Source organism: Prevotella rectalis (assembly GCF_900607215.1).
GTDB classification, from domain to species: Bacteria; Bacteroidota; Bacteroidia; order Bacteroidales; family Bacteroidaceae; genus Prevotella; species Prevotella brunnea.
In genome coordinates this window covers 138,411-185,110 of record NZ_LR027822.1, presented here as the reverse complement: position 1 = coordinate 185,110, position 46,700 = coordinate 138,411, and the positions used below count along the sequence as shown (strand labels likewise).

The following is a 46,700-nucleotide window of genomic DNA, read 5'->3' as shown; positions in this document are numbered from 1 at the left end:
CATAAAAGAAGATGGACAACACCTAAGTTCCGTCATATTTTCGGCAAGGTCTTAGGGGGCTCGATGCCCCCTGGGACCTTTGGTGAAGATGGCATAAGACCGTCGTTCGCCATATTTTCGGCGTTCCAAAGATACTTTATATTTTTCTTTTTTGCAAGCATTTATCTCTTTTTCCAAAGATTTCTCCCGGGCTGTTCGCCTCTATAGACATCCATCGGACATTTCATTCCTATGCTCATATGCGGTCGTCTGTAGTTGTAGAAGGCTATTGCCTTGGAGATTTCCATGTTGGCCTGGTCATAATCTCGGTACATCTCCTGCTGGTAAATCCACTCAACCTTAAAGGTTCCATTCGTCCTTTCCGCCACAGGATTGTCCGTAGGATTGTACCGTTCTGTCATACTAACCCTGATATGGTGGCACATAAGAGTTTCAACATATAGGTGGCAGGCGTATTGCGAACCTCTGTCAGAGTGGTGTATCGTTCCGCAGAGGTTGCCTCCTCCGGCTGCCTTAACTGCCATTAGCAATGCCTCCTTCGTATTTATAGCCTCCATGGTTTCGGATAAGCACCAGCCTATGACAGCATGTGAGTAAACATCTGTAATGAGATGGAGGTACAGGACGTTGCCGTAAATCCAAACGTAGGTTATGTCGGCTGCCCAAATGTGGTTAGCATACATTGCCGTAACACCTTGTACAAGATTAGGATACTTCCTATAAGGATGATTGGAGTCCGTTGTACGTCTTCGCTTGTTCTTGGGAAGCATAAGTCCTTCTGAAGCAAGTAGTTTTAAGAAGGAGTCGCGACCATGAGTAACATCTTCACCTAGCTCCGACTTGAGGAGGACGTGCAGTTTCACACCGCCTATCCCGGGACAGCAGGCACGATAGTAGAGTACATTGTCAACTATCAGTTTACGCCTTTGCCGCTCAGAAATCACAAGCTTGCTGCTTGCGTAATACCACTGGCGTTTCTTGCCAAACAGCCCACAGAGGAATTCCACGGATACACCGGGAAACTCCTCACGCAGCGCCGTTACTGTTTGGCACCATCTTTTTTTAAGATGCTGATACCCTCCTCGGATTCGGCTATCTCTATGAGTTTCTCATAGGCACGGCTGCGCATCTTCTCCAAAGACAATGCGTGTTGGAGGTTCACTATCTTCTGGCGCAATATCTCATTGTCTGTCAAATTCGTTTCTTTATGAGCCATACGATACCTCTGGATTACTTCCGAGGGCAAAGATAACGATTTTGAATCAACGGGCCAACGTTTCAGCCATTGGAACATTGAACCACTAGACACATTCCACTTACGCAATATGGACGCTTGAGAAGCACCGCTAGAATAATAATCGATTAACACTTGCAGCTTGAACGAATACGAAAATTCGCGCGGGGTTTTACGTTTTGTCATAATTTCTTACTTTTTTTATAGTCAGAATTGTGACAAGCTAAATCCGTATAAGACATATTTAGGACACTATGGGTTAAAAACATGATTTTTTACGTGCAATATTGCATTTATAATGTGAGGATTGGGATGGCAGCTGTTTCGCAAGAAGCCTGCGATAAGGGAATGAGTTGCAACGATGTTTGGAAATTTTAAACGGATGGATGACGAGACGAATGTTAAATAACGATACAAAAGTTATTTATTGTTAATTATATAAATGAGCTAAGTTATTCTTTTTCTTATTCTTAGGTCTTTTAACAGAAAGTTTGTACCTTTGCACCCCGAAACACCTCTATGCGTGTCTTCATATATATTAAGGTGTGCATTGGCGTTTTAACAGGTTGATAACAAACAAAATAATAATATATAATAAATTCAATTATGCCTACTATTTCACAATTGGTAAAAAATGGCAGAAAAGTGATTGTAGAAAAGAGCAAGTCTCCGGCTTTGGATAATTGTCCTCAGCGTCGTGGAGTCTGTGTTCGTGTTTATACTACAACACCTAAAAAGCCTAATTCGGCAATGCGTAAGGTTGCCCGTGTTCGTTTGACAAACCAAAAGGAAGTCAACTCCTACATACCGGGAGAAGGTCATAACTTACAGGAACACAGTATCGTGTTGGTTCGTGGTGGTCGTGTTAAGGATCTCCCTGGTGTACGCTATCACATCGTTCGCGGTACGCTTGATACCGCAGGTGTTGCAAACCGCACACAGCGCCGTTCAAAGTACGGTGCAAAGCGTCCAAAAGCAGCTAAGAAGTAATAATCGTTTGAGTTTCTTTCCCTTTACAGGGAAGGGAACTTGAATGGTTGTAAAGCCTTTCAATTAACAGTCGGAGAAGGTTGGTAAATGAGAGGAAAACAATAGAAAAGTCAAAATAAGTTTTGCTGGAGAATTGTTAATCACAAGGTTGAGTAAAAGTCCAAGAGTGGATTTTGAAGAACGGAAAAGACGACAGCCTCCGCAGACTAATAAAAGTTTTTAATATAAAATGAGAAAAGCAAAACCAAAGAAACGTGTGATCTTACCGGATCCAAAGTTTAATGACCAAAAGGTCTCAAAATTTGTTAATCATCTTATGTATGATGGTAAGAAGAATACCTCATACGAAATATTCTATGCCGCGTTGGACATTGTAGCGACAAAGATGAAAGACCAAGAGAAGTCTCCGCTTGAAATTTGGAAACAGGCACTCGACAATATCACGCCTCAAGTAGAGGTGAAGAGTCGCCGAATTGGTGGTGCGACATTCCAAGTACCGACAGAGATTCGTCCTGATCGCAAGGAAAGTGTGTCAATGAAGAACATGATTGCTTTTGCGCGCAAACGCGGTGGAAAGAGCATGGCTGAAAAACTTGCTGCCGAGATTATGGATGCATCCAACAGTCAGGGAGGTGCTTACAAGCGTAAGGAAGATATGCATCGCATGGCTGAGGCTAACCGTGCTTTCGCTCACTTCAGATTCTAAACGACGAAACTTAACTATAAAGCAAAAAAAATGGCAAATCAGGATTTACATTTAACGCGTAACATCGGTATCATGGCTCATATTGATGCCGGTAAGACGACAACCTCTGAACGCATCTTGTTCTATACGGGTAAGACGCACAAAATCGGTGAAGTACACGATGGTGCAGCTACAATGGACTGGATGGCACAGGAGCAGGAACGCGGTATCACCATTACATCGGCCGCTACAACCTGTAACTGGAATTATCAGGGAAAGTCTTACAAAATCAATTTGATTGATACCCCGGGACACGTGGATTTTACCGCTGAGGTGGAACGTTCACTGCGTGTGCTCGATGGTGCCGTGGCTACTTATTCTGCCGCTGACGGTGTTCAACCACAGTCAGAGACCGTATGGCGTCAGGCAGATAAATACAATGTACCTCGCGTTGGATATGTTAATAAGATGGACCGCTCCGGAGCTGACTTCTTCGAGACAATCAGCCAAATGAAAGATATTTTGGGAGCTAATCCTATCGCCGTTCAGATACCTATTGGAGCTGAGGAAAACTTTAAGGGCGTTGTAGATCTCATCAAGATGAAAGCTATTTTCTGGCATGATGAGACAATGGGCGCTGAATATGAAGTAGAAGAAATTCCCGCTGAATTGGCAGATGAAGCAGCAGAATGGCGTGATAAACTTCTCGAAGGTGCTGCCAACTACGATGACGAAGTAATGGAACTTTACCTTGAGGGTAAGGACATTCCGGAGGAAAAAATCATCGCTGCCATTCGTAAAGGTTGTATTTCCATGGATTGTTGCCCAATGCTATTGGGTTCTTCCTATAAGAATAAGGGAGTGCAGACATTGTTGGATTACGTTTGTGCATTCTTGCCTTCTCCGCTTGACACAGTTGTAACCGTGGGTACCAACCCGGATACCGAAGAGGAAGAAGACAGAAAAGCAAGCGTTAGCGAACCTACGGCGGCACTCGCGTTTAAGATTGCCACTGACCCGTTCATGGGACGTTTGGTGTTCTTCCGCGTTTATTCCGGTAAGGTGGAAGCAGGCTCTTATGTATATAATCCTCGTTCAGGAAAAAAAGAGCGTATCAGTCGCTTGTTCCAGATGAACTCCAACAAGGAAATCGCCATGGAGTCTATTGATGCAGGTGATATTGGTGCAGGCGTTGGATTCAAGGACATTCGTACCGGTGATACGTTGTGCGATGAGGCTCACCCTATTGTTTTGGAATCCATGACTTTCCCTGATACCGTGATTTCTATTGCGGTAGAACCAAAGAGTCAGGCAGATATTGCTAAATTGGATACCGGTCTGCAAAAACTTGCTGAAGAAGACCCAACATTCACCGTACGTACGGATGAACAGAGCGGACAGACCATTATATCCGGTATGGGTGAGTTGCACTTGGATATCATTATTGACCGTTTGAAGCGTGAATTCAAGGTTGAGTGCAACCAAGGTAAACCACAGGTTAATTACAAGGAGGCAATCACTAAGGCTGCCCAAAGTCGTGAAACCTACAAGAAACAATCGGGTGGTCGTGGTAAGTTCGCTTGCATCGATGTTACGATTGAACCCAAGGACGAGGATTACAAGGAAGGTGATTTACAGTTTATCAACGTGGTAAAAGGTGGTAACGTACCCAAGGAATTCATCCCTTCAGTGGAAAAAGGATTTAAGGAATGTCTGAGCAACGGCGTTCTTGGAGGTTTTCCACTTACAGGTATGAAGGTAACACTTACTGATGGTTCTTTCCACCCGGTTGACTCCGACCAGTTATCTTTCGAGTTGGTAGCTCATCAGGCATTCAAGAAACTCTGTCCGCAGGCGGGTCCGGTGCTGATGGAACCTATCATGAAAGTGGAAGTGGTAACTCCGGAAGAAAACATGGGTGATGTCATTGGCGACTTGAATAAACGTCGCGGTCTCGTACAGGGCATGGAAGAGGCACGAAGCGGAGCACGCGTAGTGAAAGCCATGGTTCCTTTGGCAGAGATGTTCGGTTATGTAACCGCTCTTCGTACAATTACTTCGGGACGTGCCACTTCTTCAATGGAGTATGACCATCACTCGCCCGTTTCCAACAACCTCGCGAAAGACATCTTGGAAGAGTTGAATGGAAATTCGGATTTATTGAAATAATATTTAAAAGAGGGCGATACTTTCATAGCGAATGACTCTTATGAAAGTATGCCCACTTGTTATCAATAATAATTTAATTAAAATATGAGTCAGAAAATTCGTATCAAGCTGAAATCTTACGACCACCAGTTGGTTGATAAGTCAGCTGAAAAGATTGTGAAGGCAGTAAAAGCCACAGGTGCTATCGTAAGTGGACCTATCCCTTTGCCAACACACAAGCGCATTTACACGGTAAACCGCTCAACTTTCGTTAACAAGAAATCACGTGAGCAGTTTCAGTTGTCTAACTTTAAGCGTCTTATCGACATCTATAGCTCAACTCCCAAGACGGTTGACGCATTGATGAAGTTGGAATTGCCTTCCGGCGTGGAAGTTGAAATTAAAGTGTAATCGCACTTATTCAGTAAAGTAAACAAAATTGTTTTTTAATTAAAATTTAATTGAAATGCCAGGATTATTAGGAAAGAAAATCGGAATGACATCCGTTTTCAGTGCCGACGGTAAAAATGTACCGTGCACTGTTATCGAAGCCGGTCCTTGTGTTGTAACCCAAGTCAAAACAGAAGAAAAAGATGGTTACAAGGCTGTTCAGTTAGGTTTCGGCGAGGCTAAGGAGAAAAGAACCTCTAAGCCACAGTTGGGACATTTCAAGAAGGCAGGCACAACACCGAAAAAGCACTTGGCCGAGTTCAGATTTGATGAGGAGTACAACCTCGGTGACACGATTACCGTAGAACTGTTCAACGATGTGAAATACGTTGATGTCGTAGGTACGTCTAAGGGTAAAGGCTTCCAAGGCGTTGTAAAACGCCACGGATTCGGTGGTGTAGGTCAATCTACTCACGGTCAGGACGACCGCGCTCGTAAACCGGGAGCTATCGGTGCTTGTTCGTATCCTGCGAAGGTCTTCAAAGGAATGCGCATGGGCGGTCAAATGGGAGGCGACAGAGTTACTACTCAGAACCTTCAAGTGTTAAAGGTAATTCCGGAACATAATCTTCTTCTCGTGAAAGGAAGTGTTGCCGGATGCAATGGTTCAACCCTTATAATTAATAAGTAATGGATATTAACGTATTAGATATCAAAGGTCAGGAGACCGGCCGTAAGGTTACTCTTAACGAGAATATCTTCGGAATTGAGCCAAACGATCATGTACTCTATCTTGACGTAAAGCGATATCTCGCTGCACAACGTCAGGGAACAGCAAAGTCAAAGGAAAGAAGCGAACATGCCGGTTCTACACGCAAACTTGGTCGCCAAAAAGGTGGCGGCGGAGCTCGTCGTGGTGATATCAACTCGCCTGTTCTTGTTGGTGGCGGACGTGTTTTTGGACCAACACCCCGTGATTATAGCTTTAAGCTCAACAAGAAGGTGAAAGTGCTCGCACGTAAGTCAGCTCTGTCTTACAAGGCAAAAGACGACGCGATAGTAATCGTAGAAGATTTCAACTTTGACGCACCGAAAACTAAAGATTTTATAAACATTGCTAAAAATCTTAAGATTGACGGTAAGAAAGTACTTCTCGTTTTGCCGAATGCGGAAAAAAATGTATATTTGTCAGCTCGTAATTTGAAGAAAGCCGAAGTTACAACAGCAGCACAGGTGAATACATATAATGTTCTCAATGCTGACGTGCTTGTTGTAACCGAAAATTCTTTGAAGACGATTGATGAAATCTTAACCAAGTAAAAGTAGGAGACAGTTAGAATTATGGGATTTATCATTAAACCGGTGGTCACCGAGAAGATGACCAAAATTACAGACAAGTCTTCCGAAGACAAAAAGATTACAGCTCCCAGCGAAAAGGCAGGCAAACGCCATAACGCAACTGCTGAAATCCGCAAGTACGTTGTTAAGAATAGACGCCATCCGGAAGGTATAAACAAGGAAAAAACCGTTTATACCTACACCAAGATAGCTCAACCGAAATACGGCTTTATCGTGAAACCGGAAGCTAACAAACTTGAGATTAAGAAGGAAATTGAAAGTCTGTATAATGTTACAGTGATTGATGTGAATACGATTCGTTATGCCGGAAAACGTCAGGCACGTTATACAAAGGCAGGACTTGTGAAAGGTCAGAAGAACGCATTCAAGAAGGCTATCGTAACTTTGAAAGAAGGCGATACAATTGATTTTTACAGCAATATTTAAATAGAAAATGGCAGTACGTAAATTAAAACCGGTAACCCCGGGACAAAGACACAAGATTATTGGCACGTTCGAGGATATTACTGCATCCGTGCCAGAGAAGTCTCTCGTTTACGGTAAACGTTCTACCGGCGGTCGAAACAACACCGGTAAGATGACGGTTCGCTACATGGGTGGCGGTCATAAAAGAAAGTACCGTTTCATTGATTTCAAACGTGAGAAAGATGGTGTTCCAGCTGTAGTGAAGACAATCGAGTATGATCCTAACCGTTCTGCTCGAATTGCCTTGTTATACTATGCAGATGGTGAAAAACGTTACATTATTGCTCCAAACGGACTGCAAGTGGGCGCACGTCTCATGTCCGGCGCAGATGCCGCACCTGAGGTTGGAAACTCACTTCCATTGGCAAACATTCCCGTTGGTACCGTAATTCACAACATTGAATTACGACCGGGACAAGGTGCATTGCTTGTTCGTTCGGCTGGTAACTTTGCTCAGCTTACTTCTCGTGAAGGCAGTTACTGTGTGATTAAGCTCCCCTCTGGCGAAACACGTCAGATTCTTTCAACTTGTAAAGCTACGATCGGAAGTGTTGGTAATTCTGACCATGCTCTCGAACAGTCTGGTAAGGCCGGACGTTCTCGCTGGTTAGGTCGTCGCCCACACAACCGTGGTGTTGTTATGAACCCTGTTGATCACCCGATGGGTGGTGGTGAAGGTCGTCAGTCCGGAGGACACCCACGTTCTCGCAAGGGCTTGTATGCTAAGGGACTGAAGACACGCGCACCGAAGAAGCTTTCAAACAAGTATATTATTGAAAGAGCTAACAAGAAGTAATTAAGTAATTAAGAGTAAATTATGAGTCGTTCATTAAAAAAAGGTCCTTACATTAACGTTTCACTCGAGAAAAAAATCCTCGCAATGAATGAGAGTGGTAAGAAAAGTGTCGTTAAGACTTGGGCCAGAGCATCAATGATTTCCCCGGATTTCGTGGGACACACTGTTGCAGTTCATAACGGAAATAAATTTATCCCTGTTTACATTACTGAGAACATGGTAGGACATAAGCTCGGAGAGTTCAGCCCTACTCGTCGTTTTGGTGGACATTCCGGTAATAATAAGAAGTAAGCAGGTCAAAACCATTTAGAAAAATAAAATAATAATGGGAGCAAGAAAACATATAAAGGCAGAGGCTCGCAAGGAAGCTTTAAGAAGCCAGTATTTTGCAAAGCTCAAGGACTGCCCTTCATCACCCCGCAAAATGCGCTATGTCGTAGATATGGTTCGTGGTATGGAGGTGAATCGTGCCCTTGGCGTGCTTAGGTTCTCTAAAAAGGCAGCTGCGCAGAACGTTGAGAAACTTTTGCGTTCAGCTATTGCTAATTGGGAGAATAAGAATGACCGCAAAGCTGAAGACGGTGAACTTTATATCTCTAAGATCTTCGTTGATGAAGGTGTAACAATGAAGCGCATGCGTCCTGCACCTCAGGGCCGTGGCTACAGAATTCGTAAACGTTCTAACCACGTCACACTCTTTGTAGATTCAAAGTCTGACGCTAACAATGATAATTAAATAGTAGAATGGGACAGAAAGTTAATCCAATAAGCAACCGCTTGGGTATTATCCGCGGTTGGGAATCAAATTGGTTTGGTGGCAAGGATTTCGGAGATAATCTCTTGGAAGATAAGAAAATCCGTACATACTTGAACAAACGCTTGGAGAAAGCAAGTGTTTCTCGTATTGTCATCGAACGCACATTGAAACTTGTCACCATCACTATTTGCACTGCCCGCCCCGGACTCGTCATTGGTAAGGGTGGTCAGGACGTTGACAAGTTGAAAGAAGAATTGAAGAATCTTTTTAAGAAAGATATTCAAATTAACATCTTTGAAGTTAAAAAACCTGAGCTGGATGCAAACATTGTTGGCAACAATATCGCTCGCCAAATCGAAGGTAAGATTGCTTACCGTCGTGCCATTAAAATGGCTGTAGCCAATACTATGCGTGCCGGTGCTGAAGGTATTAAAGTGCAGATTACAGGTCGTTTGAACGGTGCCGAAATGGCACGCAAGGAAATGTTCAAGGAAGGGCGAACCCCTCTTCATACTTTCCGTGCCGATATCGACTATTGCCAAACCGAAGCTCTTACAAAGGTAGGACTTTTAGGTATCAAAGTGTGGATTTGTCGTGGTGAGGTGTATAAGAAAGTGGATCTTACCCCGACCTTTACCCAAGACAAGGGCAACAATCGTTCCAACACCGGAGGTCGCTCCGGACGCGGTAATCGCAGAAGAAACAATAACCGTTAAATGTAGAAGCTATCATGTTACAGCCAAAAAGAGTAAAATATAGGAGACCTCAAGATGGGCGTGGCAATAAAGGCAATGCTCACAGAGGTACACAATTGGCTTTTGGTTCTTTTGGTATCAAGACACTTGAACCGAAATGGATTGACAGCCGACAGATTGAGGCAGCACGTGTAGCCGTAAACCGCTACATGAACCGCCAAGGTCAGGTCTGGATTCGTATTTTCCCGGATAAGCCTATTACACGTAAACCTGCCGATGTGCGTATGGGTAAAGGTAAAGGTGATCCTGCAGGTTGGGTGGCACCGGTAACACCGGGACGCATCCTCTTTGAAGTGGAAGGGGTTAGTTTTGATGTGGCAAAAGAGGCTTTACGTCTCGCCGCACAGAAACTTCCTGTTAAGACAAAGTTCGTTGTACGACGTGATTACGATAAAAACGCTTAAGAAAGATGAAGACAGCAGAAGTTAAATCAATCGAAACCAAGGATTTGGTTGAGAAAATCGAGAATGCGGAGGCAGCTCTTGCGAAAATGAAGCTGAACCACCACATTACTCCACTTGAGAATCCATCACAGATTAAGGCGACTCGTCGCGATATTGCGCGTATGAAGACAGAACTTCGTCAGAGAGAACTTAACAAATAACAATGGTCCAGATGGAAACAAGAAATTTAAGAAAAGTAAGACAGGGTGTCGTTATCAGCAACAAAATGGATAAAACCATCGTTATTGCCGCTAAGTTCAAGGAGAAACACCCTATATATGGTAAATTTGTTCAGAAAACGAAAAAGTACCATGTTCATGATGAGAAGAATGAAGCCAACGTGGGCGATACCGTTCTCATTATGGAAACACGTCCTTTGAGTAGAACAAAGAGATGGAGATTAGTTCAAATAGTAGAAAAAGCTAAGTAATTATGATACAATCAGAATCAAAACTTACAGTATGTGATAACAGCGGGGCTCGTGAAGCTAAGTGTATCCGCGTTCTTGGTGGTACACGTCGTCGTTATGCAAGTGTTGGTGACGTTATCGTAGTTGCTGTACAGAGCGTCATCCCATCAAGTGAAATTAAAAAGGGTGCAATATCAAAAGCTTTGATAGTACGTACTAAAAAAGAAATTCGTCGTGCCGATGGTTCCTATATTCGTTTCGACGATAATGCTTGTGTTTTACTGAATAACGCCGGTGAATTGAGAGGCAGCCGTATTTTCGGTCCTGTTGCTCGTGAACTTCGTGCAGTAAACATGAAAGTGGTATCTTTGGCACCTGAGGTTCTTTAATTATTTAAATCGAATAATAAAATGGCAAAATTCCATATAAAGAAAGACGATAAGGTGATCGTTCTTGCTGGCTCTGATAAGGGTAAAAGTGGTAAAGTGCTGAAAGTACTCGTTGACAAACAACGCGTGCTTGTTGAAGGAATCAATATGATGTCCAAGAGCACAAAACCCTCTGCAGCAAGTCCTCAGGGAGGTATTGTTAAGCAAGAGGCACCTATTCATATTTCAAATTTAAGTTTGATAGATCCTAAAAGCGGTAAGCCAACTCGTATTAAAATCGAGCGTGAAGGCAAAACTGTGAAGCGCATCGCTAAAAAGTCAGGGGAGGAAATTAAATGATGAATACAGCACAGTTAAAGAAAGCGTATAAGGAGCAGATTGCTCCCGCATTGCAGAAGCAATTCAACTACACTTCTGCCATGCAAATTCCTGTCTTGAAGAAGATTGTTATCAATCAAGGCTTGGGTGATGCGACTCAAGATAAGAAAATCATAGAGGTGGCACTCAATGAAATTTCCGAGATCGCTGGTCAAAAAGCTGTGGCTACCTATTCAAAGAAAGATATTGCGAATTTCAAGCTACGCAAGAAAATGCCAATTGGTGTTATGGTAACTTTGAGAAGGGAACGAATGTATGAATTCCTCGAAAAGTTGGTACGTGTGTCTTTACCTCGTATTCGCGACTTTAAAGGTATTGAGAGCAAATTTGATGGTCGTGGCAACTACACCTTAGGTGTAAATGAGCAGATTATCTTCCCGGAAATTAACATCGATCAGGTAGATCGTATTCAAGGTATGAACATAACTTTCGTAACCACCGCCAAAACGGACGAGGAAGGTTATGCTCTCTTGAAAGGCTTCGGACTACCGTTTAAGAACGCTAAAAACGATTAAGAGATATGGCAAAAGAATCAATGAAAGCTCGCGAAATCAAACGTGCTAAACTCGTTGCACGTTATGCTGAAAAACGCGCGGCTCTAAAAAAGATTATCGCTACTTCTAACGATCCGGCTGAAGCATATGAGGCTGCTCGTAAACTTCAGGCAATTCCTAAGAATGCGAATCCTATCCGTCTTCACAATCGCTGTAAAGTTACAGGTCGTCCGAAAGGATATATCCGTCAGTTCGGTCTTTCCAGAATACAGTTCCGTGAGATGGCTTCTCAAGGGCTAATCCCCGGAGTAAAGAAAGCTAGCTGGTAATTTATCTATTGTGTTATGTGTTTAAGGCTTGAGTCCTTAAATACATAACGCAGTGAAGATGAAGATTTTTTTTAATATTGTCGGGGCAGTCCCGATTAATTAAACATTTATATTTATGACAGATCCAATAGCAGATTATCTGACAAGACTTAGGAACGCTATTATGGCTCATCACCGTGTGGTTGAGGTTCCTGCGTCGAACTTGAAGAAATCTATTACGAAGATTCTCTTTGAGAAGGGCTACATTCTGAACTACAAGTTCATTGAAGATGGTCCTCAGGGTACCATTAAGGTTGCGCTGAAGTATGACCCTGTTACAAAGAAAAACGCCATCAAGAGTTTGAAGCGCGTTTCAACACCGGGTCTTCGCCAGTACACTGGCTACAAAGACATGCCGAGAGTTATTAACGGATTGGGAATAGCGATTATTTCTACGTCCAAAGGTGTAATGACTAACAAAGAGGCTGCTACCGAGAAAATCGGTGGTGAAGTTCTTTGCTACATTTATTAATTGGGAGGATTATTATGTCAAGAATCGGAAAATTACCAATTAGTATCCCTGCCGGCGTTACGGTTAATCTCAAGGATAATGTAGTTACGGTAAAAGGCCCCAAAGGTGAGCTCTGCCAATTTGTACATCCTTCCATTAAGACTATCATCGATGAGAATCAGGTAAGTTTTGAGGTTGATGAAAATCATCCTGAGAATTACAAACAGAAGCAGGCTTATCATGGTTTGTATCGTTCACTCGTAAACAATATGATAGTTGGAGTTAGCGAAGGTTATACAAAGACTTTGGAGCTTATAGGTGTTGGTTATCGTGTTTCTAATCAAGGAAATCTTATAGAATTTTCACTTGGTTACACTCACCCCATCTTCCTTCAACTACCGAATGAAGTCAAAGTTGAAACCAAGAGTGAGAGAAATCAGAACCCTCTCATAAAACTCGAATCGGCTGATAAACAGTTGTTAGGTCTTATTTGTGCTAAAATCCGTTCTTTCCGTATGCCGGAGCCTTATAAGGGCAAGGGTATTCTCTTCAAGGGAGAGGTTATTCGCAGAAAGTCTGGTAAGACAGCTGCAGCTAAGTAACTTTAATAATTTATTGAGATTATGACAACAAAGAAAGAACAAAGAAGACTTAAGATAAAATTCCGTATTCGTAAGAATGTGGAAGGAACTGCAGAGCGTCCACGTTTATGCGTCTTCCGCAGTAACAAGCAGATATATGCACAGGTGATAAATGATCTGACAGGCACTACTCTTGCTTCAGCTTCTTCGGTTGGTCTTGAGAAAATGGCTAAGATAGAGCAAGCTAAGAAAGTAGGAGCTCTTGTTGCGAACAAAGCAACAGCAGCAGGTGTTGAAAAGGTTGTTTTCGACCGTAATGGATACCTTTATCATGGTCGCGTCCAGGCTTTGGCTGATGCAGCACGTGAGGGAGGACTTAAATTCTAAACGATTATGGCAATGAATAAAGTAAAAGTAAATAGTGATGTTGAAATGAAAGACCGCTTGGTTGCCATCAACCGCGTGACGAAAGTTACAAAAGGTGGTCGTACTTTCACGTTCGCTGCTATCGTCGTTGTAGGTGACGGTAAAGGCGTAATCGGATGGGGACTTGGTAAAGCCGGAGAGGTAACAGCAGCTATTCAGAAAGGTACTGATGCTGCCAAGAAAAACCTTGTGAAGGTTCCCGTGTTAAAAGGTACTATTCCTCATGAGATAGAGACTCGTTACGGTGGGGCACAGGTACTCCTTAAACCGGCAGCAGCCGGTACCGGGCTAAAAGCCGGTGGTGCCATGCGTGCCGTTCTTGAGAGTGCGGGCATCTCTGATGTGATAGCAAAGTCTAAAGGTTCGTCCAACCCACACAACCTCGTTAAGGCAACGATTGCAGCTCTTTCTCAGATGCGCGATGCGTACGCCGTGGCAGGTGAACGTGGTATTTCGATGGAAAAAGTATTTAACGGTTAATTAAGGAGAATAAATTATGGCAACAATAAAGGTTAAGCAAATAAAGAGCCGTATCAACGCTCCTAAAGACCAGAAGAGCACATTATTGGCTCTTGGGCTTCGTAAGATTTCTCAGGTTGTTGAAGTAGAAGATACTCCAAGTATCCGCGGAATGATTAACAAGGTTCATCATCTGGTATCAATAATTGATTAATTCATCTTATAAAAGGTAAAAGTAATTATGAAATTAAATAATTTGAGACCGGCATCGGGTTCCACTCATTCACGTCGTCGCATTGGTCGCGGACCAGGTTCTGGTCTCGGCGGTACTTCTACTCGTGGACACAAAGGAGCCAAATCTCGTTCCGGTTACAAGAAGAAGATTGGTTTTGAAGGTGGACAAATGCCACTTCAGCGTCGTGTTCCTAAAGGTGGCTTTAAGAATATCAATCGTAAGGAATACTTTGCTGTAAACTTGTCTTCTCTTCAGAAACTTGCTGAGCAGCAGAACCTCACGAAGATAGGACTTGCAGAATTGAAGTCAGCCGGTTTAATCAAAGGCAATGTACTTGTTAAGATTCTCGGAATGGGAAAATTGACAGCAAAAATCGATGTAGAGGCAAATGCATTCTCAAAAACTGCCCAAGAAGCAATTCAGGCAGTTGGTGGTAACACAACTATAATCTAAATCAATGAAAAAGTTTATTGAGACACTGAAGAACTGTTGGAAGGTAGAGGATTTGCGTCAGCGACTTCTCATTACCATCCTCTTTACGGCAATTTACCGTTTTGGGTCGTTCATCGTACTCCCGGGTATCAACCCTGCGTTACTTGAAAAATTGCAGTCGCAGACAGCCGGCGGTCTTATGTCGCTGTTGGACATGTTCTCCGGTGGTGCATTCTCCCATGCTTCCATTTTTGCATTGGGAATCATGCCTTACATCTCAGCTTCCATTGTAATGCAGCTCCTTGCCGTCGCTGTACCTTATTTCCAAAAGATGCAGCGTGAAGGTGAAAGTGGACATAAGAAAATCAATTGGTACACTCGTGTCTTGACGATAATTATCTTATTCTTTCAGGCACCTGCGTACCTCATCAACTTGAAAACCCAAGCTGCCGGTGCTCTCGCATCAGGCGTTAGCTGGACGGCTTTCATTTTCTCTGCTTCCATTATTTTGGCAGCAGGTTCCATGTTCATCCTTTGGTTGGGAGAGCGTATCACCGATAAGGGTGTGGGAAATGGTATTTCGCTCATTATTATGGTGGGTATTATCGCACGTCTGCCCCAGGCTTTCATTCAGGAGGTCAGCAGCCGTTTCACCGCAATCACCAGTGGTGGTTTGGTAATGTTCATCGTTGAGCTTATCATCCTGTACGCCGTAATGTGCGCTGCAATTCTTCTCACCCAGGCAACTCGAAAAGTTCCGGTGCAATATGCCAAGCGCATTGTCGGGAATAAGCAATATGGAGGAGCTCGCCAGTATATTCCTTTGAAGCTCTTCGCTGCCAACGTTATGCCCATTATCTTCGCGCAAGCGTTGATGTTCATTCCTTTGGCAATTGTGCAGTATTCGACCGATAATGCGAGTCCGATTCTTCAATCATTGATGAACACCAAGAGTGTTCTGTATAATGTGATATATGTGATTTTAGTCATCGCATTTACCTATTTCTATACAGCTATTACTCTTAATCCTACACAGATGGCAGAGGACATGAAGCGCAACAATGGCTTCATTCCGGGAGTAAAGCCGGGAAAAGACACCGCAGACTATATCGATACCGTTATGTCGCGTATCACTTTCCCCGGATCGCTTTTCATAGCATTCATTGCTATTATGCCGGCTCTCGTAGGTTGGTTAAACGTTCAAGATGCTTTCGGACAGTTCTTTGGCGGTACCTCCCTTCTCATCCTTGTTGGTGTAGTCATTGATACACTTCAGCAGATAGAGTCGCATTTGATGATGCGTCACTATGATGGATTGTTGAATGCCGGACACACACGAGGCAATGGTGGTGTAGCTGCTTATTAAGTTTTTTCTTGATGAACTGATATACTTCCTTGAGCAGAAGATGAAATAAATCCATGTGGCTGATTACGTGTTTGGATTTTTCAGACACTAATCGCCACCGGGTTGTAGTTACCGCATCCATCTTTTTGAAAGCAATTCTCAATTCGAGTGAAACATTTTATCTTCATAAGTAAGAAGTTGAACATTTAGAAAGAAAAAGAATATAAGTATGGCAAAGCAAACTGCAATAGAGCAGGACGGAACAATAGTTGAAGCATTGTCAAATGCAATGTTTCGTGTTGAGTTGGAAAATGGTGTTGATATTACTGCCCATATTTCGGGCAAGATGAGAATGCACTACATCAAGATACTTCCCGGCGATAAGGTGAAAGTTGAGATGAGCCCCTATGACTTAACAAAAGGCAGAATAGTTTTCAGATACAAATAAATAGAATTAAAATGAAGACAAGAGCATCTTTAAAGAAGCGCACAGCCGACTGTAAAATAGTACGTAGAAAAGGTCGTCTGTTCGTTATTAACAAAAAGAACCCTAAGTTTAAACTGCGTCAGGGTTGAGTTAAAGAATCGTAAAAAGGTGATTGTGAATAAATTTATGGTTACCTTTGCATGCTTTTCATAGCAAAAACGTTTTATTAATTTATTACATTCAATGGCAATAAGAATTGTTGGAGTAGATTTGCCCCAAAATAAGCGTGGCGAAATCGCATTGACTTATATCTATGGTATAGGTCGAAGTAGTTCAGCAAAGATATTGGATAAAGCAGGTATCAATCGCGACCTGAAGGTTAGCGAGTGGTCTGACGACCAAGCTGCTAAAATCCGTGAAATTATCGGTGCTGAATTCAAGGTAGAAGGTGATCTCCGTTCCGAGATCCAAATGAACATCAAGCGCCTCATGGATATAGGTTGCTATCGTGGAGTTAGACATCGTAATGGTCTTCCGGTTCGTGGTCAGAGCACTAAGAATAATGCTCGTACCCGTAAAGGAAAGAAGAAGACTGTTGCTAATAAGAAGAAAGCTACTAAGTAATATTTAGTTCAAAGTCCTGAAATAAGCAAATCTCTTTTGTTTTTTCGGACTTCATGCTTAAACTAAAAGAAATTATGGCAAAGAAATCAGCAACATCTAAGAAAAGAAACGTAAAAGTTGACGCATTGGGTCAGCTTCATGTTCATAGTTCATTTAACAATATTATTGTATCTTTAGCAAACAATGAAGGTCAGGTTATATCTTGGTCTTCTGCCGGTAAGATGGGTTTCCGCGGTTCAAAGAAGAATACTCCTTACGCTGCTCAAATGGCAGCCGAGGACTGTGCGAAGGTTGCTTTCGACCTTGGTCTTCGTAAGGTTAAGGCTTACGTGAAAGGTCCGGGAAATGGTCGCGAGAGTGCTATCCGTGCCGTTAACGCCGCAGGTATTCAGATAACGGAGATTGTGGACGTAACACCTTTACCCCACAATGGCTGTCGTCCTCCCAAGCGTCGTCGCGTATAATCACATCTTATAACAATTAAAAGAAATTATATTAATTATGGCAAGATACATAGGTCCAAAATCCAGAATTGCGCGCCGTTTCGGTGAACCAATATTCGGTGCAGATAAAGTGTTGGCTAAGAGAAACTATCCTCCCGGGCAACACGGAAATAACCGTCGTCGCAAGGTTTCTGAGTATGGAGCACAGTTGGCAGAGAAGCAGAAAGCAAAATATACTTACGGTGTTCTTGAGCGTCAGTTCCGCAATATGTTCGAGCGTGCTGCAAAGGCAAGTGGAATTACCGGTGAGATATTGCTCCAAAATCTTGAGAGCCGTCTCGATAACGTAGTATATCGTCTTGGGATTGCTCCAACTCGTGCTGCTGCACGTCAGTTAGTGGGACACAAGCACATCATCGTGAATGGTAAAGTTGTAAACATTCCATCTTATTCTGTTCAACCCGGCGACATCGTTGGTGTTCGCGAGAAGGCAAAGTCTTTGGAGGTTATTGAAGCAGCATTGGCCGGCTTCAATCACAGCAAGTATCCTTGGATAGAGTGGGACGAAAACACCAAGAGTGGCAAGTTCCTCCACAAACCGGATCGAGCTGACATACCAGAGAATATTAAGGAGCAGTTAATCGTAGAGTTGTACTCTAAACAATAAAATCATTAAATTAATGGCGATATTAGCATTTCAAAAACCTGAAAAAGTTGTGATGCTGGAGGCTAATGACCAATTCGGAAAATTCGAATTTCGTCCCCTTGAGCCCGGCTTTGGTGTTACCATCGGTAACTCCTTGCGCCGCATTCTCCTTTCCTCTCTTGAAGGTTATGCCATCAACACCATTCGTATCGATGGTGTGGAGCATGAATTTTCTTCCGTACCGGGAGTGAAGGAGGACGTTACCAACATCATCTTGAATCTCAAACAAGTTCGATTCAAGCAAGTAGTAGAAGAATTCGAGAATGAGAAAGTTAGTATCACCGTTGAGAATTCTACAGAGTTCAAAGCAGGTGATATTGGTAAGTATCTTTCTGGATTTGAAGTGTTAAATCCGGATTTAGTGATTTGTCATTTAGATTCCAAGGCATCCATGCAGATGGATATCACCATCAACAAAGGACGCGGTTATGTGTTCTCTGAACAAAATCGTGAATTCTGCACCGATGTCAATGTGCTACCAATCGATTCCATCTATACTCCTATCCGTAACGTTAAATATTCAGTTGAGCCTTATCGTGTTGAACAAAAGACCGACTATGACAAACTGGTATTGGAAGTTACTACCGATGGTTCCATTCACCCCAAAGACGCGCTAAAGGAAGCTGCAAAAATTCTGATTTACCACTTCATGTTGTTCTCCGACGAGAAGATTACCCTTGAGAATCCCGAGCAGGAGACCAATCAAGAGTTTGATGAAGAAGTGTTGCACATGCGTCAGTTGTTAAAGACTAAACTCACTGATTCCACGCTTAATCTTAGCGTACGGGCACTTAATTGCCTGAAAGCTGCCGATGTGGAGACGTTGGGCGATTTGGTTCAATACAACAAGACCGACCTTCTTAAGTTCCGTAACTTTGGTAAGAAATCGCTTTCAGAGCTTGATGATTTGCTTGAGAGTCTGAATCTATCGTTTGGAACCGACATTTCAAGATACAAATTGGATAAAGAATAAGTTTGAAGAAGTTGATTGTAGGACTTTTGCTCCTCCAATTTTTCTCCCTCTTTTCTTTACCTCAACAATTAAAACAAAAAATGAGACACAATAAAAAGTTCAATCATTTAGGTCGTACTGCCGACCATCGCAATGCCATGTTGGCAAATATGGCTATTTCCTTGCTTCGGCACAAAAGAATCACTACGACCGTTGCCAAGGCAAAAGCCTTGAAGAAATATGTAGAACCCCTTATCACGCGTGCCAAGAACGACACGACCAACTCTCGTCGCGTTGTCTTCCGTTACCTTCAGGACAAGAAAATCGTAACAGAATTGTTTAAAGAAATTTCTGTTAAGGTGGGCGATCGTCCCGGTGGCTATACTCGCGTTATTAAGTTGGGTGCACGTCAAGGCGATGCAGCTGAAATGGCATTCATCGAATTGGTTGATTACGATGAGAATATGGCAAAACAGCCTAAGGCCGAAGTTAAGAAGACACGTCGTAGTCGTCGTTCTTCAAAGAAGGCAGAACCGACGGTTGATAACACTGAATCGACTGAGGCTAAAGAGGCTTCCGCTGAATAAATTAATTCTTTTTCTCTTCTAAATATCAGTCCTTGGCAAACTCTTGTCAGGGACTTTTTTTATTTCAGGTGGTGGTAAACAGAAGCTTGACAGCGAGCATCCGACCTGCCCGACACCATGAAATTACATTACAAAAAACTATGTTGGGAACATGCTTCGTAATCTGTTGATAATCAGGATGATATTAATTGCAATTTAAAAGCTTGGCTTTTGCATTCCAATTCATGACCTTTTGCAGTGCAAAAGGTAAGCTTTTGGAAAGTGAGAGCTAAGCTTTGGATGGAGGAATGAAGAAAAATTGGGACACTGTTGGGCTGTTTAGGGAAAATCCTTTTATTAATAGGGATTTTATTTGCATTTATTTGTTTTATTCTTTCTATCTTTGCTACAAATTAAAAAATATAGCGTATGAAAAATAGTGCCATCATTGCCATAGCGTCTTTATTTCTTTTTGGTTCTTGTAGCACTTATACCGGTTCCGGTGCTCTTGACGGTGCCTACCTTGGAAGCATTTTGGGCAGTGCGATTGGAGGCATATCCAATGGAGCACGTGGGTCTGATGTAGGAACGATTATTGGAATGGCGGGAGGAGCTGTTATTGGTGCTTCCATTGCCGCTCAAAAAGAGCAACAAGACCGTGGGCAGCTGCATGAACGTTACGAGCAGATACAACGCAATAAAGCCGAAGGCATGAATCCCTATGCCGCCACAAGCCCTTCATTGGATAATTCCAATTGCGAGCAAAGTGGATTTGATGCCACGAACTCCGGCGACGACAGAATTTATGATTTCACGAATAGCGAATATACCGGCGATTACAGTGCTGTCCCACCCACGTCGGTCATTCCTTCCGAATCAAGTGTTGAAGACTTGGTGCGTGCCTATCAGTATGCCCCTCATATCGAAATCCGAAATGCCCGTTTCGTTGATGACAACGAGGATGGTGTCTTGTCGGCCGGAGAAATGGGCAAACTGATTTTTGAAATCATGAATAGGGGAGAGGAGACTCTCTTTGATGTTCAGCCCTCTGTTCTTGAAACCACCAATAACAAATACATCTATATCAGTCCGTCCATTCATGTCGAAAGCATTGCACCCGGAGATGGCGTTCGTTATACGGCACTTGTCAAAGCCGACAAGCGTCTAAAGTCCGGCACGGCTACTTTTGCCGTTACCGTCTTACAAGGACAGCGAAGCATCAGTAAAGTAACAGAATTCAATATTCAAACTCGGAAGAGGTAGGTTGGGTCTCCTATTTTCTTCGCAGGAAATTTCAGGCAGTGGATTTATTACCACTGCCTTTTTTGTCCCTATGGTGGATAAGATTATCCAATCGCTGGATATGTGTTGCCAACAAATGAATAAGGTTTGTCCCTGCGGTGGATAAGGTTTGCCCCTCGTTGGATATCCGTTCCTCCTCTGTTGATGGGAATGCCATGATAAAAAAGAGAGATGCACCTTTCGGCACATCTCCCAAGAGTAATTATCATATTAATACTATGCTTAGAAAGCAATGAACGGACGAACAGTAAACATTGGTCTGGTCTTGTGATAGTTGGTCTCATCGAAACCGGATACTGCCGTACCATCATCAGCGAGGTTAAACGATGTAGGTCTGCCGTATCTACCGAATGCGAGGTAGAATGGGACAGCTTTGGTATCGTTACCATCTGTACTTACTGCGTAAATCTTTCCTGCCGTCAGGTTATAACCAACCTTGCGGTCTGTCAAGTTCAAGTCGGCATTGGTCAGTTTGTAGCAAAGAGCCAATTCTGCTGTGGCGTACATCGTCGCATCCTCAAAGTTGGACTCATAGCGGTCTGTGACACTTGGCCGGTGATCTGCTCCGAGGAATCCCTCCTTGAAGTTATTCTGGAGACATTTTGCCCACTGTGCCCAACTTGGAACGAACCATTTTGAGCAGCCTGCCGGTACGACCATCTTGCGGGTGTTGGTACCATCGTCGCAAGGAGAGTTCTGCTCATGGAAGTAGGTTGCCGTTAGATAGAACAAAGGATAATTTTTACTTTCAGCTTTGATGATATTGGCATTTACTATGTTACCACCTTCCCCTACGTAACCAAGAGGGCTGTAGGTATAGTCATAGCCGTTATAATCCTGCTTGGGGTCGGATGCGTTTGTTTCAAGAGGATGGTTGTCGTATCTTGTTGTTGAAGGACCCCATGCGTTCACGTAGTTGGTGCCCTGTTCCAACTCTGTCAGAGCGATGGCGATGTGCTTCAATGGATTGCCGTTCTCGTCAACTGCATTTCCGGCAAAGTCTTCTGCATCTGCTTGTGGAACTACCCATGCGATAGGCCATCCCGGGTGTGATGGGTCTTTTGCGCCGGCGTTGTTGTTGCCGTAGTATTCGTCGATAGTTGCTGAGACACCGTCGCTGAAGAGGTAGGTGTTGATGTTGCGCTCCGGGGTGATGTTGTTGAAGTGCATCATGTGACCGTATAGCTCATCCGAGCCTGTATTGAACTTCACCGCATTGCTGCTTGATTTTTTGGTTCTGCCATAGGTCTTCTTATATGTTTTACCGTTCTCGAGCAAAATCTGGATGGTCATCGTCTGAGCAATGTAAATTTCGGTTTGGAACGTCTTGAAGTAGATGTCGGGAGTCTTCCCATCGGCACCGACAGTCATGTTTTCAGGCTCGATGGTCAAGTAACCGATATAGCTATCATCTGAACCCACTGAGCCGGAATTGTCCACTGTTGCCTTGGTTTTGAAATTCTCGCCTGAAACGAGTATCTTCATAATTTTCTGATCTTTGTCTTCTGCGTTCAATTGCGCAACGAAATGAACGGTATTGGTCAGCTTCTGAAGCTTGGTATAATACTTTGGAGCTTGAGACTCACCTTTGGAAACATTCACTTTGCCCCACATGTAGTCAACGTCTTTCAAGCCTTCTCTTGTGCCTTTCTGATGGTCGATGTCGATCACGAGCTTGGAGCCTGCTAATTCATAATCCTTTGCCGGATACATCACCATTCCGCTGGTTTCTGTGGCTGTGCCTGCGAAAACAGCTTTGTCGTCAGTCATCCTCACAATGCTGAAATCTGTAGGTGTGGAAGTGAAGCTGCTGCCATAGTATTTCATCTTGTCGGTTGATTCCCACTTGCAGATGAAGTTCTTGCCGTCGGGAGTGTAGGTAACACGTGTGCCTTTGGCGTTGGCTGTGGCATTGTCGTCGGTTGGATAAGTTGCCGTAAGCTCTATTTTGCGTGCGTTCTGCTCGCCGTTTTCTCCCGTAACTGCATCGTCGCTGCTACAAGCTCCCATTGCCAATGATGCGATGGCAAGAGAGACCATATATAAATATTTGTTCTTTTTCATAATGAAATTCTTGATTTTTTTAAATAGTTGTTCACTTATCATATTGACAATGATGTGTTTACCAGTCTCCTTCGGGAGCATCGGTACCGTCCTCACCCGGGACTTCTGTTGGCTTGTCTTCTGGTTTTACGGGACCTGACCCTGCCAATAATGATTGGTTTTCAAGCATCAATGCAACCATTTCCGGTTTTACATAATGCTGTTTTTCATTTTTTTCTGTAATTTTGACCATGATGAATATAATGTTATAAATTTATAATTATCACAAGATTTATTCCCTTGCGTAAGCTTTTGATTTTGTTTGGTAATTATATATGGGGCTTATTGTATTTATACTGCTGCAAAGTTCTTTCTTTTTTTTATTAACGAAATAATTTCCGGTATTTTTTACATTATTTGTTCCATCTTTCCTTTTTGTCACTCGCTTTTTACGGTTGTCTTTTCCCGTGATGCGAGAACCGGACGACTCTGAAAAAGGCTGTGTGATAATTCTTGAACGACCGTTTTACGACTGACCCCGTTTGACTGCAATTTTGACTGAGTCATTTGTTTTAAATATATTAGTACAATCAATTAGCTTCTTTTGATTCCGAATAAGTCTTTTCTCAGGTATGCCCGAAAGCCATTCTATAGGAATCGACTTCGCTATCTCTCAAGTCCGGCTTGCAGAATATTAAAGTCAGTTTTATCCTATTTTCTATTGAAATTGGTGCAAAGCTATAAATTTCTTTCCAATAAGTACACATTTACCCCCCCCCATTTAACATTATTTAAAGTCAATGAACATAAATTCAATATAAGAGAAAGTATTTGGCAGTGTCCCTAAGATGCACCCACAAGGCAGTAGAATTTCTTTGCAATATGTATCCACCGATTGGCAAACCTTATCTACCATCGGGACAAACACAAGGTTTGTCCCGACGGAGAAATGGAATTGCCACGGTTGGCAAGGGAAGAATCACGATGAACAGAATTTCCCCGTGTGTGGTCAAGCAGAGACGAACAACGAATGGAAGGGAATGACTTTTCATCGTGAAGTCGGGAGTCGGCATGACAAAAGAAATTTATATCTCCGACACCTGCTTGTCTTACGATGGAATGATTATTTCTTCATCATTTCCTCGACGGCACGAACGAGCTGGCGGTCGTAGCCGTTAAGATAGTCTTCCGGTGTGTTGTACACCTCGATGTCGGGATTGAGCTGTTTGTTCTCGGCGAACTTACCGTCCATTCCCTGACAGCCTACTTGCGGAATGCCGAACACCATTCCATTGATGAGCGTCTCCCACCATACGGCAGTCATGGTTCCTGCCACGGGCGTACCCACGAGTTTACCGATTCCCAAGTACTGATAAATCTGTGGGAAACCATGTCCGTTGCTGTAATCATCCTCGCAAATCAGGACGCATGATGGTTTGTTCCACTTGTTGAAGGGGTCGGTTCCAATCAGTTTTCCATGTGGGATGAATTTCTGATATTCCTTTCCGCTGAGCAATGTGCAGAGGTCGTCGTGCAGCCATCCGCCACCGTTGTGGCGTTCATCGACAATCACGGCATCCTTTGCCCTGTTTTCGGCATTGAGCAGTTCGCTGTAAACCGTTCGGAAGCTCGGGCTGTTCATGCCCTTCACGTGTACATAGGCAATGCGCCCCCCTGAGATGCTATCCACGAAAGCACGGTTGCGATCCACCCAACGCTTGTAGAGCAGTTCTTGTTCCGCGCCTTTGCTGATGGCTTTTACAGTTACGTCGAAACGCTTTTTCGTGTTTGGGTTGAATACCGATACTCGAATGGGTTTTCCTACCTTTCCATCGAGCATATAGTTGTAATCCTTACCTTTGAGAATGGGCTCTCCGTCGATTTTCTCAATCACGCAACCGGCTGTTACCCCTGTTTTCTTAACGGCAAAGGGACCTCGTTTGATTACCTCCTCGATTTTCAGTCCGTCGCCATTGTAATTTTCATCATAGAACAATCCCAAGCGAGCGGTGTAGAGACTCGGACCATCGGGACTAAAACGCGCTCCGGTGTGAGAAGCATTCAATTCGCCAAGGAGTTCGCTAAGCATATCTCGGAAATCGTAGTTGTTGTTGATATGCGGCAAGAATCGCTCGTAAATCTTCCGATAGCCTGCCCAATCCACACCATGTAAATCTTCCACGTAGAACTTGTCAGTCACTTGTTGCCAGATATGGTCGAAGATGTAAGCACGTTCCTCATACGGCTTGTAGTCGAACCGAGCTTCAAAAGGCACGTTGCTCACGGAGTTCTTTGTCAAATCCACCTTTTTTATGTTGCGACGCGAACAGAGGTAAAGGTTCTTGAACTTCTTGTCGGCCTCCAATGCCCCTCTTCCCACATCCTTCAATACAATCTGCGTCTTATTCTCTTTCAAGTCGTGTTTCCAAAGGTCGTAACCCCCTTCGAACGATGCCTGATAATAAAGCGTGTCGCCTCCGGGACTTAATGCTGCATCGCCCAAATGAGAGGAATTGACCGTTAGTCGAACAATTCGGTCGCGACAATTTTCCAAGTCGAACTCTAAGGGCTTCACCTCATTTTTCTTCTTGTTCTTGTCGGCGTCTTTCCCTTTCTTCTTTCCCTTTGCCTTCTCTTTCTCTTTGGTTTCGGCTTCTGTTTTCTTCTTATCCTTTTCCAGTTGGTCGGCAAGTTCCCTTTCCTCCTTCGTCATGCAAAAACGCTCGTATGCATCAAGGTCGAAGAACATCAGGTAAACATCCGCCTCTGCTCCCCAACTGCCATGACTGCGATAGCCGGCGCGGTCGCTGAAGAAGAGCATTGCCTTTCCGCCCAAAGCCCATTTAGCCGATTCGTCGTTGTAGCCACTCTGTGTGAGGTTAAAAGGCTTTTTCTTTCCGGTGGCATCCACCAATGATACATCGGAGTTGTTCCAGCCTGCATTTCCCATATAGGGAACCAACAGCCAGCGACTGTCGGGACTCCAAGAGAACCAAATGTCGCCATCACTGTAAGAATACAAATCCTTTCCATCGGTAACGGCAATCACGTTCTTTGTCTTTACATCCATTACTTTCAGGGAAGCACGATTTTCAAAGAAGGCAATTTTTTTGCCATCAGGACTGTATTGAGGCATTTGCGAGGTTTGGTTGGTGTTGGTCATGCGTTCCTCTACCAAGTCCGTGGCGTAAGTAAAGTTCTTTTCGCCACTGTTCTTTATCTTCGTTTGATAAATCTGCCAAATACCGTTTCTCTCTGCTCCGTAAACAATGCTCTTTCCATCCGGCGAGATGTCGATATCGCGTTCCTGTTCCGGCGTGTTGGTAATCTGTTTCGTAGTCTTGTAATCCACCGATGTTACATACACATCGCCATGCAGCACGAAAGCGATTTCCTTTCCGTTGGGCGACACCTTGATTTCCGTTGCTCCCGAGGTGCGCAACTGGCGATTGAGCTGTTGATCGATTTGGTCGGTAACAATGCTGATATTTACCTTTCGCGGCTGTTCACCATCGGTCACGGTGTAAATCTCGCCATCGTAACCATAACACAACGTACCATTGTTGGCGATGGTAAGGAATCGCACCGGATTCTTCACGTGATGCGTGATTTGTACCTTTCCGGAGCCATCGATATTGCGTTTATACACATTGAAAGTTCCGTCTTCCTCACTCAGGTAATAATAGCTGTCGCCACTGTTTGCCCAAACCGGTGTGCGGTCTTCTCCGTTGAAATCTGTCAGTTTGGTATATTTCCCTTTGCTGTACATCCAGATATCACGAGCAATCGGCGAACGATGGTGTTTTCTGAAATTATCCTCATACCCTTTTTGGTCGTGATAGAGTATGTCCCCATTCGTTCTTACGCACACATCAAGCATGGGCATCGGCGAGAAGAGACGAGGTCGGCTGCCCTCAATACTCACCTCGTAAGTTTGTGGGAAAGAACCCGAAGCAAATAATATTGATTTTGCCGTGGGCATGAGCGAGGAAGAGAAAAGTACGGTGTTGTTGTCTTTGAACGCCATGGGAATTTCATCTCCGCTATTCGTAGTCAGGCGTGTGGGCGCACCTCCCTCTTTTGACATCAGGTACACATCCAAACTTCCTTCCCGCGATGACGCGAAAGCAATCTTTTGTCCGTCGGGACTCCAAACAGGATAAGCGTCATAAGCCGGATTGGTGGTAAGTTGGCGAGCAGCACCTCCACCAACGGGAACGGTGAAGATGTCGCCTTTGTAAGAGAATGCGATCGTCTGCCCATCGGGAGAGATGGCACTGAATCGCATCCACAAAGGACTGTTTCCTGCCATTGCAGAAAGAGAAAGTCCTAAAAGAACTGCTGTTAATATTTTTTTCATTGTCATTAAATTTATCTTTTGCAAAAATAAAGAAAAATATCGACACTCTTGACATTCCTCCCAATTATTCTTTGAGAGATGCACATATTCAATTTGTTGCAACGATTCGCAACGGAAGAATACAACGGCAGAATGGGTTAAGAAATATCTTTAACCTCAACCGACCATTAGAAACCACTTTAGTTCTTTTTTTGTTACTTATGCCCGATTTGGATTTAATTCCGGCTGTTTATTTTCACTTTCTTTCGACAGGTTGTGTGGCGTTTTTTAGCCACGTCTGCTCCTCATTGGTTAAATAAGGTGAAAGCTCGCGATAGACCCTTTCGTGATAGCTGTTCAGCCAGTGCACTTCTTCCGCTGTCAGCATATTGAAATCAATGGGAGTAGTGTCAATGGGGGCGAGCGTTAAAGCATCGAAACCAAGAAAATCTCCGAATGTGGTTTGCCGATGAGGCTGAATAAGCATCGTGTTTTCTATGCGCACTCCAAATTTCCCTTCCAAATATATTCCCGGTTCGTTTGTAACGGTCATTCCCGGAAGTAAAGGCGCAGCCACCCATTCCATTCTTATTTGGTGAGGTCCTTCATGAACATTGAGAAAACTCCCCACGCCGTGCCCCGTGCCGTGCATGAAGTTGTAACCCTCGCGCCACATGGCTTGTCGGGCAAAGGCATCGAGCTGCGAACCACAAACACCGGTAGGGAATTTACACAATGCCAACTGTATATGCCCTTTCAGCACAAGTGTGTAAATCTTTCGCTGTTCCTCACTAACCGGTCCGAGTGCGATTGTCCGGGTGATGTCTGTCGTGCCATCAACATACTGCGCGCCACTGTCAATCAACACAAGTCCTCGAGGCTCAACGAGCCTGTCGGTTTTAGGCGTTGCTTCGTAATGCACGATGGCACCATGCGCTTCATATCCCACGATGGTATCAAACGAAATTCCCTCATACAAAGCTTGTTCTGAACGCAACGAGGTGAGCTTTTCGCCCAGTGTTATTTCGGTTTGTCCTCCTGCCTCTACCGCAGGTCTGAGCCATTTCAGAAACTTTACCATTGCCACTCCATCGCGCAACATGGCATTGCGAAAGCCCCTTATCTCTGTTTCGTTTTTAACGGCTTTCATGGTAGGAATGGGCAACTTCCCGATGATGCTTCTTGCGTTGAAAGCCACCGTGAATAAACGCTCGTTCAGTGCATCCGAATCCAACAGCAACGCAATGTCCGTACATTGAGCCAGTGCGATTGGAATTTGTTCATAAGGTGCTGTTTCCACCCCTTCCGACAACAAATAGCGGTTTATCTCCGGCGAGATTTTCTCCATATCGGTATAGAGCACCGCCTTTTGTTTGAGAATAAAGAGATAAGCCACGAACACCGGATTGCAATGCACATCGGAACCTCTGAGATTCAGTGTCCATGCCACATCGTCGAGGGCGGAAACGATTGTGCCCTCGGCTTGTTGTTCGGATAACGCCTTGCGGATGCGTCTCAGCTTGGAAGAACACGTCTCGCCCGCATATTGCAAAGGGTGCAAGAAGATTTTATTTTTCGGACGCAGCGGACGGTGGTTCCAAATTTCAGCCAAAGGGTCGAAATCGGTCTGCAAAGTGAAATCACCCAATTTCTTCAAAGCTTTTCTCAAGTCTTCGGCAACCGAATGTGAACACACCCATCCGTCAATCCCAATCTTTTTGCAAGTATCTTTCTTCAGTTCTTTTGCGAGCCATTCGCTGACAGAAGGTGTTGTCGCGATTCGCTCTTTCATCAATACGAATTCTGTTTCCGCCAGCTGTTCGGCAGCTGCTATAAAGTAGCGAGAGTCGGTCCATAAGGCTGCGCTCGTCATTGTTACGACGGCAGTTCCCGCGGAGCCATCAAATCCTGAAATCCATTCCCTTCCTTTCCAATGGTCGGGGACGTATTCGCCTTGATGAGGATCGGTACTCGGAAAGACAAAGGCGGCAAACCCTTTCCTTCGCATTACTCTGCGCAAAGCCGTTAAACGCGCATTGATTTCGGTTTTCATGTTCAGTAGTTTTTCTCATGGCAAAGATACGCATATTCTCTGATACATCCCCATTTTTCAAATCTTACTTCACGATTATTTGCTATCCCCGGATGGCAAACAAAGTAGTTTTAGAATAAATAACAAATAAGACGAGAAAAAATGCGGATGTTTACTCAATTTTTAGTAAATTTGCGGATAAAAATAATAGAGGGTAATTTAGTATTTCAATTTAATATAAGTAAACTATTATGTCATTTTTAACAAACGAGAAACTTGTTATCGTCGGTGCAGGCGGTATGATTGGTTCAAACATGGCTCAGAGCGTTCTCACGCTTGGTCTCACTCCCAACGTGTGTCTTTATGATATCTACGAACCGGGACTTCACGGTGTAGCTAACGAAATAGCTCAATGTGGCTTTCCGGGTGCCAACATCACTTGGACAACCAATCCCGAAGAGGCATTCACCGGTGCCAAATACATCATCTCGTCAGGCGGCGCACCTCGCAAGGAGGGTATGACTCGCGAAGATTTGTTGAAAGGCAACTGCAAGATTGCCGCAGAATTCGGTGAGAATATTAAGAAATATTGTCCGGAGGTTAAATTTGTTGTCGTTATCTTCAACCCGGCTGATGTTACGGCACTCACGGCACTCATCCATTCCGGTTTGAAACCCAACCAGCTCACCTCTTTGGCTGCTCTCGACTCCACTCGTCTGCAACAAGCGCTGGCATTGGAGTTTGGTGTTCAGCAAGACAAAGTTACGGGTGCGCACACCTATGGCGGTCACGGCGAACAGATGGCAGTATTTGCATCGCAGGTTAAAATTGATGGCAAGCCACTGACGGAAATGAATTTGGCAGCCGATCGTTGGGAAAGCATCAAACACAGCACGGTACAGGGTGGTTCCACCATTATTAAACTGCGCGGACGTAGCTCCTTCCAAAGCCCGGCTCACAATGCGGTGAAGATGATAGAGGCTGCCATGGGTGGCGAGAAGTTCACGTTGCCTGCCGGTTGCTATGTGAACAACGATGAACTCGGCTTCCACAACGTAATGATGGCGATGCCGACGACAATTGACACCACCGGAGTTCACTATGAGCTACCAAAGGGTACAGATGAGGAAATGGCTTCGCTCAAGGCTTCTTACAACCACCTCTGCAAAATGCGTGAAGAGATTGTTAGTTTGGGTATCATCCCCGCTGTGGCTGAATGGAAGAAAGATAACAATAATCTCTGATTTGGGACATTGCTTCTTGACGATGAGAAGCAACCATAAAGAAAGGCATATCGAGAAGTCGATATGCCTTTCTTCTTGTCAAATTGAACCGGTTTGCCATCGCCGTAAGTGCATTATGGAAAATGTCAGGGACAGAGAAGAAGGGCACTGATAAACATTGGGCTGTGATTCTCGTCTTGAAAGTTTAGCTTTTAGAACGAGAAAGCATGGAGGTTGAAATCAGGTGTGGGGAATTGTCTGCCCCAAGATAAGAAAATTTGTGAAAAAGCAAGAAATCTCGCGCTTACTCAAACAGCCCCGTTACGCCTTCTTTTACTTTCTTGAAGAAGTTTGTCCAGCTCTTTGATTTAGATTCCTTTTGCGGTTGTTGATTTTGCTTGGTGGGGTGTTGTCTTTTTCGTGTTATCTTCTTGGGCTGCTCCAACTTGTTGTTTTCCTTCCATTCCGGGATGAATTCATAGCAGACACCCGCCAAACCGTATTCTATCTCCGGCACATGAATGATGTTTGGATTGGCAGCGTAGGGCACTTCTGTTTCCTTCTCCAGTCTTTCAACCTTGATGTAAGCCACGCCACTCGAAATCATGCCAATTTCTTTTGCCGCAGCATACGAGAGATCAACCACCCTTCCTCTGACAAATGGACCGCGATCGGTAACGCGCACCACTACTGAACGTCCGTTCTTGGTATTGGTAACTTTGAGTTTTGTACCGAAAGGTAGGGAGCGATGTGCGCAAGTGAAGTCGTCGCGGTTATAACGTTCGCCATTGCTCATCTTGCGTCCGTGCAGATTGTTGCTATAATAAGAGGCTTTACCACTCGTCTGTGCGTTGCACAATGACGAGATGGTAAAGCCTGCAAATGATGTTAATACTATTAGGAGGATTCTGATTTTCTTCATATTCAAAAGTTTTGTTCTGTTTCCTCCCTGTATTGTCGTCGCCACTTGTTTAGCTTGTGGCTGACGGAGAAAACCTATTAGATAATGCCTTGCTCAAGCATAGCCTGCGCAACCTTCATGAAGCCTGCGATGTTGGCACCTTTCACGTAGTCAACGCTACCATCCGGCTGTGTACCGAACTTAACGCACTGCTCGTGGATGCTTTGCATTATCCAGTGGAGTTTTTCGTTTACTTCTTCAGGAGCCCAATTGAGGTGAGCTGCGTTCTGAGTCATTTCAAGACCGGAAGTAGCAACACCACCTGCGTTTACAGCCTTGCCCGGTGCGAAGAGGATGCCGTTCTTTTGGAAGAAGTGGATGGCACCCGGTTGGCAACCCATGTTGGAAACCTCGCAGCAGCACCAACAACCATTAGCTTTCAGCTCCTTAGCGTCGTCTTCGCTCAGCTCGTTCTGGAATGCACATGGCAGAGCGATGTCGCAAGGAATGCTCCATGCTTTCTTGCCAGCTGTGAACTTAGCCTTGCCCGGGAACTTAGTAGCCATGTCTTCTACCTTGTTGCGGTTGGAAGAACGCATTTCGAGCATGTAGTCATTCATCTCGGCTGTCATTCCGTCAGGGATTTCGCAAACACCGTCAGGACCTGAGATAGCGATTACCTTACCGCCCAATTCTGTTGCTTTCTTTGAAGCACCCCAAGCCACGTTACCGAAGCCGGAGATAGCGATTTTCTTACCCTTGATGTCTTTGCCGGCTTTCTTGAGGAGGTGCTCTGTGAAGTAGAGTGCACCGAACCCTGTAGCTTCAGGACGGAAGAAAGAACCACCCCAGGTGAGACCTTTACCGGTGAGCACGCCCGTGTGGTATTGGCGTGTGAGTTTCTGATACATACCGTTCATGAAACCGATTTCGCGACCACCAACGCCTACGTCGCCGGCAGGGATATCCTGATCGGGACCGATATTGTGTTTGAGCTCGAGCATGAATGCTTGGCAGAAACGCATGATTTCAGCTTCAGACTTGCCTACCGGGTCGAAGTCGGAACCACCTTTACCACCGCCCATGGGCAATGTTGTCAGCGCGTTCTTGAAGGTCTGCTCGAAACCGAGGAACTTCAACATTGAAGGTGTAACAGCTTTGTGGAAACGAAGACCACCCTTGTACGGACCGATTGCGCTGTTGAACTGTACGCGATAGCCGAGGTTAGTCTGTACTTCGCCCTTATCGTCAATCCATGTAACGCGGAACGTGAAGATACGTTCAGGCTCTACCATTCTTTCGATGATTTTAGCCTTCTCGAATTCGGGATGCTGATTGTAAACTTCCTCGATAGATTCGAGAACCTCTTGCACTGCCTGCAAGTACTCAGACTCACCTGGATGCTTCTGCTCCAGAGCTTTCATAATTTTAAAAACTTCCATAGTAATTGTAACTTTAAATGTTTATGTTAGTGTTAGTTTGTCAAATGATACCGCAAATTTATCCAAATTAAATCAAAACACCAAAGAAAATCGTGTCTTTTTCTTCCCATCGCCAACAATATGTAATTTATTGATGCCAATTGGCTCAAGCTGTATTTTGCAAAAGAATAAAAAAAATATCAGTTTTGCAACTAAAAAGCATGAATGCAAGTGTTTATTTTGTATTTTTGTCGAAATTTAAGCCTTGGTAATTGCAGAAGTGCTTTTATGTGAAATATTTAATTTTCCTGACGAAAGTACGCATTTTAAAATTTTAATCAACTCTTTTAGCAAAGTGTCTAATCTATATCAATATAATAGGTAGGTGTCACACGATTTCCAGCGAGTAGTGCTGATAGTCCCTTACTATTGTGTAGAGGAATTTTTCCGCACTCGTTTTGTCATAGGAAATCCCGAGCATACTGTGTACTTTCTCGGCCAATAATTCTATTCTGTTGTTGCGTTCTTGCCCATAGTCAGAGTTGAGGGCTCGTTGGATGACGTCAATCTGCTTGAGAGTGAGGTCCTCTGCTTGCGGATAAACTGGCATATAGTTGCGCTCCAGATAAGAGAACTCGTCGAGCGAGACCTGCAATTGCCGGTAATTGTTCAGCTTGATGACCATCGTGCCTGCGGCGAGGTCGCCTAACCGTTGGCTGTTCTTGGTGAGGAGGATGGCTAATGCGCCCACTCCCATCATGTCAATGTCGATGATTTGCAACAGCCAACGCATGAAATAGTCGCCTATGGTGGGTGTGCTGCCATCTATTTTCACCACTTTAATATGCATGATCATCTTGCCGAGGCTCTGTCCGTTGTTGAAGAGCTCGAAGAGAAACGAATAGAGGATTGCCGGAAGAAAAACAAAGATGTAATAGCGGTTAATAGTGATGGCCTGTTCCATCAGCAGAATTATTCCAATGGCATAGGCAACCACTATGATGGCGTCTATTCCTCTTGCCACAAGGCGTGTCCCGATGCTGGCTGCGGTTTGATTGATGCGAACGTATTGTCCCGTAATGATATTGGATTCAGGCATGATCGTAGTCAAAAGAATTTCTGTTTTCTGTTGCAAATATAAGAATAAATCTGTACTTTTGCTGCTAAACTAAAGTAAAAGTACGGTCAGACCTCTAATTTCATGAAAGAGATATTGTTCATCCGGAATAACATTGACAAGTGGAGAGCTACGGAAAGCGTTGTGGAAAAAGCCACGAACGATTCACCGGACCACCTTGCCGATGTCTATACCGACCTGACGGCTGACCTTGCCTTTGCACAAACCCACTATCCCAACTCACGAATCACGGCTTATTTGAACAACCTTGCCTCGGCCTTGCACAACGAGATATATCGGAACAAGCGCGAGAAGTGGACAAGATTGATCACTTTCTGGTCGCAAGAAGTGCCCGATGTGATGTGGAACGAACGGCGGTTGCTCCTGATTTCCTTCCTGATTTTCGCCGTAAGTGACTTTGTCGGAGTGGTTTCAACGGTCGGCGACAGTGATTTCCCCCGTCTTATCATGGGCGATGCCTATATGGACATGACGATGGAGAACATCAAGGCTGGACATCCGATGGGTGTTTATGGTTTGTCTCCCTCGGATTCCATGTTCTGGCAAATCACCTTCAATAATATAATGGTGTCGTTCAATATCTTCGTGTCAGGTCTGCTCACAAGTTTCATTCCTGGATTGATACTCTTTCAGAATGGTTTGATGATCGGTTGCTTCGATACTTTCTTCTATCAACAGGGGCTTCTTGGCGAAAGCCTCATGGCAACCATGCTTCATGGCACGCTTGAGCTGTCGTCCATCATAGTGGCTGGTGCCGCTGGCTTGGCAATGGGTAATGGATGGCTCTTCCCTGGTACGTATTCCCGTCTTGAGAGCTTCAAGTGTGGTGCACGGCGAGGCATGAAAATAGTGGCTGGGACAGTACCTTTGTTTATCATAGCAGGATTCATTGAGAGTTTTCTCACACGGCATACAGACATGGGCGACGAGCTTCGGCTGACCATCATAGCCCTTTCGGCGATATTTGTCGTATTTTATTTTATTTATTTACCTTATAAACGTAATCACAATGCAGATAGAACGCCCCAAAATTCAACTCTATAAAGTTCGCTCTTTCGGCGATAAGTTTTCAGATACTTTCGACTTTCTCAAGGAAAACAGCAAATTATGGTTGAAAGGATGTTTGTATCTGCTCCTTCCTCTTAGCCTGTTGCAAGCGTTTTCGCTGAATTATTTGACCTCCATCTTTTCGGATATGGCAGTCAATGAGGCGGTAAACATAGGGGATTCCCTTGTCGTAAAACTAATCATATCTTATGTTTCTTATTTCATCTTTATCTTGATAGGAAGCATTCTCTTGGCGGCTTTTACCTATGCGATGATGCGTCATTACCACGAAAATGACGAACGACTGCGAGGGGTCACACTGAAAGACCTCAAACCGAAAATCATTAAGGCTGCCAAGCGTTCCCTCATTATGGGTTTAACTTTGGGAACGATTGTGTTGTTGTTATATGCGGTGTTTGGTTTGATAGTCTATCTTACGGAATGGTGGGGGATTCTCTTACTGCTTGTTTTGCTGGTTGTGGTCGCTATCGTACCCCTGTCATTGGCATACCCTATTTATATCTTCGAGGACAGTCAGACAGTGTTCAACTCTCTTAGGCAAAGCATAAGGCTAACGGCGCATCATTTTTGGGCTATCTTGGGCTTTTTGCTTGTGTTGAATATCCTTGCGAATGTCATTCAGGGGTGTTTCATGCTGCCATGGTACATCATGTTCTTGGTAAAAGCCTTGTTTGTGGTAAGCGACAATGAGAATCCCATAGTCAATTCATCCATCTTCAGCTTCGCTCTCTACCTTTTTGCTGTGATTCAGACTTTCGGAATGTATCTCTCAATGTCACTGAACACAATTGGCCTGGGCTATCAGTACGGTAGCTTGGCTGAGGAAATGGACGATGTCTCGGTAGATGAGGACATACAACGCTTTGAGGAAATGTCTGCCAAAAGCAAGGAAATAGATAATTTTGAGGACTTAGTCTAACTGCTTTGCCAATGCTCTCACAGCTCAAGGACACCCTAACGTGCGACAGTTCACTACTTCATCAGTTTCAGTCTGATGAGGCTTACAACTATGCTCGTGAGCTTGAAGCACCAGACAGCAGCTTGTTTGGATGGATTCTTCAGCAGATAAGCCGTTTCCTCGATGATGTGTTCTCCATCAAGTCCGATGGTGACGTGCGGATTTTGCTCTACATTCTTGTGGCGTTGACCCTGTTGGGCGTGGTAGGATATTTGCTCTGGCGCTACAAACCGGCCCTTTTCAGAACAGAAGGACGGTCGTCGAAAAATGCTTTCGAGGAGAACAACATCTACGGCATTGACTTTGAGGCGGAGTTTGATAAGGCACGGCGACTCAATGATTACAATCGGTGTGTGTGTATCGTCTATTTGCAGACGCTTCGCTGGTTGGCCGATAATCATCGCATAAACTGGCAGATATACAAGACCCCGACACAATACACCAAGGAATTCCTTTTGCCTGCTTTCGTTCGTTTCACGAATCTCTTTATGCGAGTTCGCTATGGAAATTATCAGGCTGACGGTGCCCAAGTGGCTTTGATGTTGGAGTTGCAGAAAGAAATAACGGAAGGAGGGCAACCATGAACCGTAAGTTTGTTTTGGGCGTTTTGGCTTTCCTTGTGTTTGTGTTTGTCCTCCAATGGAATGCTCCCAGCAAGTTTGTCTGGCAACCCACCTACCTTCACACCGACCGTCAGCCCTTTGGTTGTGCCGTATTCGACTCGCTGGTGCAGAGTTCACTATCTCAAGACTATTCTGTTACCAACAAAACCTTGCCCCAACTGCTGTCAGAAGGTAAACAACCTCGTGCAATAATGGTAAATGCCATCAACTTCACACCGACCGTAACAGATTTGAAAGCTATGAAACAGCTGCTTCGCAGAGGAAATAAAATCATGTTGGTGGTGCACGACTATAGACCAGAGAGCAGGTGTGTAGATGTAATTCCTGTCTGGATTGACAGTTATGGTACCTTCAGCCCACGTATGGTGCAAATCAGTCTGCAGCAGATGGGCGATCCGATGGATACCCTTTGGTGGGCGGACCAAAAACCTTATCAGAAACGAATGTTCCGTGTTTACTATCCATTGATGAGTGGTGGCTTTGAATACAGAAAAAGAATAGAGTGTGACACCTTGCTGCAATACAGGAAGCTGGATATCGAACTTGCCGACACGCAGGCCATACAGCCTACAACCGAGGGTTGGCAACCAAAGATAATCTCCATGCGCATAGGCAAGGGTACGCTTTTGCTTAATGCTGTCCCGCAGTTGTTCACCAATTACGGGATACTTGATAAGGATATCAATCCGTTGATTTTTCGAACCATATCACAGTTTGGCAACATGGAGGTGGTGAGGACGCAGGCCTATCTGCCGAAATCGTCCAGCGGATCAAACTCTCCGTTGAGCTATTTCTTAGAGAAGGAGCCACTCCGATGGGCTGTCTATCTTGCTCTCTTCGGACTCCTGCTTTTCTTTGTCTTCACGGCACGTCGTCGCCAGCGTGTCATCCCCGTTGTCACACCACCAGAAAACAAATCGCTTGAGTTTGTGAGACTCATCGGAACCCTCTATCATCAGCACCACGACAATCGCGACATCCTGACAAAGAAGTGTAATTACTTTGCCGAAACCATCCGTCGCAGTATCATGGCCGACATCATGGCCGATGAAGAGCAGCGCGAAACGGTGACGCTGATAACCAACCACACAGGGCTGACCCGTCAGGAAGTGGAAAATACCTTACTGAAAATAAGAAAGCTGAAAGATGCCGCCAAGACATCAGACTCCGAACTGAAAGAGCTTGTTGACGCTATGGACAAAATATTGAACCAATTATAAATGCAATAGAAAATTATGGAAGAGAATACAGTTGAACGAACCGACCTGACCGTTTTCAGTGGCAAGATTGCTGAGGTACATCAGCAGATAGGCAATGTGATTGTAGGACAGCAACAGGCTGTTGATCTCATACTGACAGCAATCCTCGCCGATGGACATGTGCTCATTGAGGGTGTGCCAGGTGTCGCAAAAACACTGCTGGCACGTCTGGTCTCAAAATTGATTGATGCCCGTTTCTCGCGCATTCAATTCACGCCCGACCTGATGCCGAGTGATGTTCTCGGAACAACAGTGTTCAACATGCAGACCTCACAGTTCGATTTCCACGAGGGACCGGTTTTCTCGCAACTTGTTTTGGTGGATGAAATCAACCGCGCCCCAGCCAAGACACAGGCCGCCCTCTTCGAGGTGATGGAGGAACGACAGGTCACCATCGACGGCACGACAAGGCAGATGGGCGACCTATATACAATCATTGCTACGCAGAATCCTGTCGAACAAGAAGGTACATATCGCCTTCCCGAAGCGCAGCTCGACCGTTTCTTGTTTAAAGTGACGATGGATTATCCTTCTTTGGAGGACGAAATAAACATATTGAAGCGTCATCAGGCCAAACGAAACCTCGTCCGCCTTGAAGGTGTGCGGCCTGTTCTCTCCATCGATGAATTGCTTGGCATGCGCAAGATGCTTGAGAAAGTCTATGTCGAAGAGAGTCTCATTGGCTACATTGCCTCCATTGTTCAGCGGTCGCGCACCTCAAAGGCAGTCTATCTCGGAGCGAGCCCCCGTGCGTCGGTGGCCATTCTCAACGCCTCCAAGGCCTATGCTCTTCTCAATGGCCGCGACTTCGTTGCGCCAGACGACATCAAGTTTGTAGCGCCGAGTGTACTTCAGCACCGTCTCATGCTCACCGCTGAGGCGGAGATGGAAGGCTACACACCGCTGAAGGTTGCCCAGCGGCTGATAGAGAAGGTGGAAGTGCCCAAGTAAGGAACGAAAAATTTCCCAATTCTTTTAACTCTTCATCATCAGAAAAGATTATCAATGTACCTATCTCGAAGGTTTTACATCTTGTTGACGGCCAATGCTCTGATTATCGGACTTGGTTTTGCTTTTCCTCTGTTGTTCACGATAGGGAAAGGATTGTTGTGCGCTTTTCTGGCAATTTTGTTGACCGATGCTGTGCTACTCTATTATAAAAAGGCCGTTAAAGCAACGCGTGAGTGTGCCGACCGCCTGTCAAATGGCGATGACAACAAAGTGGTAATCAAGGTTGAGAGTGCCTATCCGTTTATGATTAGGACGACGGTCATCGATGAGACACCCGCAGTCTTTCAGCGCAGAGACGTGGAATACCGTCTCGTCATCCCCGCACATGCTGTCCGCCGACTTACCTACACGTTGCGCCCTGTCAGACGGGGAGAATATGACTTCGGCAAGATACGTATCTTTGCGCATACCATGCTGGGGTTAGTGGAGCGCCGATACACAGAGGGCGAGGACAAAAATGTGAAAGTCTATCCTTCCTATCTCATGCTGAACCATTACGAACTGTTGGCCATGAGCAACAACCTCACTGATATGGGCATCAAACGCATCCGTCGTGTGGGCAACAACACTGAGTTCGAGCAGATAAAGGAGTATGTGAAAGGCGACGAATACCGTTCCATCAATTGGAAGGCCAGTGCCCGTCGTAATCAATTGATGGTGAATGTCTATCAAGAGGAACGGTCGCAACAGGTCTATTCGGTGATAGACAAAGGACGCGTCATGCAGCAAGCGTTCAATGGTATGACGCTTTTGGACTATAGTATCAATGCGTCGCTGGTGCTTTCCTATGTTGCCATTCACCGGGAGGACAAGGCCGGACTGATAACCTTCTCCGATGAGCTCGACACATTGCTCACCCCGTCTCGCCGTCCGGGGCAAATGCAGCACATTCTCGGTGCTCTCTACAATCAGCGGACCAATTTCAGCGAGACCGACTTCAGCAATCTTTGTGTAAATGTGAACAAACAAATCAGCAAACGGAGCCTACTGGTTCTCTACACCAACTTTTCGGGAATGTCGGCCCTGCAGAGGCAGTTGTCTTACCTGAAGATGCTCAGCCGACGCCATCGCCTGCTGGTGGTTTTCTTTGAGGATTCGGAATTGAACGACTTTATAAAGTCCGACAAACGCACCACGGAGGATTATTACCAGCATGTCATAGCTGAGAAATTCGCCTACGAGAAACGTCTCATTGTCACAAAACTCCAACAGCATGGCATCCTAAGTCTGCTGACAAGGCCCGAAGCGCTCAGCATAGATGTCATTAATAAGTACCTGGAATTGAAGCAAAGACAAATGCTGACGTAAAAATCCCAATAAATAAGGATTGCGATTGTTTTCCATATTGTTTACTTTTGCATCCGTTTTCAGACTCGAAAAAACTTCAAACAATATGAGATTCAAAACAAATTTACGAAAACTGACATGCCTTTTGCTGCTGTCGATGGCTGGTGTTTCGGCCATGGCTGCCGACTACGTGCATGTCAAGGTCAGCGATGCTGACGGAACGGCGACGTTCTTCGCATTAGCCGACAAACCTGTAGTGTCTTTCACATCCGATTTTCTGGTACTTACGACCAAAAAGCAAACGGTTCAGTATCCCATTGCCGATTATCGCAAGATTGAATTTACAGAAGCCACTGGCATAACATCGGTTGATGCCAGCTCCAAAACAGGCATCTTTACCATCGGCAGCTCCCTTAAGGGTGAGCAACTCCCAGCTGGCCGCAAGGTGACGGTCTATGCTGTCAACGGCGAGGTGATTGGCAGCGCAACCGCAAGTCAGTGCGGAACAGTTGAGATACCACTCAACGGAAAGTCTGGCATATTTATCGTAAAAACATATTCTAAAACATTCAAATTCATCGTTAAATGAAAAAAATATTTTTACTCCTCGTTGTTGTCCTGACGGCAGCTTCTTATACCCATGCACAAACAGTAGTCGTAAACAAAAATGACGGTACGTCGGTAACATTTAATGCCAGCGACATCAAGAGCATTGAGTTCAGTCCTGTCGCTGAAAACACAATCGAAGGGTCATATACGGGAAAGAACTCGCTGATAGCATTCGGACTGGGGCCTTACAATGTTGAGAATGCCACCTATACCATCAGCAAGAATGCCGATGGCACTATCAATGTGACAAGTTCAAAGGAAACCTACACTGGGACACCGATGGGCAACATCGTCCTTGACACCTACACCATCAGCAATTTGGCTTTCGACGCCGCGAAGAACGCTTACTTCCGCGATTACAGGAATGATGGTATCAAGTTCACCTGCAAACTGGGACCAGCTCCTGAAGGCCAGTATGAGGCGAAAAAACTTGGCGACATGACTGTGTCGTTCGATGAACAAGGCGGAGTAACCATACTTAACAACTACAAACTGGGCAAATCTCCAGCTGCCATCCACGCTACATTTACTGGGAAAAAGTAGGCTTACGGATTGTCAGCACTTACGCAAGGTTGATGAAACCATAAAAAAGGAAATGGGAACGCTGCTTCTCGTTTCCTTTTTTTATCCAAATCGCTCGTCTGGGGCAGTACTGATTTTATTTGATTGCGAGCAGTTTGTTTATCGTTCTTTTAAATGACCGATATGGTCTTATTCTCATGAGTTGTCATAGAGTTTCATGCTGAACTGTAATTGGTCATTGACGCCGTACACAAAGCAAAGTTTTCGATACCGAATGGGGATCTGCGATTCGATGTTTGGTTGGAGGTGAATATCCTTTCCTAAGCTATCGCATGGCAAAAGCTCACCTTTTGTTTTGCAAAAGGTCAGCTATTGAACGGCGAAAGCTCATCTTTTGTAAGTGAGAATATAATTCCTTGGTATTCAGTGGGTTGCTTTTTGTCTGAAAAATCTTCTGATAATGGGATGTGTTGAAAGGGTTTGCCCGACTTGCAAGGTCGGGCAATACGCAGCCTTCACCTACCAGTTCATAATCTTTTGCAGAAAAGGCGTGAGTTCCTCTGCCATCCGCCCGTGCTGGAGGAGGCTCGGATGCCAACAGGCTCCGTAGCCGAGGTCGCCCGTCTGTGGTGTGAATGCGAACCGATAGATGTCTTTGTCGCCTTTTTCGTTGAACTCCCTCGTGAGTTTATCGAGGATGCTGCCTTGGATGTTATGCGTTTTTTCGGCCATCATCGGACCATTGAGCAGTACGATCTTCGCATTGGGATACGCCGTCCGCACTTTCAGGAGAAACTTGCGATAGGCTTTTTCATACAATGACGCATCGTAGTTGTTGGTAGAGAAGTCGTTGGTGCCCAGATTGATGCAGACCACTTGCGGTGTCCATTTCGTAAAATCCCATTTCTCTCGGTTGTCTCCGTAGATGGTGTTGTAGAACTCTTCTTGCATGGTAATCTTGTTTCCGCTTCTCGGTCCATTGTAATTCCTATAAACACCGATGCCGCTTCTGGCAACAGCGGTGTGTAGCGCATGAAGATTGCGACTTACGATACCGGCATAACTCATGTAGTGGTTTGCCGTCTCGTCCTCGTAAGGGTCGGCTTTGTCTGTGCTTTCAATGCCATAAGCACAAGTTATGGAATTGCCGATGAACTCTATTCTGCGGTCGGGGAGTTCGGGAGGCGTAATCAGTTTGCATCCTTCGTCCAATACAAATCCGCGAAACTCCGCATGTCGGGACATGCCTTCTATGGTGTAGGTTAGTTTCACTTCATGCGTACCTTCGGGAAGAGCTACAGCCAAATTTACAACCGAGTCTTTTGGAGCGTTGAAGCTCACCTTGAAAGGTGCTGCATTGTCGATTTCACACATGAAATAACCGCTTTTGGGCTTTGCAATCATCTTGAGCGACGTACCTTCAAACCGTGCGATAATTTCTATACCGGGCCAATTGAACATCGGACGTTCCACATCTTTGAAGCTGATGCGCCCCACATAACGGATGTTCTTGTCCGAGGGGCTGATGATGGAACCCTTTATGGGTAGCGTGGTCGATGCAGAGATGGTTATTGTCGTAAAGACTATGCAAATAATTGCAAATAGTTTATTTTTCATTGTAAAACATATGCTTTTATAATTTGCAAAGATATGGTAATTTTTGTATAACGACAAATCAATTTTTATACTTTTTGTTACTTTTGCAAACATGAACAAAGATTTGAACACGTACTATCATCGTCAAGTAGATGAACTTTCAAAAGCACTTATCGCGTTGCGTGCAAAGAGTAAGAGGTTTGTAGTGAGCGAAGTTCTTTCTTTTCTGTCGATAATTGTTTTTATAGTTCTTTTTACCATGTTGGAGAACGGAGCATGGACATTGTTGTTGGCACTGGCTTTTTTGTTTTTTTACTTTCTCATACGGCACAGAGATATATTGAACGACCAACGAATAGAAAAGAATGAAAATCTGAAATTGGTTTATGAAAAAGAACTTTGTTATCAAAAGGGAGATTTCTCTAAATTCGATAACGGAAAACGTTATATAGACACAATGCATCAATTTACATACGATCTTGATGTTTTTGGAGAAGGCTCTCTTTTTCAGCGCATCAATCGCACCATATCATCGGGTGGCAGCGATTGTTTGGCTGCGCATCTTTCCGGGAATTGGGAAGCAATGTCGGCAACAGAACTTGTGAAACACATTAAACAGCGTGGCATAACCATAGCCGAATTAAGCTCCAATGAATATTTTGTGTCGCATTTTAAGGCGCAGGGAGTACAAAAGATGATAGACACGGATGCCGTGAAAAAAGCTTTTGCCAATATTTCCGGCATTAAAATACCCGGTTATTTTTCCACTCAGTTATTTCGTCTTTTCATTTACGCAAACCTGACCGGGTTTTATTTTAGCGTGTTCTTTTCGATACGGGGCTTCCTTCCGGGTGTTCTTCCGTTGTGGTGGGGCATGTTTAATTTCTTTTTGGCAATGCTTTGTTCGCATAAATACATTAAACTGATAAATGAAGTCGTTTCAAAATTACAAGCTCAGATAAGAGGTTACGTGAACATCTCATCATTGGTCAATGAACAAACTTTTCAATCACCGGAACTCATCACGTTGAAGGCACAACTTTTGAGCGCAAAAGATTCGCTCGAACGATTGGAGCGCATCCTACAGAAAATAGATAACCGCAGCAATGAATTGGGAGTTGTGCTTTTTAACAGTTTCGGACTTTTGGATATCATCATCGTTCGGCATTTCCTAAATTGGCAGAAAACATGTGGGAGTGTTGCCGACAAGTGGATTGGAACTGTCGGAACTTTTGATGTTTTGGTGTCGATGGCGACTTTCAACATGAATGAAGATAAAGCAAATGCCGCAAACGTTGTCGAACAAAATGAGGTTTGCTATGAAGCACGAGCGATTTATCATCCGTTTTTGGGTGAGAAAGCCGTGAAAAATGATTTTAACATTCATCATCTCGACTATTCTATCATTACCGGAGCAAATATGGCAGGTAAGAGCACATTTCTCCGCACGCTGGGAGTGAATTATATTCTTGCCATGAATGCTCTGCCGGTTTTTGCCGATTCTATGAGGGTATCTGTTTTTCGGTTGTTTACCAATATGCGAACTACCGACGATCTGACACATGGCATTTCTTATTTTAATGCCGAACTGCTTCGCTTGCGCCAACTTATCGACTCGCTGCGACCCACTGTGCCAAGCCTTATTATCTTAGATGAAATACTCAAAGGCACCAATTCGCTTGATAAACTCAATGGCTCCCGACTTTTCCTTCAATATATATCTGAGAAAAACGTTACGGGCGTCATTGCCACTCATGATCTCGAACTATCCAAACTTGCGGATGAAATGCCTGGACGTTTCCATAATTATTGTTTTGAAATAGAGTTGGGAGAGAGGATAACCTATTCTTATAAAATAACATCCGGCGTGGCGCGCAATCAGAATGCAACGTTTTTGCTGAAGAATATTTTGAAAACTTGAGGATGGTATCTAAGCTGTGTAACGAAATTATTGCCGCGAATTGATAAATAAACAACAAAGAGCGTTATTTTAACAATAACTTTATATGAAATCTTGATTGAGGTTTGGTTTTCAGAAAATAAAATGTTATTTTTGCAAATGACAAGAATAAAGATGGTTATTCATTTTTAAATACATAATATTATCATGGCAGTAAATTACAAGGACTTAGGACTCGTAAACACTCGTGAGATGTTTAAGAGAGCAATTGACGGCGGATGGGCTGTTCCGGCATTCAACTTCAACAACCTCGAACAGCTTCAGGCAATCATTACCGCCTCTTCCAATATGAAATCGCCTGTTATTCTTCAGGTGTCGAAGGGTGCACGCAAGTATGCTAACCAAACGCTTCTTCGTTATCTTGCCGAAGGTGCCGTAGAGTTTGCCAAGGAATTGGGTTGCAAACATCCGGAAATCGTGCTCCATCTTGACCATGGCGACAGCTTCGAAGTTTGTAAGAGTTGTGTGGATTTTGGATTCTCATCGGTAATGATTGATGGATCGGCACTTCCTTACGAGGAGAATGTTGCCTTGACAAAGAAAGTCGTTGATTATGCTCATCAGTTTGATGTAACCGTTGAGGGCGAACTTGGGGTGCTTGCCGGCGTTGAAGATGACGTTGTGGCAGAGGAATCGCACTACACCAGACCGGAGGAAGTGGTGGATTTTGCTACTCGTACCGGCTGCGACTCTTTGGCTATTTCCATTGGTACATCACATGGTGCATATAAGTTCACACCGGAGCAATGCACGCGTGATCCGAAGACCGGTAGATTGATACCTCCTCCATTGGCATTCGATGTGTTGGAGGCTGTGGAGAAACAACTCCCCGGATTCCCCATCGTGCTGCACGGATCTTCTTCCGTTCCCGAAAAATATGTGGATATTATCAATGCCAATGGTGGCAAGCTGCCCAATGCCGTTGGTATTCCTGAAGAGCAGCTTCGCAAGGCTACCAAGAGTGCCGTATGCAAAATCAATATCGACTCCGATTCTCGCCTCGCTTTCACGGCAGGTGTTCGCCAAACGATGGTGGAACATCCCGAGTATTTCGACCCACGTCAGTATTGTGGCAAGGCACGCGAATACATGATCGACTTGTACAGCGAGAAAATCAAGGATGTACTCGGCTCGGACAATAAACTTGCCAACCTCGATTAATACATCCGGGATTGGTTGAATATAAAACAAATGGCGGTGGTTTCGTTAATGAAATCACCGCTATTTTTATTTCGGTTCTGTTCGCTCTGTTTGTAAAGAATATTCGTAATTATTTCCATAGCTAGTCGTCCCTTGAAAAGTAAATAACCTATTGATTATCAATAAAATAGCCTTTCTATTATTTGTATATATCTACAAGTTTTTGTATCTTTGCATGGTAAAATCTTGCAAATCAACAATGTATAAATCTCCATCCAACACCCATCAGGTATCAATGTTTTGGGACTTGGCATCCATGCTCAATCCCACCCATCCAATGTACAAACTTGCCAATCTGATAAATTGGGAAACCTTTGAGCGTTCCTTTGCCCCCTTGTACTGTAAGGACAACGGACGCATGGCCAAGCCTATCCGCCTGATGGTCGGTCTTATAGTGCTGAAGCATATTCGCAACGTCTCGGACGAGAGCGTCGTGGAACAGTTCTCGGAGAACGCCTACTACCAGTATTTTTGCGGAATGGAATCCTTCACCATCGCCAA

56 protein-coding genes are annotated in these 46,700 nt (G+C 44.5%); 45 read left to right on the top strand and 11 right to left on the bottom strand.

The window, feature by feature from the left end; all coding sequences use genetic code 11:
• Nucleotides 1–161: 161 nt before the first annotated feature.
• Nucleotides 162–1,007 carry an IS3 family transposase gene (locus tag E0E16_RS09180; protein ID WP_240048166.1) on the bottom strand — a complete coding sequence of 282 codons (846 nt, stop codon included), beginning with the start codon at nt 1,005–1,007 and terminating at the stop codon, nt 162–164.
• 32 nt (nt 1,008–1,039) lie between these two features.
• Entirely contained in the window at nt 1,040–1,420 is a 381-nt protein-coding gene (locus E0E16_RS14405; protein ID WP_130828438.1) for a hypothetical protein, read from the bottom strand.
• A gap of 420 nt (nt 1,421–1,840) precedes the next feature.
• On the opposite strand from E0E16_RS14405, the gene rpsL reads away from it, so the two are divergent.
• The 33 genes from rpsL to E0E16_RS09010 all read left to right on the top strand — a co-directional run bounded on the left by rpsL (nt 1,841) and on the right by E0E16_RS09010 (nt 20,970).
• On the top strand, nt 1,841–2,224 hold the full coding sequence (rpsL, locus tag E0E16_RS09170) for a 30S ribosomal protein S12 (protein WP_025875841.1): 384 nt from the start codon (nt 1,841–1,843) through the stop codon (nt 2,222–2,224).
• 229 nt (nt 2,225–2,453) lie between these two features.
• Nucleotides 2,454–2,930 (top strand): 30S ribosomal protein S7, encoded by a 477-nt coding sequence (rpsG, locus tag E0E16_RS09165; protein WP_130830064.1) that lies wholly within the window; start codon nt 2,454–2,456, stop codon nt 2,928–2,930.
• 30 nt (nt 2,931–2,960) lie between these two features.
• Nucleotides 2,961–5,078, top strand: coding sequence for an elongation factor G (gene fusA, locus E0E16_RS09160; RefSeq protein ID WP_130830063.1), 2,118 nt, complete (start codon nt 2,961–2,963; stop codon nt 5,076–5,078).
• Between the two features lie 84 nt (nt 5,079–5,162).
• Complete coding sequence (rpsJ, locus tag E0E16_RS09155) at nt 5,163–5,468, top strand: 30S ribosomal protein S10 (protein WP_130830062.1); 306 nt, start codon at nt 5,163–5,165, stop codon at nt 5,466–5,468.
• Nucleotides 5,469–5,523: 55 nt separating this feature from the next.
• A complete protein-coding gene (rplC, locus tag E0E16_RS09150) occupies nt 5,524–6,138 on the top strand; it encodes a 50S ribosomal protein L3 (RefSeq protein WP_130830061.1) in 615 nt (204 codons plus the stop codon).
• Complete coding sequence (rplD, locus tag E0E16_RS09145) at nt 6,138–6,767, top strand: 50S ribosomal protein L4 (RefSeq protein WP_130830060.1); 630 nt, start codon at nt 6,138–6,140, stop codon at nt 6,765–6,767. The genes rplC and rplD overlap by 1 nt, the downstream gene beginning before the upstream one ends.
• A gap of 21 nt (nt 6,768–6,788) precedes the next feature.
• On the top strand, nt 6,789–7,232 hold the full coding sequence (gene rplW, locus E0E16_RS09140) for a 50S ribosomal protein L23 (protein WP_130830059.1): 444 nt from the start codon (nt 6,789–6,791) through the stop codon (nt 7,230–7,232).
• Between the two features lie 7 nt (nt 7,233–7,239).
• Nucleotides 7,240–8,067, top strand: coding sequence for a 50S ribosomal protein L2 (gene rplB / locus E0E16_RS09135; RefSeq protein ID WP_130830058.1), 828 nt, complete (start codon nt 7,240–7,242; stop codon nt 8,065–8,067).
• 21 nt (nt 8,068–8,088) lie between these two features.
• On the top strand, nt 8,089–8,358 hold the full coding sequence (gene rpsS, locus E0E16_RS09130; RefSeq protein ID WP_005844140.1) for a 30S ribosomal protein S19: 270 nt from the start codon (nt 8,089–8,091) through the stop codon (nt 8,356–8,358).
• A 34-nt stretch (nt 8,359–8,392) separates the two neighbouring features.
• Complete coding sequence (gene rplV, locus E0E16_RS09125) at nt 8,393–8,803, top strand: 50S ribosomal protein L22 (protein WP_130830057.1); 411 nt, start codon at nt 8,393–8,395, stop codon at nt 8,801–8,803.
• Nucleotides 8,804–8,811: 8 nt separating this feature from the next.
• Nucleotides 8,812–9,540 carry a 30S ribosomal protein S3 gene (rpsC, locus tag E0E16_RS09120; protein WP_130830056.1) on the top strand — a complete coding sequence of 243 codons (729 nt, stop codon included), beginning with the start codon at nt 8,812–8,814 and terminating at the stop codon, nt 9,538–9,540.
• Nucleotides 9,541–9,554: 14 nt separating this feature from the next.
• Complete coding sequence (gene rplP, locus E0E16_RS09115) at nt 9,555–9,983, top strand: 50S ribosomal protein L16 (RefSeq protein ID WP_130830055.1); 429 nt, start codon at nt 9,555–9,557, stop codon at nt 9,981–9,983.
• A 5-nt stretch (nt 9,984–9,988) separates the two neighbouring features.
• Nucleotides 9,989–10,183, top strand: a complete 195-nt coding sequence (gene rpmC, locus E0E16_RS09110) for a 50S ribosomal protein L29 (RefSeq protein WP_130830054.1) — start codon at nt 9,989–9,991, stop codon at nt 10,181–10,183.
• Between the two features lie 2 nt (nt 10,184–10,185).
• Entirely contained in the window at nt 10,186–10,452 is a 267-nt protein-coding gene (gene rpsQ, locus E0E16_RS09105) for a 30S ribosomal protein S17 (RefSeq protein ID WP_130830053.1), read from the top strand.
• Nucleotides 10,453–10,454: 2 nt separating this feature from the next.
• A complete protein-coding gene (gene rplN / locus E0E16_RS09100; protein WP_130830052.1) occupies nt 10,455–10,820 on the top strand; it encodes a 50S ribosomal protein L14 in 366 nt (121 codons plus the stop codon).
• Between the two features lie 21 nt (nt 10,821–10,841).
• Nucleotides 10,842–11,159: a 50S ribosomal protein L24 gene (rplX, locus tag E0E16_RS09095; RefSeq protein WP_130830051.1), complete on the top strand. Its 318-nt coding sequence runs from the start codon at nt 10,842–10,844 to the stop codon at nt 11,157–11,159.
• Nucleotides 11,159–11,713: a 50S ribosomal protein L5 gene (gene rplE, locus E0E16_RS09090; RefSeq protein ID WP_130830627.1), complete on the top strand. Its 555-nt coding sequence runs from the start codon at nt 11,159–11,161 to the stop codon at nt 11,711–11,713. The genes rplX and rplE overlap by 1 nt, the downstream gene beginning before the upstream one ends.
• Nucleotides 11,714–11,718: 5 nt before the next feature.
• Nucleotides 11,719–12,021 carry a 30S ribosomal protein S14 gene (gene rpsN / locus E0E16_RS09085; RefSeq protein ID WP_130830050.1) on the top strand — a complete coding sequence of 101 codons (303 nt, stop codon included), beginning with the start codon at nt 11,719–11,721 and terminating at the stop codon, nt 12,019–12,021.
• A 115-nt stretch (nt 12,022–12,136) separates the two neighbouring features.
• Nucleotides 12,137–12,532 (top strand): 30S ribosomal protein S8, encoded by a 396-nt coding sequence (gene rpsH / locus E0E16_RS09080; protein ID WP_130830049.1) that lies wholly within the window; start codon nt 12,137–12,139, stop codon nt 12,530–12,532.
• A gap of 14 nt (nt 12,533–12,546) precedes the next feature.
• Nucleotides 12,547–13,113: a 50S ribosomal protein L6 gene (rplF, locus tag E0E16_RS09075; protein ID WP_130830048.1), complete on the top strand. Its 567-nt coding sequence runs from the start codon at nt 12,547–12,549 to the stop codon at nt 13,111–13,113.
• Between the two features lie 21 nt (nt 13,114–13,134).
• Nucleotides 13,135–13,479 (top strand): 50S ribosomal protein L18, encoded by a 345-nt coding sequence (gene rplR, locus E0E16_RS09070; protein WP_130830047.1) that lies wholly within the window; start codon nt 13,135–13,137, stop codon nt 13,477–13,479.
• Nucleotides 13,480–13,485: 6 nt separating this feature from the next.
• The gene (gene rpsE / locus E0E16_RS09065) at nt 13,486–13,998 is read left to right on the top strand and encodes a 30S ribosomal protein S5 (protein WP_130830046.1); all 513 of its coding nucleotides are present in this window, start codon (nt 13,486–13,488) and stop codon (nt 13,996–13,998) included.
• Nucleotides 13,999–14,014: 16 nt separating this feature from the next.
• Nucleotides 14,015–14,191, top strand: coding sequence for a 50S ribosomal protein L30 (gene rpmD, locus E0E16_RS09060; protein ID WP_130830045.1), 177 nt, complete (start codon nt 14,015–14,017; stop codon nt 14,189–14,191).
• Between the two features lie 27 nt (nt 14,192–14,218).
• The gene (rplO, locus tag E0E16_RS09055) at nt 14,219–14,665 is read left to right on the top strand and encodes a 50S ribosomal protein L15 (RefSeq protein ID WP_130830044.1); all 447 of its coding nucleotides are present in this window, start codon (nt 14,219–14,221) and stop codon (nt 14,663–14,665) included.
• Nucleotides 14,666–14,669: 4 nt separating this feature from the next.
• Nucleotides 14,670–16,010, top strand: coding sequence for a preprotein translocase subunit SecY (gene secY / locus E0E16_RS09050; protein ID WP_130830043.1), 1,341 nt, complete (start codon nt 14,670–14,672; stop codon nt 16,008–16,010).
• A 208-nt stretch (nt 16,011–16,218) separates the two neighbouring features.
• Nucleotides 16,219–16,437 carry a translation initiation factor IF-1 gene (gene infA / locus E0E16_RS09045; protein ID WP_130830042.1) on the top strand — a complete coding sequence of 73 codons (219 nt, stop codon included), beginning with the start codon at nt 16,219–16,221 and terminating at the stop codon, nt 16,435–16,437.
• Between the two features lie 11 nt (nt 16,438–16,448).
• Nucleotides 16,449–16,565: a 50S ribosomal protein L36 gene (gene rpmJ / locus E0E16_RS09040; protein WP_004335771.1), complete on the top strand. Its 117-nt coding sequence runs from the start codon at nt 16,449–16,451 to the stop codon at nt 16,563–16,565.
• Between the two features lie 94 nt (nt 16,566–16,659).
• Nucleotides 16,660–17,040 (top strand): 30S ribosomal protein S13, encoded by a 381-nt coding sequence (rpsM, locus tag E0E16_RS09035; RefSeq protein ID WP_025067926.1) that lies wholly within the window; start codon nt 16,660–16,662, stop codon nt 17,038–17,040.
• 74 nt (nt 17,041–17,114) lie between these two features.
• Nucleotides 17,115–17,504, top strand: coding sequence for a 30S ribosomal protein S11 (gene rpsK / locus E0E16_RS09030; RefSeq protein ID WP_130830041.1), 390 nt, complete (start codon nt 17,115–17,117; stop codon nt 17,502–17,504).
• Nucleotides 17,505–17,541: 37 nt separating this feature from the next.
• The gene (rpsD, locus tag E0E16_RS09025; RefSeq protein ID WP_130830040.1) at nt 17,542–18,150 is read left to right on the top strand and encodes a 30S ribosomal protein S4; all 609 of its coding nucleotides are present in this window, start codon (nt 17,542–17,544) and stop codon (nt 18,148–18,150) included.
• Nucleotides 18,151–18,163: 13 nt separating this feature from the next.
• The gene (locus tag E0E16_RS09020; RefSeq protein ID WP_130830039.1) at nt 18,164–19,162 is read left to right on the top strand and encodes a DNA-directed RNA polymerase subunit alpha; all 999 of its coding nucleotides are present in this window, start codon (nt 18,164–18,166) and stop codon (nt 19,160–19,162) included.
• An 80-nt stretch (nt 19,163–19,242) separates the two neighbouring features.
• Complete coding sequence (gene rplQ / locus E0E16_RS09015) at nt 19,243–19,728, top strand: 50S ribosomal protein L17 (protein WP_130830038.1); 486 nt, start codon at nt 19,243–19,245, stop codon at nt 19,726–19,728.
• Between the two features lie 408 nt (nt 19,729–20,136).
• Nucleotides 20,137–20,970 carry a hypothetical protein gene (locus E0E16_RS09010; protein WP_130830037.1) on the top strand — a complete coding sequence of 278 codons (834 nt, stop codon included), beginning with the start codon at nt 20,137–20,139 and terminating at the stop codon, nt 20,968–20,970.
• A 31-nt stretch (nt 20,971–21,001) separates the two neighbouring features.
• Here the strand turns inward: E0E16_RS09010 and E0E16_RS13625 are convergent, their stop codons facing one another.
• The 5 genes from E0E16_RS13625 to E0E16_RS08995 form a co-directional block, all read right to left on the bottom strand.
• The gene (locus tag E0E16_RS13625) at nt 21,002–21,166 is read right to left on the bottom strand and encodes a hypothetical protein (protein ID WP_158635974.1); all 165 of its coding nucleotides are present in this window, start codon (nt 21,164–21,166) and stop codon (nt 21,002–21,004) included.
• A gap of 65 nt (nt 21,167–21,231) precedes the next feature.
• Nucleotides 21,232–23,073: a hypothetical protein gene (locus E0E16_RS09005; protein ID WP_130830036.1), complete on the bottom strand. Its 1,842-nt coding sequence runs from the start codon at nt 23,071–23,073 to the stop codon at nt 21,232–21,234.
• Between the two features lie 58 nt (nt 23,074–23,131).
• Nucleotides 23,132–23,305: a hypothetical protein gene (locus tag E0E16_RS13620; protein WP_165444221.1), complete on the bottom strand. Its 174-nt coding sequence runs from the start codon at nt 23,303–23,305 to the stop codon at nt 23,132–23,134.
• A gap of 870 nt (nt 23,306–24,175) precedes the next feature.
• Entirely contained in the window at nt 24,176–27,412 is a 3,237-nt protein-coding gene (locus E0E16_RS09000; protein WP_130830035.1) for a S41 family peptidase, read from the bottom strand.
• A 235-nt stretch (nt 27,413–27,647) separates the two neighbouring features.
• Nucleotides 27,648–29,444: an aminopeptidase P family protein gene (locus E0E16_RS08995; protein ID WP_130830034.1), complete on the bottom strand. Its 1,797-nt coding sequence runs from the start codon at nt 29,442–29,444 to the stop codon at nt 27,648–27,650.
• Between the two features lie 230 nt (nt 29,445–29,674).
• Between E0E16_RS08995 and E0E16_RS08990 the strand changes: the two genes are divergently transcribed.
• Complete coding sequence (locus tag E0E16_RS08990; protein ID WP_130830033.1) at nt 29,675–30,667, top strand: malate dehydrogenase; 993 nt, start codon at nt 29,675–29,677, stop codon at nt 30,665–30,667.
• Between the two features lie 283 nt (nt 30,668–30,950).
• Here the strand turns inward: E0E16_RS08990 and E0E16_RS08985 are convergent, their stop codons facing one another.
• The 3 genes from E0E16_RS08985 to E0E16_RS08975 form a co-directional block, all read right to left on the bottom strand.
• Nucleotides 30,951–31,568, bottom strand: a complete 618-nt coding sequence (locus tag E0E16_RS08985; protein WP_130830032.1) for a septal ring lytic transglycosylase RlpA family protein — start codon at nt 31,566–31,568, stop codon at nt 30,951–30,953.
• A 77-nt stretch (nt 31,569–31,645) separates the two neighbouring features.
• Nucleotides 31,646–32,989, bottom strand: a complete 1,344-nt coding sequence (gene gdhA, locus E0E16_RS08980) for an NADP-specific glutamate dehydrogenase (protein WP_130830031.1) — start codon at nt 32,987–32,989, stop codon at nt 31,646–31,648.
• 367 nt (nt 32,990–33,356) lie between these two features.
• Nucleotides 33,357–34,067 carry an RDD family protein gene (locus E0E16_RS08975; protein ID WP_130830030.1) on the bottom strand — a complete coding sequence of 237 codons (711 nt, stop codon included), beginning with the start codon at nt 34,065–34,067 and terminating at the stop codon, nt 33,357–33,359.
• Nucleotides 34,068–34,169: 102 nt separating this feature from the next.
• On the opposite strand from E0E16_RS08975, the gene E0E16_RS08970 reads away from it, so the two are divergent.
• From E0E16_RS08970 to E0E16_RS08935, 8 genes are all read left to right on the top strand, one after another.
• Nucleotides 34,170–35,150 carry a stage II sporulation protein M gene (locus E0E16_RS08970; protein WP_130830029.1) on the top strand — a complete coding sequence of 327 codons (981 nt, stop codon included), beginning with the start codon at nt 34,170–34,172 and terminating at the stop codon, nt 35,148–35,150.
• The gene (locus E0E16_RS08965) at nt 35,116–36,093 is read left to right on the top strand and encodes a hypothetical protein (RefSeq protein WP_130830028.1); all 978 of its coding nucleotides are present in this window, start codon (nt 35,116–35,118) and stop codon (nt 36,091–36,093) included. Before E0E16_RS08970 ends, E0E16_RS08965 begins: the two co-directional genes overlap by 35 nt.
• Nucleotides 36,094–36,104: 11 nt before the next feature.
• The gene (locus tag E0E16_RS08960; RefSeq protein WP_130830626.1) at nt 36,105–36,716 is read left to right on the top strand and encodes a DUF4129 domain-containing protein; all 612 of its coding nucleotides are present in this window, start codon (nt 36,105–36,107) and stop codon (nt 36,714–36,716) included.
• A complete protein-coding gene (locus E0E16_RS08955; RefSeq protein ID WP_130830027.1) occupies nt 36,713–37,975 on the top strand; it encodes a DUF4350 family protein in 1,263 nt (420 codons plus the stop codon). The genes E0E16_RS08960 and E0E16_RS08955 overlap by 4 nt, the downstream gene beginning before the upstream one ends.
• A 15-nt stretch (nt 37,976–37,990) precedes the next feature.
• Nucleotides 37,991–38,965 (top strand): AAA family ATPase, encoded by a 975-nt coding sequence (locus E0E16_RS08950; protein WP_130830026.1) that lies wholly within the window; start codon nt 37,991–37,993, stop codon nt 38,963–38,965.
• 54 nt (nt 38,966–39,019) lie between these two features.
• Complete coding sequence (locus E0E16_RS08945; RefSeq protein ID WP_130830025.1) at nt 39,020–40,333, top strand: DUF58 domain-containing protein; 1,314 nt, start codon at nt 39,020–39,022, stop codon at nt 40,331–40,333.
• Nucleotides 40,334–40,418: 85 nt separating this feature from the next.
• Nucleotides 40,419–40,901 carry a T9SS C-terminal target domain-containing protein gene (locus tag E0E16_RS08940; protein ID WP_130830024.1) on the top strand — a complete coding sequence of 161 codons (483 nt, stop codon included), beginning with the start codon at nt 40,419–40,421 and terminating at the stop codon, nt 40,899–40,901.
• Nucleotides 40,898–41,464, top strand: coding sequence for a calycin-like domain-containing protein (locus E0E16_RS08935; RefSeq protein WP_130830023.1), 567 nt, complete (start codon nt 40,898–40,900; stop codon nt 41,462–41,464). Before E0E16_RS08940 ends, E0E16_RS08935 begins: the two co-directional genes overlap by 4 nt.
• A 498-nt stretch (nt 41,465–41,962) precedes the next feature.
• Here the strand turns inward: E0E16_RS08935 and E0E16_RS08930 are convergent, their stop codons facing one another.
• Complete coding sequence (locus tag E0E16_RS08930; RefSeq protein ID WP_130830022.1) at nt 41,963–43,060, bottom strand: SGNH/GDSL hydrolase family protein; 1,098 nt, start codon at nt 43,058–43,060, stop codon at nt 41,963–41,965.
• A 91-nt stretch (nt 43,061–43,151) separates the two neighbouring features.
• Between E0E16_RS08930 and E0E16_RS08925 the strand changes: the two genes are divergently transcribed.
• The 3 genes from E0E16_RS08925 to E0E16_RS08915 all read left to right on the top strand — a co-directional run.
• Entirely contained in the window at nt 43,152–44,960 is a 1,809-nt protein-coding gene (locus E0E16_RS08925) for a MutS-related protein (RefSeq protein ID WP_130830021.1), read from the top strand.
• Between the two features lie 186 nt (nt 44,961–45,146).
• Nucleotides 45,147–46,160 carry a class II fructose-bisphosphate aldolase gene (locus E0E16_RS08920; RefSeq protein ID WP_130830020.1) on the top strand — a complete coding sequence of 338 codons (1,014 nt, stop codon included), beginning with the start codon at nt 45,147–45,149 and terminating at the stop codon, nt 46,158–46,160.
• 274 nt (nt 46,161–46,434) lie between these two features.
• Nucleotides 46,435–46,700, top strand: a 266-nt coding sequence (locus tag E0E16_RS08915) for a transposase (protein ID WP_439650612.1), incomplete at its 3' end; no start/stop codon positions are given.

Excerpts from the sequence above, each read along its gene's own strand:
- E0E16_RS14405 (WP_130828438.1), bottom strand. The coding sequence starts at position 1,420 with ATGACAAAACGTAAAACCCCGCGCGAATTTTCGTATTCGTTCAAGCTG.
- rpsL (WP_025875841.1), top strand. The coding sequence starts at position 1,841 with ATGCCTACTATTTCACAATTGGTAAAAAATGGCAGAAAAGTGATTGTA.
- rpsG (WP_130830064.1), top strand. The coding sequence starts at position 2,454 with ATGAGAAAAGCAAAACCAAAGAAACGTGTGATCTTACCGGATCCAAAG.
- fusA (WP_130830063.1), top strand. The coding sequence starts at position 2,961 with ATGGCAAATCAGGATTTACATTTAACGCGTAACATCGGTATCATGGCT.
- rpsJ (WP_130830062.1), top strand. The coding sequence starts at position 5,163 with ATGAGTCAGAAAATTCGTATCAAGCTGAAATCTTACGACCACCAGTTG.
- rplC (WP_130830061.1), top strand. The coding sequence starts at position 5,524 with ATGCCAGGATTATTAGGAAAGAAAATCGGAATGACATCCGTTTTCAGT.
- rplD (WP_130830060.1), top strand. The coding sequence starts at position 6,138 with ATGGATATTAACGTATTAGATATCAAAGGTCAGGAGACCGGCCGTAAG.
- rplW (WP_130830059.1), top strand. The coding sequence starts at position 6,789 with ATGGGATTTATCATTAAACCGGTGGTCACCGAGAAGATGACCAAAATT.
- rplB (WP_130830058.1), top strand. The coding sequence starts at position 7,240 with ATGGCAGTACGTAAATTAAAACCGGTAACCCCGGGACAAAGACACAAG.
- rpsS (WP_005844140.1), top strand. The coding sequence starts at position 8,089 with ATGAGTCGTTCATTAAAAAAAGGTCCTTACATTAACGTTTCACTCGAG.
- rplV (WP_130830057.1), top strand. The coding sequence starts at position 8,393 with ATGGGAGCAAGAAAACATATAAAGGCAGAGGCTCGCAAGGAAGCTTTA.
- rpsC (WP_130830056.1), top strand. The coding sequence starts at position 8,812 with ATGGGACAGAAAGTTAATCCAATAAGCAACCGCTTGGGTATTATCCGC.
- rplP (WP_130830055.1), top strand. The coding sequence starts at position 9,555 with ATGTTACAGCCAAAAAGAGTAAAATATAGGAGACCTCAAGATGGGCGT.
- rpmC (WP_130830054.1), top strand. The coding sequence starts at position 9,989 with ATGAAGACAGCAGAAGTTAAATCAATCGAAACCAAGGATTTGGTTGAG.
- rpsQ (WP_130830053.1), top strand. The coding sequence starts at position 10,186 with ATGGTCCAGATGGAAACAAGAAATTTAAGAAAAGTAAGACAGGGTGTC.
- rplN (WP_130830052.1), top strand. The coding sequence starts at position 10,455 with ATGATACAATCAGAATCAAAACTTACAGTATGTGATAACAGCGGGGCT.
- rplX (WP_130830051.1), top strand. The coding sequence starts at position 10,842 with ATGGCAAAATTCCATATAAAGAAAGACGATAAGGTGATCGTTCTTGCT.
- rplE (WP_130830627.1), top strand. The coding sequence starts at position 11,159 with ATGAATACAGCACAGTTAAAGAAAGCGTATAAGGAGCAGATTGCTCCC.
- rpsN (WP_130830050.1), top strand. The coding sequence starts at position 11,719 with ATGGCAAAAGAATCAATGAAAGCTCGCGAAATCAAACGTGCTAAACTC.
- rpsH (WP_130830049.1), top strand. The coding sequence starts at position 12,137 with ATGACAGATCCAATAGCAGATTATCTGACAAGACTTAGGAACGCTATT.
- rplF (WP_130830048.1), top strand. The coding sequence starts at position 12,547 with ATGTCAAGAATCGGAAAATTACCAATTAGTATCCCTGCCGGCGTTACG.
- rplR (WP_130830047.1), top strand. The coding sequence starts at position 13,135 with ATGACAACAAAGAAAGAACAAAGAAGACTTAAGATAAAATTCCGTATT.
- rpsE (WP_130830046.1), top strand. The coding sequence starts at position 13,486 with ATGGCAATGAATAAAGTAAAAGTAAATAGTGATGTTGAAATGAAAGAC.
- rpmD (WP_130830045.1), top strand. The coding sequence starts at position 14,015 with ATGGCAACAATAAAGGTTAAGCAAATAAAGAGCCGTATCAACGCTCCT.
- rplO (WP_130830044.1), top strand. The coding sequence starts at position 14,219 with ATGAAATTAAATAATTTGAGACCGGCATCGGGTTCCACTCATTCACGT.
- secY (WP_130830043.1), top strand. The coding sequence starts at position 14,670 with ATGAAAAAGTTTATTGAGACACTGAAGAACTGTTGGAAGGTAGAGGAT.
- infA (WP_130830042.1), top strand. The coding sequence starts at position 16,219 with ATGGCAAAGCAAACTGCAATAGAGCAGGACGGAACAATAGTTGAAGCA.
- rpmJ (WP_004335771.1), top strand. The coding sequence starts at position 16,449 with ATGAAGACAAGAGCATCTTTAAAGAAGCGCACAGCCGACTGTAAAATA.
- rpsM (WP_025067926.1), top strand. The coding sequence starts at position 16,660 with ATGGCAATAAGAATTGTTGGAGTAGATTTGCCCCAAAATAAGCGTGGC.
- rpsK (WP_130830041.1), top strand. The coding sequence starts at position 17,115 with ATGGCAAAGAAATCAGCAACATCTAAGAAAAGAAACGTAAAAGTTGAC.
- rpsD (WP_130830040.1), top strand. The coding sequence starts at position 17,542 with ATGGCAAGATACATAGGTCCAAAATCCAGAATTGCGCGCCGTTTCGGT.
- E0E16_RS09020 (WP_130830039.1), top strand. The coding sequence starts at position 18,164 with ATGGCGATATTAGCATTTCAAAAACCTGAAAAAGTTGTGATGCTGGAG.
- rplQ (WP_130830038.1), top strand. The coding sequence starts at position 19,243 with ATGAGACACAATAAAAAGTTCAATCATTTAGGTCGTACTGCCGACCAT.
- E0E16_RS09010 (WP_130830037.1), top strand. The coding sequence starts at position 20,137 with ATGAAAAATAGTGCCATCATTGCCATAGCGTCTTTATTTCTTTTTGGT.
- E0E16_RS13625 (WP_158635974.1), bottom strand. The coding sequence starts at position 21,166 with ATGGCATTCCCATCAACAGAGGAGGAACGGATATCCAACGAGGGGCAA.
- E0E16_RS09005 (WP_130830036.1), bottom strand. The coding sequence starts at position 23,073 with ATGAAAAAGAACAAATATTTATATATGGTCTCTCTTGCCATCGCATCA.
- E0E16_RS13620 (WP_165444221.1), bottom strand. The coding sequence starts at position 23,305 with ATGGTCAAAATTACAGAAAAAAATGAAAAACAGCATTATGTAAAACCG.
- E0E16_RS09000 (WP_130830035.1), bottom strand. The coding sequence starts at position 27,412 with ATGAAAAAAATATTAACAGCAGTTCTTTTAGGACTTTCTCTTTCTGCA.
- E0E16_RS08995 (WP_130830034.1), bottom strand. The coding sequence starts at position 29,444 with ATGAAAACCGAAATCAATGCGCGTTTAACGGCTTTGCGCAGAGTAATG.
- E0E16_RS08990 (WP_130830033.1), top strand. The coding sequence starts at position 29,675 with ATGTCATTTTTAACAAACGAGAAACTTGTTATCGTCGGTGCAGGCGGT.
- E0E16_RS08985 (WP_130830032.1), bottom strand. The coding sequence starts at position 31,568 with ATGAAGAAAATCAGAATCCTCCTAATAGTATTAACATCATTTGCAGGC.
- gdhA (WP_130830031.1), bottom strand. The coding sequence starts at position 32,989 with ATGGAAGTTTTTAAAATTATGAAAGCTCTGGAGCAGAAGCATCCAGGT.
- E0E16_RS08975 (WP_130830030.1), bottom strand. The coding sequence starts at position 34,067 with ATGCCTGAATCCAATATCATTACGGGACAATACGTTCGCATCAATCAA.
- E0E16_RS08970 (WP_130830029.1), top strand. The coding sequence starts at position 34,170 with ATGAAAGAGATATTGTTCATCCGGAATAACATTGACAAGTGGAGAGCT.
- E0E16_RS08965 (WP_130830028.1), top strand. The coding sequence starts at position 35,116 with ATGCAGATAGAACGCCCCAAAATTCAACTCTATAAAGTTCGCTCTTTC.
- E0E16_RS08960 (WP_130830626.1), top strand. The coding sequence starts at position 36,105 with ATGCTCTCACAGCTCAAGGACACCCTAACGTGCGACAGTTCACTACTT.
- E0E16_RS08955 (WP_130830027.1), top strand. The coding sequence starts at position 36,713 with ATGAACCGTAAGTTTGTTTTGGGCGTTTTGGCTTTCCTTGTGTTTGTG.
- E0E16_RS08950 (WP_130830026.1), top strand. The coding sequence starts at position 37,991 with ATGGAAGAGAATACAGTTGAACGAACCGACCTGACCGTTTTCAGTGGC.
- E0E16_RS08945 (WP_130830025.1), top strand. The coding sequence starts at position 39,020 with ATGTACCTATCTCGAAGGTTTTACATCTTGTTGACGGCCAATGCTCTG.
- E0E16_RS08940 (WP_130830024.1), top strand. The coding sequence starts at position 40,419 with ATGAGATTCAAAACAAATTTACGAAAACTGACATGCCTTTTGCTGCTG.
- E0E16_RS08935 (WP_130830023.1), top strand. The coding sequence starts at position 40,898 with ATGAAAAAAATATTTTTACTCCTCGTTGTTGTCCTGACGGCAGCTTCT.
- E0E16_RS08930 (WP_130830022.1), bottom strand. The coding sequence starts at position 43,060 with ATGAAAAATAAACTATTTGCAATTATTTGCATAGTCTTTACGACAATA.
- E0E16_RS08925 (WP_130830021.1), top strand. The coding sequence starts at position 43,152 with ATGAACAAAGATTTGAACACGTACTATCATCGTCAAGTAGATGAACTT.
- E0E16_RS08920 (WP_130830020.1), top strand. The coding sequence starts at position 45,147 with ATGGCAGTAAATTACAAGGACTTAGGACTCGTAAACACTCGTGAGATG.